Genomic DNA, 55,722 nt, shown 5'->3' with positions numbered 1-55,722 from the left:
CATCGGTTTCGACCAGGGCAATGTCAGTTTCAACGACCAAACCCTGAAAACCAGCATGAAGGTGCAGATCGACCCGCTGGGCAAGCCGATACCGTTCAGTGACATCGTCGGCAAGGCCAGGGCCGAGAAGGTGGGGGCCGCGCAGGATTACGCCTTCGGCCTCAAGGTACAGGGCCGCTACAAAGGCCAGCCGGTGGCCGGCTCCGGCAAGATCGGCGGCCTGCTGGCCCTGCAGGATGCCAGCCAGCCGTTCCCGCTGCAGGCCGATGTGCGTATCGCCGACACCCATGTGGTGCTCGCTGGTACCCTGACCGACCCGCGCAACCTGGGCGCCCTCGACCTGCGCCTGCGCCTGTCCGGGGCCAGCCTGGGCAACCTCTACCCGCTGACCGGTGTGACCCTGCCCGACACCCCGGCTTATTCCACCGACGGCCACCTCAGCGCCAACCTGCACGCGGCGCAAGGGGCGAGCTTCAACTATCAGGGCTTCAACGGCCAGATCGGTGACAGCGACATCCATGGTGACCTGGCCTTCGTTGCCAGCCAGCCACGGCCCAGGCTGTCGGGCAACCTGGTGTCCAACCAGTTGCTGTTCAAGGACCTGGCGCCACTGATCGGCGCCGACTCCAATGCCGAACAGAAAACCCGTGGTGGCGCCAGCAAGCAGCCGCAAGGCAAGGTTCTGCCGGTGGAGGAGTTCCGCACCGAGCGCTGGCGTGCCATGGATGCCGACGTCACCTTTGCCGGCAAGCGCATCGTGCACAGCGCGCAATTGCCTTTCAACGACCTGTCGGCCCACGTGATCCTGGAAGATGGCCTGCTGCGCCTGGAGCCCCTGCGTTTTGGCGTGGCCGGTGGCAACCTGGCCTCGCAGATCCGCCTGGATGGCCGCAATGTGCCGTTGCAGGGGCGTGCCCGGTTGACCGCAAGGGGCTTCAAGCTCAAGCAGCTGTTCCCTGGTTTTGCGCCAATGCAGACCAGCTTTGGCGAGTTGAATGGCGATGCCGACATCACAGGCCGGGGTAACTCGGTCGCTGCGTTGCTGGGTACGGCCAATGGCGACCTGCGCATGCTGGTCAACGATGGCGCTATCAGCCGCAGCCTGATGGAGATTGCCGGGTTGAACGTGGGCAACTACGTGGTCGGCAAGCTGTTCGGCGATGAAGACGTGAAGATCAATTGCGCAGCAGCCGATGTCGGCATCAAGGATGGCTTGGCGACCACGCGCCTGTTCATCTTCGATACCGAGAACGCGATCATCTACATCAACGGCACGGCCAATTTTGCCAGCGAGCAGCTGGACCTGAAGATCACCCCGGAATCGAAAGGGTTGCGGCTGTTCTCGCTGCGCTCGCCGCTGTACGTGCGCGGGCCGTTCGCCAAGCCCAGTGCCGGTGTGCAGGCGGTGCCGCTGGCATTGCGCGGGGCAGGGATGGTGGCGCTGGGGGTGGTGGCCGGGCCGGCGGCGGGCTTGCTGGCGCTGGTTGCGCCCAGCAGCGGGGATGACCCGAACCAATGCACGCCACTGTTGCAGCAGATGAAGGCGGGCAAGGCGCCAGCTGCGGTGAAAGGCAAGCAATGAGGGGGCCGCGTTGCGGCCCATCGCCGGCGAGCCAACTCCCACAGGTACCGCGCCGGCTTCGAATTGACGCGACACCTGTAGGAGCGGCTTCAGCCGCGAGCACCGGCACAGCCGGTGCCATCCACCGCGCCGCCTGCTTCGCGGATAAATCCGCTCCTACAGTTTACGCCGTACCAGTAGGAGCGGCTTCAGCCGCGATCACCGGCACAGCCGGTGCCCCCCCACCGCGCCGCCTGCTTCGCGGATAAATCCGCTCCTACAGTTGACGCGGGCGCTGGGCTGCCGGGCAGCCCCTGGCAATTACAGCCCTTGCAGCAGATCGGACATATCGTCCGCGTGTTCTTCTTCCTGGGCCAGGATGTCCTCGAAGATCCGCCGCGTGGTCGGGTCCTTGTCACCAATGTACTGGATGATCTCGCGGTAGCTGTCGATGGCGATGCGCTCTGCCACCAGGTCCTCCAACACCATCTCCTTCAGCGTGGCACCCGCCACGTACTGGGCGTGCGAGTTCTTGCTGAGGTTGTCCGGGTTGAAGTCTGGTTCGCCGCCCAGCTGCACGATACGCTCGGCGAGCCTGTCGGCATGTTCGGCTTCCTGGTTGGCATGCTCCAGGAATTCTTCGGCCGCTATGCTGGCTTTCACCCCCGAAGCCATGAAGTAGTGGCGCTTGTAGCGCAGCGTGCACACCAGTTCGGTCGCCAGGGCTTCGTTGAGCAGGCGGATGATGCGCTCACGGTCGGCGTGGTAGCCCTCGGTCACGGCGCCGTTCTCGACGTGCTGGCGGGCACGCTGGCGCAGGGTTTGCACATCGGTCAGTTCAATCGCGGTCATGTTCATCTCCGAAAGCATCAAGGTGGTCATGGCGTGTCCTGTGGGTGTCATGCGCCGTGGGCGGCGTCGCTGTCTTCCTGGCGTTGCTTGCAGGTCTTGAAGCCTTTGGCATCGACATGGCCAGTGGCGTCGAAGCGCACGTAGTAGGGCTGCTGGTGGCCGTCGCGGTTGAGGATGTAGTCGTTGCAGGTACCACCGTGCGGCAGGTCGGTCACGTTGGATGGGCTACCGCCGATAGCGATGACCTTCTGCATGGTCATGCCGTTTTCCACTTGCTTGACCAGCGGTTCGTCGCGGTAGGTGACGTAATCCACGGGGTTTTCCGGGCGGCTGCCACAGGCGGCGAGGGTGGCGCTAGCCAGGAGGATTGCCAGGGTCTGCTTGTACATGGTCCCGCTCCTTGCAAAGGGTCTGTTGGCTTTGGAACCGCAGCGGGCGCCCAGAGTTCGATTGCGCTGTTCATCAGCAGCGCTGTAGGGTTGGCCGGTCGTCCATGCAAAGGGGCTGGCCATGCCACAGCAATTGACCACGCGATACCCGTTGGTGCTGGTGCCGGGCATGCTTGGGTTTGTACGGGTGCTGCTCTATCCCTACTGGTTCGGCATTGTGCCGGCACTGCGCAAGGGCGGGGCGCAGGTGTTCCCGGTGCAGGTTTCGCCGCTGCATTGCAGCGAGGTGCGCGGCGAGCAGCTGCTGGCGATCATCGAAGACATCTGCCAGCGCAACAATGTCGAAAAGGTCAACCTCATCGGCCACAGCCAAGGTGCCCTGGACGCACGCTACGCGGCTGCCAGGCGGCCCGAGCGGGTGGCGTCGGTCACCTCGGTGGCCGGGCCCAACCAGGGTTCGGAACTGGCCGACTACCTGGAACGCAAAGCACCTGGCGATTCGCCCCAGGGGCGCATGCTCAAGGCCTTGCTGCACATTGTTGCCGTGCTGCTGGTGTGGCTGGAAACCGGCTGGCGCCGCGACCCGCTGCCGGTGGATGTGCACGCCTCGCACCAGGCACTGACCAGCAGCGGGGTGGCACGCTTTAACCAGGCCTATCCACAGGGGCTGCCAGATAGCTGGGGTGGGGAAGGGGCCTATCAGGTCGATGGCGTGCGCTATTACTCCTGGTCCGGTACCTTGCAGCCCGGCCTGACCGACCGGGGGCGCAACCGTTTCGATGGCAGCAACTACTTCTGCCGGCTGTTCGCGCGCAGTTTCGTCAAGGAAAAGGGCCAGAGCGATGGCATGGTCGGGCGCTTCAGCTCGCACCTCGGTCAGGTGATCGGCGACGATTACCCGCTCGACCACCTGGACATCGTCAACCAGTCCCTGGGCGCCATCGGCAAGGGGGCCGAGCCGGTGCGGCTATTCACCGAGCATGCCGCCCGGCTCAAGGCGGCCGGGCTCTAGCGGCGGATCGGCGTGGTCCAGCGCTCGGCCAGCAGCACGCCGGCCAGGGTCAGCAGACCACCGACCAGGTGATAGCGGGCCAGTTGCTCGCCGAGTGCCACGGCGGCGATCACTGCGGTGACCAGGGGCAGCAGGTTGAAGAACAAGGTGGTGCGGCTTGGCCCCAGGCGGTGCACGGCCTGCATCCACAGCAACGGTGCAATCATCGAGGCCAGCACGCAGGCGTACAGCACCAGGCCGATGTTGTGGCCGTCCAGGCCGGTCTTTTCCGACAGCAGGAACAGCGGCAGCAGTACCACGATCGCCACCAGCACCTGCAGGTACAGCAACTGCATCGGTGGCAGGCGCAGTTGCCACTTCTTCAGCAGGAAGCTGTACAGCGCGTAGGCCAGGGTGGCTACCAGCATCAGCAGGTCGCCGCTGTTCAGGCCCTGCCGCAGCAGGCTGGCGGGGGCACCGGCGCTGACCACTTCAACCACACCAAAGAATGACACCACGGCACCCAGCAAGGCGCCGTAGCTGAGGCGCTGGCCCAGCCAGGCGATCGACAGCGCCAGCGACATCAGCGGCATCAGCGAAAGGATGATGCCCATGTTGGTGGCGCTGGTGATGCCGGCAGCGAAGTACGCCAGGCTCTGGTACAGCGCCATGCCGAGCACGCCCAGCACGGCCACCTTGGCCAGGTGCGGGCGGATGGCCGTGCGGTTGCGCCATACGGCAGGCAGCAGGACCGGGGTGAACAGCAGGGCGGCCAGCAGCCAGCGGTAGAAGCCGATCTCGGCGGGGTGGATGGCGCCGGCGGACATCTTGGTGACCACGGTGTTGCCGGCCCAGATCAGGATGGCGGTGAGCGGAAAGAGGTAGTTCATGGCGCGAGATACTCGTTGCGGGCAGATTGGGCTGTTTTGCCGGCCATCGCCAGACAAGGCCGCTACGATAGGAGATCGCCTATGCCGTGCAGGAGCGGCCTTGTGTCGCGATGGCCTGCGCAGCAGGCCCCGATGCCGCCCATTATCAACTGTCTGTCTACAAGCCTATACTTCCAGCCAGACAACCCGCCCCGCGAAACAGTCAGCATGCCGCGCAAATACCTCGACATCCCCCAATTCACCCAACTGCCGGCGCCGGTGTACTTCCGCCACGACGAATTCGGTGCCGATACCCACAGTGCCTTGCATCGCCACACCTGGGGCCAGCTCAACTACACCGCCCACGGCGTGATGCAGTTGGATGTCGCCGGGCAACGCTTCCTGTCGCCGCCGCAGTATGCGGTGTGGGTGCCGCCCGATACCGAGCATGGCTGCTACAACCCGCACGCCATCGTGTACCGTTCGATCTACCTGGACCGCAGCCTGTGTGCCGCCTTGCCGCAGCAACCGTGCAGCCTGATGATCAGCGATATCCTCAAGGCCATCCTCGCCGACTTCGCCCGGCGCGACCTGCGGGTCGCCGAGGGCGAGCGCGACCAGCGCCTGGTACAGGTGCTGCTCGACCAACTGCTGCTGGCGCCGACCCAGGCCTGCTACCTGCCGTTGGCCCACAGCGAAGGTCTGCGCCAGGTGCTCGATGCCCTTGCCGCCGAGCCCGGCGACAACCGCCCGCTGGCTGACTGGGCTGCGCGGGTGCATGTCAGCGAACGTACCCTGGCCCGTCAGTTCCTGCGTGAACTGGGCATCAGTTTCGGCGAATGGCGCCTGCGCCTGCGTTTTCTGCGCGCCATTGATGCGCTGGAAGCCGGCTTGCCGATCCACGCCATCGCCTTCGACCTTGGCTACAGCAGCGCGTCGGCATTCATCGCCATGTTCCAGCGCCAGGCCGGATGCACACCCGAGCAATACCGTCGCCAGGCGCGGGCAAAGCGTTGAGAATTCTTGGCTACACTCAGCTCGACCCCCGCGCATCGGGCGCGGAGCCAAGGAGACCACTCCATGAAAGTGCTGCAGATCCCTTTACTGGTGTTGGCGGTGTTGTTCAGCGCCCAAGGCTTCGCTGCCACGACTGCGCAGCAGGAAAAGATGAAAACCTGCAACGCCGACGCCACCGCCAAGGCCCTGAAAGGCGATGAGCGCAAAGCCTTCATGAGCACCTGCCTGAAGAAAGAGGTGCCACAAACCCAGCAGGAGAAGATGAAAACCTGCAACGCTGACGCCACCAGCAAAGCCCTCAAGGGGGATGAGCGCAAGGCTTTCATGAGTGACTGTCTGAAGAAGAAATGACCTGCGCCTATGCCTGCAAGCGTAACGCTGGCAGACTGCGGGTCTTTCCCGTTGTCTGCCGTTGAGGCTGTATGACCTTCACCCCCCGCCAGGTCACCCTGGCCAGCTGGATCATCGTATTTGCCGGCCTGTTGCTGGCGTTGCCCCTGAAATTGCTGCCAAGCCTGCTGGCCGGTCTGCTGGTGTTCGAGCTGGTCAACATGCTCACCCCACGGCTGCAGCCGCTGATTGCCGGGCAACGCGCGCGCTGGCTGGCCGTTGCGCTGCTTGGCACACTGGTGGTCATCACCCTGGCCTTGCTCATCGCCGGCGCCTTCAGTTTCCTGCTGCACGAGGCGGAAAACCCCGGTGCCTCGCTGGACAAGTTCATGGCCCTGGTGGAGCGTGCCCGCGGGCAGCTGCCGCCGTTCATCGAAGGCTACCTGCCGGCCAGTGCCGCGGAGTTCAAGGTGGCCATCGGTGACTGGATCAAGAGCCACCTGAGCGACCTGCAACTGGTCGGCAAGGGCATGGCGCACATGTTCGTCACCTTGCTGATCGGCATGATCCTCGGTGCCATCGTCGCCTTGCAGCGCATCCCTGACATTTCCCGGCGCAAACCCCTGGCGGCGGCGCTGTTCGAACGCCTGAGCCTGCTGGTGCAGGCGTTTCGCAATATCGTCTTCGCGCAAATCAAGATCTCGCTGCTCAACACCACCTTCACCGGCATCTTCCTGGCGGTGGTGCTGCCAATGTTCGACGTGCACCTGCCGCTGACCAAGACGCTGATCGTGCTGACCTTCCTGCTCGGCCTGCTGCCGGTGATCGGCAACCTGATGTCGAACACCCTGATCACCATCGTCGGCCTGTCGCTGTCGATCTGGGTGGCGGCGGCGGCGCTGGGTTACCTGATCGTCATCCACAAGGTCGAGTATTTCCTCAACGCGCGGATCGTGGGCGGGCAGATCAGCGCCAAGTCGTGGGAATTGCTGCTGGCGATGCTGGTGTTCGAGGCGGCGTTCGGCTTGCCGGGGGTGGTGGCGGGGCCGGTCTACTATGCCTACCTGAAGAGCGAGCTGAAGCGGGCGGAGCTGGTCTGATTCTTCAATAGCCTGTAGCGGCCCATTCGCGGGCTTGCCCGCTCCCACAGGTATTGCACAGGTCATGGGTACTGTGCGGTCCCTGTGGGAGCGGGCAAGCCCGCGAATGGGCCGGCACAGGCTGAAGAGCCTGGCTCAGGCCACGCCGTAGCGCTTGCGTGCCTCGATGGCCAGCCCGCTGCCAATGCTGCCAAAGATGTTGCCTTCCACATGCCGTGCATTCGGCAGCATCGCCGCCACGCTGTTGCGCAGCGCCGGGATCCCGCTGGAACCGCCGGTGAAGAACACCGTGTCGACCTGGGTCTCGCTGACACCCGCCTTGGCCAGCAATTCGCTCACGCTGCCACGCACGCGCTCCAGCAACCCTTCGATAGCCGCCTCGAACAACGTACGGGACAGGTCCACGCCCAGCTCGCGCTCGATGCGGCCGAGGTCGACGCGCCGGCTCTGCTGCTCGGTCAGCTCGATCTTGCTGGCCTCCACCTCCATCGCCAACCAGTGCCCGGCACGCTCTTCGATCAGCTTGAACAGGCGGTCGATGCCCAGCGTGTCCTCGATGTCGTAGCGCATGCTGCCCAGGGCCAGTTGCGACTTCTGCGAGTATAGGGCGTTGATGGTGTGCCAGGTGGCCAGGTTGAGGTGGTAGCTGGTGGGCATCAGCGCGCCGCTCTTCATGCGGCTGCCGTAGCCGAACAGCGGCATCACGCCCTGCAGGCTCAGTTGCTTGTCGAAGTCGGTACCGCCGATGTGCACGCCGCCGGTGGCGAGGATGTCGCTCTGCCGTTCGGCGACCAGGTGGCGCTCGGGCGACAGGCGGATCAGGGTGAAGTCCGAGGTACCGCCGCCGATATCGACGATCAGTACCAGCTCTTCGCGGCTGATGCCCGACTCGTAGTCGAAGGCCGCGGCAATCGGCTCGTACTGGAACGACACGTCCTTGAAGCCGATCTTGCGCGCCACTTCGGCCAGGGTATCCTCGGCCTCCTGGTCCGCGGCCGGGTCTTCGTCGACGAAGAACACCGGGCGGCCCAGCACTACCTGGTCGAATTCGCGGCCGGCCGTGGCCTCGGCGCGTTTCTTCAACTCGCCGATGAACATGCCCAGCAGGTCCTTGAACGGCAGGGCGCTGCCCAGCACGCTGGTATCGTGCTTGATCAGCTTGGAACCCAGCAGGCTTTTCAGCGAGCGCATCAGGCGCCCTTCGTAGCCTTCCAGGTACTCGTGCAGCGCCAGGCGGCCATACACCGGGCGACGTTCCTCGATGTTGAAGAACACCACCGAGGGCAAGGTGATCTTGCCGTCTTCCAGGGCAATCAGCGACTCGACACCCGGACGGTGCCAGCCAACCGTGGAGTTGGAGGTGCCAAAGTCGATGCCCAGGGCGCGGGCCGGGGATACGTCAGACATGGGGAATGAGCTTCCGGAGGCAAAACGGCCGCGCAGTGTATGCCAGTTGGCTACAGAATCAAGACCGGTCGTCTGCCCTGGAGCAAACCCAAAGCGGTCTTGAAAGGCTATGCTTGAGCCCTATCTTCAGTGGCAACACGCACATTCACATTGGTGATCCATAGATGGACTTCAAAGACTACTACAAGATACTTGGCGTAGAGCCCACGGCGGACGAGAAGGCGATCAAGGCCGCGTACCGCAAGCTGGCGCGCAAGTATCACCCCGATGTCAGCAAGGAGCGCGACGCCGAGGAAAAATTCAAGGAGGCCAACGAGGCCTACGAAGTGCTGGGCGACGCGCAGAAACGTGCCGAGTTCGACGAAATTCGCAAATACGGTGGCCAGCATGGCCGGCCGTTCCAGGCGCCACCCGGCTGGGAAAGCCGTGGCGGTGGCGGCGGCTTCGAGGGCGGTGATTTTTCCGACTTCTTTAGTTCGATATTCGGTGCCCGGGGTGGCAACCCCTTTGGTGGCGCCCGGCAACAGCAACGCAGTGCCGGCAGGCGAGGGCAGGACGTGGAGCTTGAACTGGCGGTATTCCTTGAAGAGACCCTGAACAAGGAGTCCAAGCAGATCAGCTTCCAGGTGCCGCAGACCAATGCGATGGGCCAGCGCACCGGCTTCACCACCAAGACCCTGAACGTGAAGATCCCGGCCGGGGTGACCGATGGCGAGCGTATCCGCCTCAAGGGCCAGGGCGCGCCGGGCAGCGCAGGCGGGGCCAACGGCGACCTGTTCCTGACCATCCGCATGGCACCGCACCCGCTGTTCGATGTCGAAGGTCATGACTTGATCATCACCGTGCCACTGGCACCGTGGGAGGCTGCCCTGGGCACCAAGGTGGCGGTACCGACCCTGACCGGCCAGATCAACCTGACCATCCGCCCCGACAGCCAGACCGGCCAGCGCCTGCGGGTCAAGGGCATGGGCCTGTTGAACAAGAAGGGCGAGCGCGGCGACTTGTATGCACAGCTGAAGGTGGTGATGCCCACCACCTCCGATGCCACTACCCGTGAACTGTGGACCCAGCTTTCCGAGAAGGCGGCGTTCAACCCGAGGACACAATGGAGTAAGTGACCATGAGCAGCACCCTGATCGTTCAACTGGACATGCGTACCTTGTGTCAGGAGGCTGACCTCACGGCTGACTGCGTGATCGAAATCGTCGAGCACGGCATTGTCGAACCCTCCGGGCGAACGCCGGAGGACTGGTTGTTCGACGATCAGGCGCCGCTGCTGGCCAAGCGCGCGGCCAAGCTGCACGAGGAGCTGGAGCTGGAGTGGGAAGGGGTGGCCCTGGCGCTGGAGCTGTTGCAGGAGGTGCGGCAGTTGCGCAGCGAGAACAGCATGTTGAGGCAGCGCTTGGGCAGGTTCATCCAGATGTGAGCTGGTGCAGGGACGGCTGATGATGGTCCCTGTAGGAGCGGCCTTGTGTCGCGATGGGCTGCAACGCAGCCCCGACAATCTTGATCCAGAGCGACGATCAGGGGCTGCTTTGCAGCCCATCGCGACACAAGGCCGCTCCTACAGCGGTCGCACCCGTGGCGTATCAGTTGGGTTCAGCCCCTGGGTTCAGCACCAGTTGCATGAAGGTCAGATCCAGCCAGCGGCCAAACTTCACCCCCACCTGGGGCATTTGCCCGGTCACCACGAAGCCCAGGCGCTGATGCAGGCGCACCGACGCGGCATTACCGCTTTCGATGGCCGCCACCATCACATGCTTGCCGCAATCACGCGCTCGCTCGATCAGTGCCGCCATCAGCTGCGGCCCCAGGCCTTTGCCACGCTGGTCGCCACGGATATACACCGAGTGTTCCACGGTATGGCGAAAGCCCTCGAACGGCCGCCAGTCGCCAAACGAGGCATAGCCGAGCACGCCGCTGTCATCCACCGCCACCAGGATCGGGTAGCCCTGCTGCGCCCGTGATTCGAACCAGGCCTGGCGGTTGCCCAGGTCCACCGGGGTTTCGTTCCAGATCGCCGTGGTGTTGCGCACCGCGTCGTTGTAGATGTCGAGGATGCCCGCCACGTCGGTGGGCAAGGCGTCGCGGATGTGGTGAGTCATGACAATGTCTCGCAGGTTCGTTGGGCGCAGGTTAAATGGTTACCAGCCCGCGCACACCTTCCGCCTGCATGTTTTCGCCACGGCCACGCTGGATGATCTCGCCACGGGCCATCACCAGGTACTGGTCGGCCAGCGCCTCGGCGAAGTCATAGAATTGCTCCACCAGCAGGATGGCCATGTCGCCACGCTCGGCCAGGCGGCGGATGACCGCGCCGATTTCCTTGATCACCGAGGGCTGGATGCCTTCGGTCGGCTCGTCGAGGATCAGCAGGCGCGGGCGGCTGGCCAGGGCGCGGCCAATGGCCAGCTGTTGTTGCTGGCCGCCGGACAGGTCGCCGCCACGGCGTTGCTTCATCTGCTCGAGTACCGGAAACAACTCGTAGATGAACGCCGGCACTTCACGGGCTTCGCGGGCGGGGAAGCGCGACAGGCCCATCAGCAGGTTTTCCTCGACGCTCAGGCGCGGGAAGATTTCGCGGCCCTGGGGTACATAGGCGATGCCGGCATGGACCCGTTGCTGGGGTTTGAGTGCGGTGATCGGCTTGCCTTCCCATTCGATGCTGCCGTCGCGCACGGGTACCAGGCCCATCAGGCAACGCAGCAGGGTGGTCTTGCCCACCCCGTTGCGGCCCAGCAGGCAGGTGACTTCGCCGACCCTGGCTTCGAAGGACAGGCCGCGCAGGATGTGGCTGCCGCCGTAGTACTGGTGCAGGGTGTCGATCTTGAGCATGTGTGTATTCCTGAAATTGTTGCTGTGCCTGTGCCGGCCCTTTCGCGGGCTCGCCCGCTCCCACAGCTGCTGCACAGCTCTGGAAGCTGGTGCAAAACCTGTGGGAGCGGGCAAGCCCGCGAAGAGGCCGGCACAGGTTTCCATGGCTAGCGGCCCAGATACACCTCGACCACCCGCTCATCCGCCTGCACCTGCGCCAGCGACCCTTCCGCCAGCACACTGCCCTGGTGCAGCACGGTCACATGGTCGGCAATGCTGCCGACAAAGCCCATGTCATGCTCCACCACCATCAGCGAGTGCTTGCCGGCCAGGCCCTTGAACAGCTCGGCGGTGAACTCGGTCTCGGCATCGGTCATGCCGGCTACCGGCTCGTCCAGCAACAGCAGTTGCGGCTCCTGCACCAGCAGCATGCCGATCTCCAGGAACTGCTTCTGCCCGTGCGACAGCAGGCCCGCCTGGCGTTGGGCCAGCGGCAGCAGGCGCAAGGTGGTCAGCACCTCGTCGATGCGCTGGCGCTGTTCGCCGTTCAGGCGCGCGGCCAGGCTGGCCCACACCGACTTGTCGGCCTTCAACGCCAGCTCCAGGTTCTCGAACACGCTCAGTGCTTCGAACACCGTGGGCTTCTGGAACTTGCGCCCGATCCCGGCCTGGGCGATCTGGTATTCGCTCATGCGGGTCAGGTCGAGGGTGTCGCCGAAGAAGGCGCTGCCGGTGTCGGGCCGGGTCTTGCCGGTGATCACGTCCATCATCGTGGTCTTGCCGGCGCCGTTGGGGCCGATGATGCAGCGCAGTTCGCCGACACCGATGTACAGGTTCAGCGCGTTGAGGGCCTTGAAGCCGTCGAAGCTGACGCTGATGTCTTCAAGGCTGAGCACCGTGCCATGGCGGGTGTCCAGGCCAGCCTTGCGGCTCTGGCCCAGGCCGATCGCATCGCGGCCGCTGCCGAGGGTGTCGAACACCGGTTCGAGCATGAATTCCGGGTGGACCGGGGGCACGCCTCTCATGGCTGGCTCCTTTTCTTCAGCAGGCCCACCACACCTTTGGGCAGGTACAGGGTGACCAGGATGAACAGCGCGCCGAGGAAGAACAGCCAGAACTCCGGGAAGGCCACGGTGAACCAGCTTTTCATGCCATTGACCAGGCCGGCGCCGAGCAGCGGGCCGAGCAGCGTGCCGCGCCCGCCCAGGGCCACCCACACGGCGGCTTCGATGGAATTGGTCGGCGACATTTCGCCAGGGTTGATGATGCCCACCTGCGGCACGTACAGCGCGCCGGCCAGGCCGCACAACACGGCACTGAGCACCCACACCAGCAGCTTGAAACCGCGCGGGTCGTAGCCGCAGAACATCAGGCGGTTTTCCGCGTCGCGTACGGCGGTGAGCAGGCGGCCGAACTTGCTGCGGGTCAGGCCCCAGCACAGGTACAGGCTGGCCAGCAGCAGGCCGACGGTGCACAGGAACAGCACGGCACGGGTACCCTGGGCGGCGATGTCGAAACCGAGGATGGTGCGAAAGCTGGTGAAGCCGTTGTTGCCGCCAAAGCCGGTCTCGTTGCGGAAGAACAGCAGCATGCCAGCGAAGGTCAGGGCCTGGGTCATGATCGAGAAGTACACGCCCTTGATGCGAGAGCGGAAGGCGAACCAGCCGAATACCAGCGCCAGCAGCCCGGGTGCCAGCACGACCAGGCACAGGGCCCAGGCGAAGTGCTGGGTGCCGGCCCAGTACCAGGGCAGTTCGCTCCACGACAGAAAGGTCATGAACCCCGGCAGGCCGTCACCGGCGGCCTGGCGCATCAGGTACATGCCCATGGCGTAGCCACCGAGGGCGAAGAACAGGCCGTGGCCCAGCGACAGCAACCCGGCATAGCCCCAGACCAGGTCCAGCGCCAGGGCCACGATGGCGTAGCAGAGGATCTTGCCGACCAGGGTCAGGGTGTAGGCCGACACCTGCAGGGCATGCTCCGCCGGCAACAGCGACAGCAGCGGCAGGGTTACCAGCAGCAGGACGACGACGGCGCCGATGGCCAGCGACAGGCGCGGCCCGGCCTTTTGCGTAGCAGTGACAAGCAGTGGCTGGTTCATCAGTCGATTACCCGTCCCTTGAGGGCGAACAGGCCTTGCGGGCGCTTCTGGATGAACAGAATGATCAACGCAAGGATGAGGATCTTGCCCAGTACCGCACCGATCTGCGGTTCCAGCAGCTTGTTGGCTATCCCTAGGCCGAAGGCTGCCCACAGGCTGCCGGCCAGCTGGCCGACACCGCCGAGCACCACCACCAGGAACGAGTCGATGATGTAGCTCTGGCCGAGGTCGGGGCCGACGTTGCCGACCTGGCTCAGGGCCACGCCGCCCAGCCCGGCGATGCCCGAGCCGAGGCCGAAGGCGAGCATGTCGACGCGCCCGGTGGAAACGCCGCAGCAGGCTGCCATGTTGCGGTTCTGGGTAACCGCACGCACGTTCAGGCCCAACCGCGTGCGGTTGAGCAGCAGCCAAGTGAGCAGCACCACGGCGAGGGCGAAGCCGATGATCACCAGGCGGTTGTACGGCAGCACCAGGTTGGGCAGCAGCTGGATGCCACCGGACAGCCACGCCGGGTTGCTGACTTCGACGTTCTGCGCGCCGAACAGCAGGCGGATGGCCTGGATCAGGATCAGGCTGATGCCCCAGGTCGCCAGCAGGGTTTCCAGGGGGCGGCCATAGAGATGGCGGATCACCGTGCGCTCCAGGGCCATGCCGACCCCGGCGCTGACGGCGAAGGCCACCGGCAGGGCGAGCAGCGGGTAGAACTCGATGGCGCCGGGGGCGTAGCGCTGCAGCAGCACCTGGACCATGTAGGTGCTGTAGGCACCGAGCATGAGCATTTCGCCGTGGGCCATGTTGATCACCCCGAGCAGGCCGAAGGTGATCGCCAGGCCCAGGGCCGCCAACAGCAGGATCGAACCCAGCGACAGGCCGCTGAATGCCTGGCCGAGCAGTTCGCCGACCAACAGCTTGCGCTGCACCTGGGCCAGGCTGGTTTCGGCTGCGGTGCGTACGCCCGGGTCGGCTTCCGCGCCCGGTTGCAGCAGGGCTTCGAGGCGGGTGCGCGCCAATGGGTCACCGGTTTCGCCGAGCAGGCGCACGGCAGCCAGGCGTACGGCCGGCTCGCTGGCGCCGAGTTGCAGGTTGGCCAGCGCCAGGCCGAGGGCGGCGTGCACGGCGGCGTCTGGCTCAGTGGCGAAGCGTCGGTCGAGGAATGCCATTTGTGCCGGCTGCGCGCTCTTTTGCAGCTGTTGGGCGGCGGCCAGGCGCGTGGCGCTGTCATCGCTAAGCAACTGATGGCTGGCCAGGGCGTTGTCGATCAGGCCGCGCAGGCGGTTGTTCAGGCGCACCTTACGGGTGTCGTCAGCACCGATGTGGCCCTGGCGCAGGTTGTCCAGCAGCGGCAGGCGTGCGGCATCGGGTTGTGCCGCCCAGCCTTCGAGCAGTTGGGCCTGCTCGGCGGGCTTGGCGCTGAGGAAGAATTCGCCCTCGTTGGCCTGGGTGGCCAGGGGTAGTAGCAGGAGCAGGGTGAGCAGCAGTCTGAGCATGCGGGCAATCCTGGAAATCGGGGTTGGATTCTTCGCGGGCATGCCCGCTCCCACAGGTACGGCAGAGGCCCTGTGGGAGCGGGCGCGCCCGCGAATAGGCTGCAAAGCAGCCCCAATGCACTCAGTTACCTTTCACTGCATAGTCAGGCCGCTTGTCATTCCCCGGAATGAACGGGCTCCAAGGCTGCGCCCGCAGCGGCTGCTCGGTTTCCCATACCACACTGAACTGCCCGTCATCCTGGATCTCGCCGATCATCACCGGCTTGTGCAGGTGGTGGTTGGTCTTGTCCATGGTCAGGGTGAAGCCCGACGGTGCCTTGAAGGTCTGCCCGGCCAGTGCCTCGCGCACCTTGTCGACGTCGGTGGACTTGGCCTTCTCGGCGGCCTGGGCCCACATGTGGATGCCCACATAGGTGGCCTCCATCGGGTCGTTGGTCACCGCCTTGTCGGCACCCGGCAGGCCCTTGGCCTTGGCGTAGGCCTTCCAGTCGGCGACGAACTTCTGGTTGACCGGGTTATCCACCGACTCGAAGTAGTTCCACGCTGCCAGGTGCCCCACCAGCGGCTTGGTGTCGATGCCGCGCAGCTCTTCTTCGCCCACCGAAAACGCCACCACCGGCACGTCGGTAGCCTTCAGGCCCTGGTTGGCCAGTTCCTTGTAGAACGGCACGTTGGAGTCGCCGTTGACGGTGGAGATGACCGCGGTCTTGCCGCCGGCGGAGAACTTCTTGATGTTGGCGACGATGGTCTGGTAATCGGCATGGCCGAACGGGGTGTAGACCTCTTCGATGTCCTTGTCGGCCACGCCCTTGCTGTGCAGGAAGGCGCGCAGGATCTTGTTGGTGGTACGCGGGTAGACGTAGTCGGTGCCCAGCAGGAAGAAGCGCTTGGCGCTGCCGCCGTCTTCGCTCATCAGGTACTCGACGGCCGGGATGGCCTGCTGGTTGGGCGCAGCGCCGGTATAGAACACGTTCGGCGACATTTCTTCGCCCTCGTACTGCACCGGGTAGAACAGCAGGCCGTTGAGCTCTTCGAACACCGGCAGCACGGATTTGCGCGACACCGATGTCCAGCAGCCGAACACCACCGCGACCTTGTCCTGGGTCAGCAGCTGGCGGCTCTTTTCAGCGAACAACGGCCAGTTGGAGGCCGGGTCGACCACCACCGGTTCGAGCAGCTTGCCATTCACGCCGCCCTTGGCGTTGATCTCGTCGATGGTCATCAGCGCCATGTCCTTGAGCGAGGTCTCGGAAATCGCCATGGTCCCGGACAGCGAATGCAGGATGCCGACCTTGATGGTCTCGGCGGCCTGGATACTCCAGCTCAGGCCCATCGCCGCGATCGATGCGCTGAGGGTAAAGGCCTTGATCAGACTGCGACGCTTCATGTGCTCTCTCCGCTGAGTTTTTTTTTAGGGTGTTGGGCAAGCGGAGAGGGGTGTTGCAAGGGGTGTGCCTGGTGGCTCGAGGCCCGTATTAGAGGGGTTGTGCGAGGTGTTGGGGCGTGGGTTGGATCCAGGTTGGTGCCTGGGGGATCTGTGTGCACAGGATTGGGGCCGCTGTGCGGCCCATCGCGACACAAGGCCGCTCCTACGGGAGTACGCGTTTCCCTGAGGTGCGCGTTTCCCTGTAGGAGCGGCCTTGTGTCGCGATGGGCTGCACAGCAGCCCCCGAGGCCATCAGCCGTTACGCACCGCCGTGCGCGGATGGCGCTTGCTACGTACGAACTGGTAGGTCACCGCCAGCAGCACGAACCAGATCGGCGTTACCAGCAACGCCGAGCGCGTGTCTGCCTCCAGGCTCAGCAACACCAGAATGAAGGCGAAGAACGCCAGGCACACGTAGCACATGAAGCGCCCGCCAGGCATCCTGAATTTCGACGCCTGGTGCAGCGCCGCGCGGTGCTTGCGGTACTGCAGGTACGACAGCAGGATCAGCGTCCAGACGAACATGAACAATACCGCCGAAACGGTGGTGATCAGGGTAAAGGCTTCGATCACGTTGGGCACCAGGTAGATCATCACCGCACCCAGCAGCAGGCAGGTGCAGGAGAAGTACAGCCCGTTGGCCGGCACCGAGCGGCTCGACAGTTTCTCGAACGCCCCGGGGGCATCACCCTCCTGCGCCAGGCCATACAGCATGCGGCTGGTGGAGAACACGCCGCCGTTGGCCGACGAAGCCGCCGAGGTCAGCACCACGAAGTTGATGATGCTTGCCGCCGCCGGCAGGCCGGCCAGCACGAACAGCTCGACGAACGGGCTCTTGCCCGGCACCACATCGCGCCAAGGGGTCACGGCCATGATCGCGATCAGGGCCAGCACGTAGAACATGATGATCCGCACTGGGATCGAGTTGATCGCCCGTGGCAGGGTGCGTTCCGGGTTCTTCGCTTCGGCGGCGGTGGTGCCCACCAGCTCGATCCCGACGAAGGCGAACACGGCGATCTGGAACCCGGCAAAGAAGCCCATCAGGCCGTTGGGGAACATGCCGCCATCGTTCCACAGGTTGGCCAGTAGCGCAGTGCGCCCACTGGGCGATGTGAAGCCGCTGATGACCATGTACAGGCCGGTCGCGACCAGGCCGAGAATGGCGACGATCTTGACCAGGGCAAACCAGAACTCCAGCTCACCGAACATCTTCACCGTCACCAGGTTGAGCGAAAGCAGCACGCCCACGCAGGCCAGCGCCGGGATCCACTGAGGCAGCTCGGGGAACCAGAACTGGGTATAGGCGGCAATGGCGACCACGTCGGCGATGCCGGTGACCACCCAGCAGAACCAGTAGGTCCAGCCGGTGAAATAACCGGCCCAGGGGCCCAGCAGGTCGGCGGAGAAGTCGATGAACGACTTGTAGTTGAGGTTCGACAGCAGCAGTTCGCCCATGGCGCGCATGACGAAGAACAGCATGAAGCCGATCAGCATGTAGACGAAGATGATCGACGGCCCGGCCAGGCTGATGGTCTTGCCCGAGCCCATGAACAGGCCGGTGCCGATGGCGCCGCCGATGGCGATCAGCTGGATGTGACGGTTGGTCAGGTTGCGTTGCAGATGTGGCTCATCTGGCGGAGTGGGTGAAGTTTGCGTCATGGGCTGCATTCCATTGGACAATCGGTCGTCTTGGCGGAGGTAGCCGGGTAGGCTAACACGCACGTTCCAGATTGGCGCGCGACAGATCGACTCGACTTTTGGGTAGCAGGGTTTTGCCTGTGCCGGCCTCTTCGCGGGCTTGCCCGCTCCCACAGGTCCTGCGCTAGGCCTGAGGGCAGCGCGGTACCTGTGGGAGCGGGTTTACCCGCGAAGGGGCCGGTGCAGGTCATCACTCAGGCATTGACTAACACCCGGCGGCGCCTGACCACCAGGCTATCCACCAGCCACATCACCACCATCGACACCCCCACCAGCGGAAACACCAGCCCCAGCACCAGCATCACCGCCACTGCCGCCTTCCAGCGCGGCAGGTCATGGCGCAGCGGTGGCACGCCCAACCCGCCTTGCGGCCGGCGCTTCCACCACATCACCAGCCCGCTCACCGAGCCCAGCAGGATCATCAGGCACACCAGCAGGATGATGACTTGGTTCAGCGCCCCGAACATCTTGCCTTCATGCAGCATCACCCCCAGCTCGGTGGCCCGCGCTACCGTGCTGTAGTCCTGCCAGCGCACGTCGGCCAGGACCTTGCCGGTGTACTGGTCGACATGCAGGGTGGCGTCGTTGCGGGGGTCGTCGGCGAACACCGCGATGGTGAACACACCGTCGGCCGTGGTCGGCAGGGTGATGCTGTAGCCCGGTTCGACCTGGCGCGCGCTGGCGATGTCCTCGACCTGTTGCACGCTCACCTGCGGAGCGGCGGGCCGCTCCGACATCAGCTGATGCCCGGCGTGTTCGGCGTGCGCACCGGACTGCGGCATTGGTGTGTTCTCCACTGCCCAAGGCACGGTCTGGCGGTGCGCATTGTTCAATTCGCCCGCCTGCTGGTCCGACTTGGGTACGTCGTTCCACATGGCCGCCGGAAAGCGGTTCCACAGATCGGCGTATTGCTTGCCCCACAGGCCGGTCCAGGTCATGCCGCTGAGCAGCATCAGCAACAGCAAGGCCGAGCCCCAGAAGCCCGTCACCGCATGCAGGTCGCGCCACAACAGGCGGCCGCGCGCCGATAGCCGTGGCCACAGTACGCCAGCGCCGTTGCGCCCGCGTGGCCACCACAAATACAAGCCGGACACCACCAGTACGATGCCCCAGCCCGCAGCCAGCTCCACCAGGCGGTCGCCGAGCGTGCCAACCATCAATTCGCCATGCAGGGCGCGGGCAATGGCCTGCAGGTTCTGCTTGCCGTCCTGCTCGCCAAGGATCCTGCCGCTGTAAGGATCGACGAACACGTTCAGTTCACGCCCACCGTCATGCACCACGAACTGCGCGCTGCGCTCGGCGTTCAGCGGCGGCAGGTACTGGCCGACGTGGCCCTTGGGATAGGCCTGGCGCACTTCGGCCAGCAGCGTGTCTGCGCCCTGCCGGTGATGGCCGGCTTCGACCACCATCAGGTCGCGGTACAGCAGCGGGTCGAGTTGCGGCTTGAACAGGTAGATGATCCCGGTAACCGCCAGCAGGATCATGAACGGGGCCACGAACAGCCCGGCATAGAAATGCCAACGCCAGGCCAGGTTGTAGAAATTGATGCGTGTTCCTCTCATGGGAACCTCCAGTTTTACCAGCTGATGGGCGCAACACCAGGTTGCGCCCGCGGTTGTTGTCAGAAGCTGAAATCGACCTTGGTCCAGAAGGTCCGGCCTGGCTCGTTCACCGGTTGTGGGTCGGTGGCCGGGTAGCCGAACCCGGCGTTGCCGGCCAGGTTCAGGTGCTCGGCGTAGGTCTTGCCGAACAGGTTGTCGACCCCGGCGCTGAGCTTGAGGTGGTTGCTGACCTTGTAGGCGCCATTGAGCGAGAACACGCCGAAGCCGGCGCTGTCGTCGTAGTCCTTGCCGACCACGTTGCCCAGGTTCTCGGCGATGCGGTTCTGCGCCGCCACCAGCCGCCACAGTGCCCCCACGCTCCACACATCGCGGCTGTAGGTCAGGCCCAGGCGGCTCTCGAGGGGCGGCATCTGCGGCAGTGCCGTGCCGTCACTGCTGTTCTTGCCCCAGGCGTAGGCCAGGGTGGCGTCGGCCTTCCAGTGGTCGGTCAGTTGATAGGCCGCCCCCAGTTCGCCACCCATGATGCGGGCGTCGATGTTCCGTGCCTGCGAAGTGCTCATGCCCATCATGCCGCTGCGGTAGTCGAACAGGATGTAGTCGCGGATCTGCCCGACATAGCCCGAAGCCCAGGCCTCAAGGCGCTCGGTGCGGTACTGGATACCGAAGTCGAGCTGGGTGGTCTTCTCTGGCTTGATACCGTCGAAGGCATTGGCCGCACCGGGTGGTGCCAGCTTGGGTGAGAACAGCTCCCAGTAGTCGGGGAAGCGCTGGGCATGGCCAAGGCCGACATAGGTGGTGGCCGGGATGGCTGCCAGGTCGTGCTCGTAGCGGACAAAGCCGCTCGGCAGGGTGTCGGCGCGGGTGTCGCCGTTGGTCGCGCTGTTTGCGCGGAAGTCGCGGGCCGAGGCGCGGTCCAGGCGGGCACCGGTAATCAGGCGGTCTTCACCGCTGACGTACCAGGTCAGTTCGCCAAAGGCGCCGTAGTTGTGGAAGTCGGCGTCCTTGGTCCAGGCCTGGCCCTTGTGCGCGTCCACGCCCATGCCGCCGCGTTTGCGGTGTTCGTTGGTCTGCGCATCGATGCCACCGATCAGCTGCACATCGGCCCAGCGCCAGGTGGCCTTGATGCGTGCGCCCAGGGTGCGGCGGTCGACGTTGCTGACCATGGGCATGCCCATCATGCCGCTGCCCGACGGCGTGCGCAGGCTGTAGTTGTCCATCACATGGTCAGCGTAGTTGTAGTAGACCTGCGTCTCGACCTTGTCGAGCACCTCGCCGAGGTTGGACTTTTCAAAACGCAGCCCCAGGCTTTCGCGCTTGAACTGCGAGCCGTCCATGCCGCGCCCGGCATAGCGGGCCTCACCGTCGCCCTTGCCGGCGGTGAGCTCCAGCAAGGTGTCCTGGTCGGGCGTCCAGCCGAGGGCGACATCGCCGTTCCACTTGTCCCAGCGGGATGGCACGGTGTTGTCGCTGCCGTCGTGGTAGTCATCCGAGCGCGACTGGTTGCCGACAAAGCGGGCGTAGGCCTGGCGGTTGCCGGCGGCGGCGTCCAAGACCTTGTCGAAGCGGCCGTTGGAGCCGGCCAGCAGGCTGGCGTTGACCCGGCTGCCGAGGCTGCCGAACCGCTCCGGATCGCGCTCGAAGAGGATCGTGCCTGCCGAGCCGCCTGGGCCCCAGATCACGCTTTGCGGGCCTTTGATCACGGTCAGGCGGTCGTAGGTTTCCGGTGAAATGTACGAGGTGGGGGCGTCCATGCGGTTCGGGCAGGCGCCGAGCATCAACCCGCCATTGGTGAGGATGTTCAGGCGCGAGCCGAACATGCCGCGCAGTACCGGGTCGCCGTTGGTACCGCCGGCGCGGATGGCGGAAAAGCCCGGGATGGTTTTCAGATAGTCGGCGCCGTCGCTGGCCGGCACGGGCTGGCGCGGGTCTTTCGGGTTGGTGACCACGGTCAGCGGCGAACTTGGGGCTACGGCGGTGATTACCGTCGGGCTCAGCTCAGGTGCGTCGTGGGCATGGCCTTCATGGCCGGGTTCGGCGGCCAGTGCTACGGGCGCGAGCAGCGAGCCGCACACGGCGGCGAGGGTCCCACGCAGGGACCAGGCAAAAACAGGGGTGCAGCCGGACATAATGATTCCAGTCGATCAGTCATGAGTCGGCACGAAGCCGCCTGGCTCCGTACAAAAAAAATGGTGTGGTCAGACGTTGATCGAGGAGGGAGGGGCGCGGCTGCGCGCGCCGGGGAATACAGCCTGCCGGGCATGGCCCTGGCGCGTGGGGGCGAGCAGTTGGGTGGTGGGTAAGACACTGTCGGCGCTGAGCGGGCTGAGCGCCTGCGGCAGGGCCGGGCAGTTGAACAACAGGCTGCAATAACCGCACTTCTCCCACATCACATGCAGCTGGCCATCGCCAGCCTGGCCGTGATGGGTGTCGCCAGCATGCTGATGGCCGGCCGCCATCGGCATGTCCATCGGCATGCTCATGCCGGCAGGGTGGTCCATCGGCATCGACTGGGAAATCAGCGGGCCGATGAAGATCATCCACATGGCGAACAGGCTCAGCCATACGCCACCGGCGCGCCTGCGGTCAGGGCGGGTGGTACGGCTGTGGCTGTGGCGCGGCAAGCTCATGGCGAGTGCCTGGCAGCAGGTGTCAGTGCGCGTGTTGGTGGGCTTGCGGCGGGTCCGCTGGCGCCTGCTTCTGCACCGCCACTTCGACGGTGACGTTGCCGGCCTTCTCGAAGTGCAGGGTCAGCGGGAAGCGCTTGCCATCGCTGAGCAGGCTACGGTCCTTGGGCTGCATCAGCATCACGTGGTAGGCGCTGGGGGCGAAGGTCAGGTCCTTGCCGGCGGGCACCACCACGCTGGGCACCTGCTGCATTTTCATGGCGCCGCTGGCGCTCATGGCATGTTCGTGCAGCTGCGCGTCGTCAGTGATGGGGCTGTCGACACCGAGCAGGCGGTCGTCGACCTGGCCATTGTTGTGCACCACAAAGTACGCCGCGACGTTGGGCGCGTTGGGGGGCAGCTGCAGCGACCAGGGGTGGGCGATATGCAGGTCGCCCACGCTGTATTCGTGGGCATTGGCAAAGGCGCCGGGCAGCAGCAGGGCGGCCATGACGAGGGCGTGCTTGAGCATGGTGAATCTCCGTTTCTGTTCAGGTTCAGGCAGACAGCGTGATGAACTCAGGCCAGCGGAGAGGCACGGGGGTTGAGCGCCGGCCAGAGTTGGCGCGGCGTGGGTCGATTAGCGGCGGCAGGTGGCGGCAGCCCGGCGAAGCGTATCGGCGGGTTGTGCAACTGCGGCGGGTAACTGGGCAGGGCCAGCAGCGGCGCGGCGCCAGAGCAGCACCAGCAATTCATCAGGCTGGCGCTGTCGTCGCTCTGCGGGCCGAGGTCGATCTTGGCCAGGGCCTGGACGTCGACCTTGGCCTTGTTGGCCATGCTGGAACAGAAAGCCCCCCACAGCAGCTGTTCGGCCGGGCCTTTGGGCGCAGCAGAGGACAGCGGCATGGCCAGCAGGTTGAACAGCACTGCGAGGCAGGCTATCCAGGCGATGTGCCGACGTGGGGGCATGGAGAGATCCGGTCAGGAATCGTGGTGGCTATTGTACGGCCGAGTATAGGTAAAAAAGACCGGGTGCGGTGAAGTGACGCAGGCGGATGGTTTCGGCGAGGGGATCGCCGCATGGTCAACATGCACGGTCCTGGTGGGAGCGGCCTGGTGTCGCGAAAGGGGCGCCAAGCGCCCCCGGCATGTTCAAGCCTTGCCGCGCCCCATCAACCCGCGCACGGTCTCTTGCAGGTCCGCCGGCAGCACCACCACCTTGGCATTGCTGCTGCCGGCCAGGTTCTCCATGGCCCCGACATAACGCTCGCCCAGCAGGTACATGGCCGGCACGGTTTCGTTGCCCACCGCGTCCTTGACCAGGGTGATCGCCCGTGCCGAGGCTTCGGCCAGGCTGACCTGCGCCTCGGCATCCAGCCTGGCCGCCTGCAGGCGTGCTTCGGCCTCGAGGATCGCCGCCTGCTTGGCCCCTTCGGCGCGGGTCACATCGGCCTTGCGCTCACGTTCGGCGGCCGCCTGGCGCTCCATGGCCAGTTGCATGTTCTCGGAAGGCTTGATGTCCTGGATTTCCACCGAGCGCACGGTCACGCCCCAATCTTCGGTCTGCTCGGACATGGCTTCACGCAGGCGCGCCTTGATCTGCTCGCGGCTGGACAGCGCTTCGTCCAGGTCCATGGCACCGACGATGGCGCGCAGCGAGGTCATGGTCAGGCTGGTGACGGCGAACGAGAAGTTCTGCACGCCGTAGGAGGCCTTCTGAGGGTCGACCACCTTGGCGAAGCACAGGGCGTTGGCGACGATTACCGCGTTGTCCCGGGTGATGATTTCCTGCTCTTGCACATCGAGGATGATGTCCTTGGTCGGCAGGCGGTAGGCGACCACGTCCATGTAGGGGATGACGATGTTCAGGCCGGGCTTGAGCGTGCTGTGGTAACGGCCAAGGCGCTCGACGATCCATTCCTCGCCCTGGGGCACGATCCGCACCCCCTTGAACACGGTGATCAGGACGAACAGGGCGATGGCGGCGACGACGATGAGGCTGGTCATGACAGGCAATTCCTTTTGGTGCAGGTTCAGGCCCGGATGACCCGGGCGGTATTCCCTTCGATGGCGGTAAGGCGCACCCGCTCGCCGGCGGCGATCTCGCTGTCGGCGATGCAGGTCCATTCTTCGTTGCCGAGAACTGGCTTCTGGAAGCGTACCCGGCCTTTCTGGAATTCCGAGACGGCAGCGGTCAGCAGCCCGACCTCACCAATCACGCTGTCGGCGGTCCAGCGTACATCCGGTTTGCGCCGGAACAGCTTGAACCACAGTGCCGTGGTGACTGACGAAAGCACCACCCACAGCAACACCTGCATGTCCAGATGCAGGCTGGGAGCGGCCAGCGAGATGAGCGAAACCAGCACGGCACCGATGCCGAACCAGAGGATGAAGAACGTCGGCAGGACTAGTTCGAGCAGCATCAGCGCGATGCCGAAGACCAGCCAGATCCACCATTGCATGTCCATATGGGTAGCGCCTTCCAGGGGGAGAAGGCGAGTTTAAGGCAGCAGGGCGGCAGAGAGCCACCTGAAGGCTGAACGAAAAGCCCGAAATGGCTGTAGGACTATCTTCTGAGAAGTGACGCAATCTCGTGTAGGAGCGGCCTTGTGTCGCGATCGGGCTGCGCAGCAGCCCCAGCAATCTTGTGTGCCAGTGCTGAACGCCTGGGGCTGCTGCGCAGCCCGATCGCGACACAAGGCCGCCTACAGGCCGAGTGCTGCAGCCAGGTCAGGCAGCGATTCGAATACCCGGTCCACCGCTGGCAGCACCGGGCGCTTCAGCACCAGCACCGGCACGCCCAGCTCCCGCGCCACCTCCAGCTTCGGTTCGGTCGCCACGCTGCCGCTGTTCTTGCTGATCAGCACATCGATGCCACGACGCTGGAACAAGGCCCGCTCATCGTCGATATGGAACGGCCCACGCGCGCCAATCACTTCACAGCGCTCGTTGCCAGGGCACGCTTCCAGCGCGCGCAAGGTCCAGAACTGCTCGGGCGGAATTTCAGCCAGGTGCTGCAGCGGCTCACGCCCCAGGGTGAACAGCGGCCTGCGGAACGGCTTGAGGGCGTCGATCAACCCGGCCCAGTCGTCGACCTCGCGCCAGTTGTCCCCCGGCTGTGCCTGCCAGGCCGGGCGGCGCAATGCCCAGCAGGCGATACCGGCACTACGCGCCGCGATGGCGGCATTGCGGCTGATCTGCGCGGCGTAGGGGTGGGTGGCATCGATCAGCAAGCTGATGCCCGCCTCGCGCAGGTAGCCGGCCAGGCCCTCGGCACCGCCAAAGCCGCCTACCCGCACCTGGCATTGCAGGTCCTGCGGCACGCGGCCGATGCCGGCCAGGCTGTAGACGTGCTGCGGGCCAAGGCGGCGAGCGATGGCCAGGGCTTCGGTGATGCCGCCCAACAGCAGGATGCGCCCGTTCATGGGACGCCCGCCCGGCCAACGATGCCGCCCTGGCGGTCGATGGCGAACACCTCCACCTGCACCTCGGCCGGCACGATGCTGCGGGCGAAGGCCAGGGCATGGGCGCAAACCGCATCACCCAGCGCAATGCCGGCGGCATGCGCCAAGGCCAGGGCCTGCTGGCTGGTGTTGGCTGCCCGGATCGCCGCCTGCAGCGCTTCGTCAGCGCCGATGTCTGCAGCCCAGCCGGCCAGTTGCGGCAAGTCGATGCTGGAATGACGGCTGTGCAGGTCCATGTGCCCGGCCGCCAGCTTGCTGATCTTGCCGAAGCCGCCACACAGGGTCAGGCGTGGTACTGGCACCTTGCGCAGGTGCTTGAGCACCGCGCCGACGAAGTCACCCATTTCGATCAGGGCGATTTCCGGCAGGCCGTAGACCCGGCGCATGGTGTCTTCGCTGGCGTTGCCGGTGCAGGCGGCAATATGCGTGTAGCCATTGGTGTGGGCGACGTCGATGCCCTGGTGGATCGAGGCGATGTAGGCCGCACAGGAAAACGGCCGGACTATGCCGCTGGTGCCGAGGATCGACAGCCCGCCGAGAATACCCAGGCGCGGGTTCATGGTTTTCAGCGCCAGTTGCTCACCGCCCTGCACATTGACGGTGACCTCGAAACCACCGGCATAACCGCATTCGTCCGCCAGGCTTTGCAGGTGTTCGCTGATCATGCGCCGCGGCACCGGGTTGATGGCCGGCTCACCCACGGCCAGCACCAGCCCCGGGCGGGTCACGGTACCGACGCCGGAGCCGGCGACAAAGCGGATGCCCGCTTCGGCCAGCAGGCGCACCTGGCTGTAGAGCAGGGCGCCGTGGGTCACGTCCGGGTCGTCGCCGGCATCCTTCAGCGTCCCGGCTTCGGCGCTATCGCCGTTCAGGCGGCAGAACTCCAGGCGCATCTGCACCACCTTGCCCTTGGGCAGGGTGATACTCACGGCATCGCTGCTTGTGCCGCTCAGCAGCAGGCGAGCGGCCGCCAGGCTGGTGGCGGTGGCGCAACTGCCGGTGGTCAGGCCGCTGCGCAGGGGGGCGGGCTGTTCACGGGTTTCTTCACGCATCGGCGGGCTTCACGATGTCCAGCAGGGTGATTGGCAGCGCCTGGCGCCAGGTCTCGAAGGCGCCCAGTGGTTGGGCATGCGCGACGTGGATGCGGGTCAGCTCGCCGCCGTGGCGTTCGCGGAACTGCGCCAGGGCCAGTTCGCTCTGCAGGGTCACTGCGTTGGCTACCAGGCGGCCGCCGGGGCGCAGGCTTGCCCAGCACAGGTCGAGCACGCCGTCGCAGGTGACGCCGCCGCCGATGAAGATGGCGTCGGGCTGTTCCAGGCCGTGCAGGGCTGCCGGGGCCTTGCCGCGAACCAGTTGCAGGCCGGGTACCCCCAGCGCATCGCGGTTGTGCTCGATAAAACCCTGGCGCCCCTCGTCGGCCTCGATGGCCAGGGCCCGGCAGGCGGGGTGGGCGCGCATCCATTCGATACCGACCGAGCCGCAGCCCGCGCCGACGTCCCACAATAGTTCGCCTGGCTGTGGTGCCAGGCGGGCGAGGGTAATGGCACGGACATCACGCTTGGTCAGCTGGCCGTCGTGGCGGAAGGCGCTGTCCGGCAGCCCGGCGAGGCGGTGCAGGCGAGGGGCATGTGGCGCGGCCCGGCATTCGATGGCCACCAGGTTGAGCGCAGCGACCTGGGCATGTGGCCAGTCATCGGCGGAGCCGGACAGTTCACGTTCCGCTGCCCCGCCCAGGTGCTCGAACACCCGGAGCCGGCTTGGCCCGAAACCACGCTCGCGCAACAGCGCAGCAATCGCCGCCGGGCTGTCGCCGTCGTTGCTCAGCACCAGCAGGCGCACGCCACTGTGCAGCTGGGCACTCAGTGCCGACAGCGGGCGGGCGACCAGTGACAGCACCTGCACGTCCTGCAGTGGCCAACCCAGGCGGGCGGCGGCCAGGGCGCACGAGGAGGGCATCGGTAGCACGTGCATTTCTGTTTCAGGCACCTGGCGTGCCAGGCTGGCACCGACGCCGTAGAACATCGGATCGCCGCTGGCCAGCACGCATACCGGCTCGCCACGCAGGGCCAGCACCGGGGCGAGGGAGAACGGGCTCGGCCAGCCCAACCGCTCGCCGGCCACGCAGCGCGGCAGCAGGGCCAGCTGGCGCGGGCTGCCGAAGATCCGTGCCGCGCCCAGCAGCGCGCGCCGGGCCTGCTTGCCCAGGCCGCTGAAGCCGTCTTCGCCGATGCCTACTACTGTCAGCCAGGGTGCCATGTATACCTCTTCAGGATCTTGGGGGCCGCTGCGCGCCCCATCGCGACGCAAGGCCGCTCCTACCGAGGTGCGGTGATCCTTGAGGGAGCGGCCTTGCGTCGCGATGGGATGCACAGCGCTCCCAGAATTTCAGCGCAAACTCGAATGGTGCTCGACCACCGGCTTTTCATGCCGCCGGACAAAGCAGGCATAATACCGCGCCTTCTACACTCAAGCGCATTTTCACAGACTGCCGGATACCCCATTGACGCAGGTCCATACCCCCCAAGTAACGCCCCGCCCCTCGGCTTGTCCGGGGTTGTGGCGTATCGTCAGTGCCCGGGATGGCGGTATTTGCCGCATCAAGCTGGCGGGCGGCCTGCTGCTAGCCGACCAGGCCGACGCGGTGGCGATGGCAGCCGAGCGTTTCGCCGGCGGTGTGATCGAGGCCACCAACCGCGGCAACCTGCAGATCCGCGGCATCGGCAGCGACCACCCGGGCCTGGTCGAGACCTTGCTCGCTGCCGGCCTGGGCCCGCGTGATGCCGCTGGCGACGATGTGCGTAACCTGATGCTCAGCCCGCTGGCAGGCCATGACCCGGCCATGCTGCTGGACGCTCGGCCGCTGGCCGGGCAGATCCTCGACCTGCTGGAAGGTACCCCGCGCTTTCATCAGCTATCGGCCAAGTTCGCCGTGCAGCTGGATGCCGGCGAGCGCCTGGCCATGCTCGAACATCCCCATGACCTGTGGCTGTCGGCCCTGCATCTGCAGCAGCAGACCTGGCTGGCGTTCGGCCTGGCGGGTTGCCCGGCTGACGGCCAGGTGCTCGGCGCGGTGCCACTGGAGCAAGGCCTGACACTGGTGCGTGCCGTGCTGGAACGCTTCCTCGACCTGGCCACCCCGGCCCAATCGCGCATGCGCCAGTTGCTCGCAGTGTGTTCGCCAGGTGATTTCATCGACGGCCTTGGCCTGGCCATCCGCCGCGATGCCGCCGTGCTCGGCTGGCGACGTGAAGCGTACGACGCCCCATGGCTGGGTGTGCTGCCCCAGGCGCAGGGGCTGGCCTTGGGTGTTGCCCCGCCACAGGGCCGCCTGACCCCGACCATGCTGCGCGGGGCCGCCCGTGTCGCCCGGGAACTGGGCGATGGCAGCCTGCGCCTGAGCCCTTGGCAAAGCCTGGTGCTGACCAATATCCAGGCGCAAGCCGTCGCCCAGGCCCAGGCCGCCCTGTCCGCCCTGGGCCTGCTATGCCACGCCCATGAGCCGCTGGCCCGAATCAGTGCCTGCACCGGCAGCAGTGGCTGCGCCAAGGCCCTCGGCGAAACCAAGGCCGACGCCGTTACCCTGGCCGCGCTGCTCGGCCCGGGTGCGCCCGGCAGCGTGCATTTGTCCGGTTGCCCCCGATCCTGCGCCGTGGCCCATGTTGCCCCGGCCACCCTGCTGGCCCGCTCGCCGGGCCGTTATGACCTGTACCTGCGTGATGCCAGCCAGCCGGGCTTCGGCGCCCTGCGCGCCACCGACCTTACCTTGAATGAAGCAGGCGCCATGCTCGACCTGCCGACGGAGCACCTTGATGATTGACTACATCCGCGATGGCCAGGAGATCTATCGCAATTCCTTCCGGATCATCCGTGAGGAAGCCCGACTCGAGCGGATTCCCGCAGACCTCGAAAAGCTCGCCGTGCGGGTGATCCACGCCTGCGGCATGGTCGAGGCCATCGATGGCCTGCAGTTCTCCGAAGGCGCCGGCCGCGCCGGGCGCGAAGCGCTGCAGAGGGGGGCGCCGATCCTGTGCGATGCGCACATGGTGGCCGAAGGCATCACCCGCGCGCGCCTGCCAGCCGACAACCAAGTGATCTGCACCCTGCGCGACCCGAGCGTGCCGGGCCTGGCGAAAGACGCCGGCAATACCCGTTCCGCCGTGGCCCTGGAGCTCTGGCGGCCGTACCTGGAAGGCAGCGTGGTGGTGATCGGCAATGCCCCGACTGCATTGTTCTACCTGCTGGAAATGCTCGACGCCGGTGCGCCCAAGCCGGCATTGATCCTCGGCTTCCCGGTCGGCTTCGTCGGCGCCGCCGAATCCAAGGCGATGCTCGCCGCCGACAGCCGTGGCGTGCCGTTCGTGATCATGCAGGGCCGCCTGGGCGGTAGTGCGATGGCCGCCGCTGCGGTCAACGCCCTGGCCACGGAGGTGGAATGATGGCGCCGCGTGGACGTCTGCTCGGCCTCGGCGTAGGCCCTGGCGACCCTGAACTGATCACCCTGAAAGCCCTGCGCCTGCTGCGTGAAGCGCCGGTGGTCGGCTATTTCGTGGCCAAGGGCAAGCGCGGCAATGCCTTTGGCATCATCGAGGCGCACCTGCAGCCCGAGCAGACCCTGCTGCCGCTGGTCTACCCGGTCACCACCGAAGCCCTGCCGGCGCCGTTGTCCTATGAACAGGTGATCAGCGATTTCTATGACGAGGCCAGCGTGCAAGTGGCCGAGCACCTGGATGCCGGCCGCGACGTGGCGGTGATCTGCGAAGGCGACCCGTTCTTCTACGGTTCCTACATGTACCTGCACGACCGCCTGGCGCAGCGCTATGAGGCCGAAGTGGTGCCCGGCGTCTGTTCGATGCTCGGTGGTGCCTCGGTACTGGGCGCGCCGCTGGTGTATCGCAACCAGAGCCTGTCGGTGCTGTCTGGCGTGTTGCCCGCCGAAGAGCTTCGTCGTCGCCTGGCCGACGCCGATGCGGCGGTGATCATGAAGCTTGGCCGCAACTTCCCCAAGGTGCGCGAGGTGCTGGCTGAACTGGGCCTGGACGGCCGCGCGCTGTATGTAGAGCGGGCGACCATGGCCAACCAGAAGATCGTGCCGCTGGATCAGGTCGACCCACAGTCGTCGCCGTACTTCTCGCTGATCATCGTGCCGGGTGAAAAATGGCAGGGCTGAACATGCACAAGGCTCCGGCGATTGTCATTCTGGGCCAGGGCAGCCTGGCCACGGCGCAGCGTATCCGGCAATGTTATCCACAGGCGTCGATCCATGGCCTGCAAGGCCGGGTCGCAGGGGCCGACCTTTCCTACAGTGCGTTCGGCGATACCCTACGGGCGCTGTACCTGCAGGACACGCCGATCATTGCCCTGTGCGCTGCAGGGATCGTGATTCGCAGCCTGGCCAGCCTGCTCAGCGAGAAGGGCGTGGAACCACCGGTGCTGGCGGTGGCTGAAGACGGCAGCGCCGTGGTACCGCTGCTCGGCGGCCTGGCGGGCGTGAACCTGATGGCGCGCGAAATCGGCGAAGCGTTGGGCGTTGCTGCGGCGATTACCACCAGTGGCGAACTGCGTTTCGGCACCTGCCTGCTGAGCCCGCCGCAGGGCTACGCGCTGGCGGATATCGAGCAAGGCAAGCGCTTTGTTTCCGACCTGCTGGCTGGCGAAACGGTGCGCATCGAAGGGCATGCACCGTGGTTGCAGCAGGCGCAGCTGCCTGCCAGTGACGAGGCTCGGCGCACCATCCATGTAGGGCCTCAGGCGCGTCCGGCCAGCCGCAACGAACTGTTGATTCACCCGCGCTCGGTGGTAGTGGGGGTTGCCGGTGGCAATCTGCACGGCATTCGCGCCGCCTTGCAGCAGGCCGGTATCGCCGAAGCTTCGCTGGCGTGTGTGCTGGCGGACGAACAAGCCATGGCCGATAGCGCGCTGCACGCAGCCGCGCAGGCACTGGGCGTTGCCTTGCGTTTTGCCGCCAAGCCACAGAATGTCGCCAGCATGCTGGCCGAAGCATTGCCAGACGCGCAACTGATCGAGGTGGCCGACATGGTCATCGCGGTGGCACCTGCACCGGTCGAGGTGGCGCGGGTTGGCCGCCGTCGCGGGCGCCTGGCGGTGATCGGCCTCGGCCCGGGCGCTGCCGAGCTGATGGTACCGGCGGTCAAGGCCGAGCTGGCGCGGGCCGAAGATGTGCTGGGTTACGAAACCTACGTACGCATGGCCGGCCCGTTCCGTGCCGATCAGGTGCTGCACTGCACCGACAACCGCGAAGAGATGCAGCGTGCCCGGCATGCCTTCGAACTGGCGGCCCAGGGCCGTTCGGTGGTGGTGGTATCTTCGGGCGACCCGGGCGTGTTCGCCATGGCGGCTGCGGTACTTGAAGCGCTGCATGAATCCAGCGACCCTGCCTGGCATCGCGTTGACCTGGAGATCCTGCCGGGGGTGTCGGCTTCGCTGGCGACGGCCGCGCAGGCTGGGGCGCCACTGGGGCATGACTTCTGCGTGATGTCGCTGTCGGACAACCTCAAGCCTTGGTCGATCATTGAAAAACGCCTGGACCTGGCGGCGCAGGCCGACCTGGTGCTGGCGTTCTACAACCCGATTTCCAAAGCCCGGCCGCATCAGCTCGGCGTGGCGCTGGAGGTGGTACGTCGGCACCGTGGTGGGAGTACGCCCGTAGTCCTTGGCCGCGACATCGGTAGGCCGGGGCAGACGCTGAAGGTAGTCACCTTGGCCGAGCTGGTGCCAGAAATGGTCGACATGCGCACCATGGTGCTGGTGGGCTCCTCGACAACCTGCGTGTTTCCTCGCCTGGCTGGCGGGGTATGGGCGTACACGCCACGCTGGTACCCCTCGGCCAGCTGATGGCCGCGGAAACCCCAAGGTGCAGGATCGTGTGGTTCAGGTTTGCCTGCAGCGCATACTGGAGTACGGCTTCTAGGGCGCCAGGTAGCCTTTGATACCGGTGAAGATGATCTGCGCGGCCAGGGCACAGACGAACAGCCCCATCAGCCGGCTGACGATCTGCAGGCCCTGGTCGCCGAGGATGCGTTCGATGCGGTGCGAGAGGTACAGCACCAGGCCGACGGTGAAGCTGGCCAGTGCGATGCTGACAATGGCCAAGGCCTTGTCGTCCCAGTGTGGATGGCCCACCCCCATTACCAGCAGTGCGCCGATGGTACCGGGGCCGACAGTCAGCGGGATGGTCAGCGGTACGATGGTGACATCCTGCTGTACGTTGTCCGCCTGGACCGCCGACTTGCCTTGGGCCATGCCCAGTGCCGAGATGAACAGCACGCTGCCGGCGCCAATGCGGAAGGCGTCGGCGGTGATGCCGAAAATACCGAAGATCGCCCGCCCGAACAGGTACAGCAGGACACTGGCGACGAGCGCGGCAATCGCTACCTTCCAGGCCAGTTGCTTGCGCTCCTTGCTGGAGTGGCCGCGGGTCAGGCTGATGAAGCATGACAGCACGAAGAACGGGCTGTAGAGCACGAGCATTTTCAAATAGACGCTGAACAACTCATGGAGCATGGGGTAGCCCCTGGCAGGAAAGGTGTGGGCAAGTGTATCAGCAGCATCAGGGTTGCCTGTACAGGCAATACCGATCAGGAGCTATGCGCCGGGTCCACCTTGGTTTCCCGCTGACTGGCCCAATACTGGATCAGCTCGCGCAACTGCGACAATTCCACCGGTTTGGCCATGTGCCCGTCCATCCCGGCCAGGCGCGCGCGTTCCTTGTGTTCGGCAAGAATATGCGCGGTCAGCGCTACCACCGGGGTGCGCTGGCGCTGGTTGGCGGCTTCCCAGGCGCGTAGTTGCTGGGTGGCCGAGAAGCCATCCAGTATCGGCATTTCGCAGTCCATCAGCACCAGGTCATAACGCTGCGCCTTCATTGCCTGCAAGGCTTCTTCGCCATTGCTGGCGGTGTCGGGCTCGAGGTTGAGCTTGCCCAGCATGCCACGGATCACCTTGGTCGAGATGCTGTTGTCCTCGGCCACCAGTACGCGGAAGTCGCCAGGCAGCTCCAGCGCCTGCGCGGTGCCGGGCGGGCTGGCAGGGATGGCCTGCTCGCGACCGCGCTGGGCCAGTTCTTCGGCGAGGGTGGTCTTCAGCGTGTAGCCGGCCACCGGCTTGGCGAGAATCCGTTTGACCCCGGCGTTGCGAGCAATGACCTTGCTCGGCGCGTTGCTGATGCCGGTGAGCATCACCACCAGGATGTCGTGGTTCAGGCTCGGGTCTTCCTTGATCTTGGCGGCCAGTTGCATGCCGGTCATGCCCGGCATGTTCTGGTCCAGCAGTACGGCGTCGAAGTAGTCGCGCAGATGGGCCTTGGTGCGCAGCAGGGCCAGGGCTTCCTTGCCCGACGGCACCGCGCTGACGTTCATGCCCCAGGCGCTGCACTGCTGTACCAGCACCTTGCGGCAGGTGTCGTTGTCGTCCACCACCAGCACGCGGGCGTCACGCAGCGGGCCGTCGAGATCGGCCGGTGGCTGCTCCAGGCGCGAAGGGTCGAGTGGTAGCGCCAGCCACAAGGTATTGCCCATGCCGCTGCTGCTCTTGATACCGAACTCGCCTTGCATCAGGCCGATCAACTGCTTGGCAATGACCAGCCCGAGGTGACCGCCCAGCTTGTTGCTGGACAGGAAGTGGTGGCTGTGCAGTTCGGCTTGCAGCAAGGCTTCGCGGTCGGCAGCGGGCATCGGTTCGCCGCTGTCCTGCACGGCAATGCGCAGGCGCGGTACCTCGCCCCGCTGGTCCAGCGCCACTACCAGCAGGATTTCGCCTTGATCGGTGTTCTTCAAGGCGTTTTCCAGCAGGCTCGACAAGGCCTGGCGCAGGCGTGTGGGATCGCCGCTGATCACCCTTGGCACTTGTGGTTGGGTAAAGCTGATCAGTTCGACGTTCTGCTGCTCGGCCTTGGCGCGGAAGATGTTCAGGCAATCCTCGATCAGCGCATTGAGGTCGAACTGCACGTCATCCAGTTCGATCTGCCGGGATTCCAGCTTGGAAATGTCGAGAATCTCGTTGATCAGCGTGAGCAGTTCGTTGCCGGCGCTGTGGATGGTCTGCACATAATCGCGCTGCTTGACCGACAACGGAGTGCCGAGCAGCAACTCGGTCATGCCCAGCACCCCGTTCATCGGCGTACGGATTTCGTGGCTGATCTTGGCCAGGAATTCGGCCTTGGCGTTGATTTCGGCATCGCTGGCGGCCAGGGCGCGGCTGGCACTGAAGCGCTCCTCGCTCATTCGCCGCAGACGTTCGCTGACCGCCAGGTTGAGCAGCAGGCCGCTGGCCACGGTCAAGCCCAGCAGGATGCACAGCAGCCAGGGGGTCGGCGTGCGGGTGAGGCCAAGCAGCGCCGGCAACAGCACCAGGCCGCCGAGGTTGAACACCACCATCGCCAGGCTGAACACCCGCGCCGGGGCATAACCCTTGTACCAGTGATAACTGCTGACCAGCAGCATGCTGACGCTACCCAGGGCCATCAGGGCGTAGGTCATCAGGTTCAGCGGCAGGGTGTCGACGAACAGCAGTACCAGCCCGCTGACACCGACCACCAGCATGTCGCCCTGCAGCAAGCGATTCAGCCGCGGTGAGTTGCACGGTGAGAAGAAGTGCTGGGTGAAATACAGCCCCGCCAGGCCGGCCAGGACCAGCGTGAGGTAGGCGGCGGGCGTCTGCGCGCTGTGCCAGACATGCCACCACGGGCCGCTGAGGTTCAGCAGGATCAGGCCGCTGAGCAGCATCAGGCCATGGTAGAGCGCCAGGATCAGGGCGGTGCTGGAGCGGCTGTAGAAGAAGCGGATCAGGTTGTGCAGGATCAGCATCACCAGGCCGCCGAACAGCATGCCGAACAGCAGTGGCTGACGTTGGTCGGAGGCGGCCACGGCCGCTGGCTCCAGGCTGATGGCCGGGCGCAGCTGGTGCTCGGAGACCAGGCGCAGGTAGATGTCTACCGGTTGCGTGCTGTTGGGCAGGGGTAATACATGGTCGCTGCCACGCAGGGTCGGGCTGGCATTGCCAGCCTGGCGGCCGTGGTGCAGCTGACGCAGAAGCTTGTCGCCTTCGAGGGCGTAGAGGTCCAGGCCGGACAGGTCTGGGGCGAACACCCGCAGCAGTTGTTCCTGCTCGCTGGGGTCCAAACGATAGTGCAGCCACATGGCCTGTTCCGCCGGAGCGGCGTCCAGGTCGGCGAGGGCCAGCGGGCTGAACTGGTTGCGGTAACGCTCGGAGCGCACGTCGCTCAGTTGCAGGTTGGCCTGTTCGTCGAGCAGAACGGCCCAGCCTCCGTCATGTTCGGCAGCAGCCGGGAACAGGCAGAGCAGGGTCAGCAAGCTGACGATCAGAACTGAGGCAATCCGAAGCCGACGCACTACGAAATCCCTTCTTAGCCTAGGTGCCAGGTAGTAACTATGCGCGGCGCGCCAAGTCGAAGGCAAGGCCCGCGCGGGGCCCTGTCGACGAGCCGGGGGCCGTGCGCCTGGGTTTTTCCAACCCTGGGCGTCACGGCGCTCCGGTAGAGCTTACTGCTGGTGCTCACCGCGCTCGCGGGCAATGGCCCGGTAGCCGATGTCGCTACGGTAGAAGCTGCCGTTCCAGCTGACTTCCTTGGCCAGGCGATAGGCCTGCTGCTGGGCGTCGGCAACGCTGGCCCCCATGGCGGTGGCGCAGAGCACGCGGCCACCGTTGGTGACCACCTGGCCGTCTTTCAGCGAAGTACCGGCATGGAATACCTTGCCTTCGATCTTGGCCGCTGCTTCCAGGCCGTTGATCACATCACCCTTGGCATAGTCACCCGGGTAACCGCCGGCGGCCAGCACCACGCCCAGGCTCGGGCGCGGGTCCCACTGGGCTTCGACCTTGTCCAGCGCCTTGGCGAATGCAGCCTCGACCAGCAGCACCAGGCTCGACTCCAGACGCAGCATGACCGGCTGGGTTTCCGGGTCGCCGAAGCGGCAGTTGAACTCGATGACCTTGGGGTTGCCCGCCTTGTCGATCATCAGGCCGGCGTAGAGGAAGCCGGTATAGACGTTGCCTTCTTCGGCCATGCCACGCACGGTCGGCCAGATTACCTGGTCCATCACGCGCTGGTGCACATCGGCGGTGACCACCGGGGCAGGGGAATAAGCACCCATGCCGCCAGTATTCGGGCCGGTGTCCTGGTCGCCGACGCGCTTGTGGTCCTGGCTGGTGGCCATGGGCAGCACGTTCTGGCCATCGACCATGACGATGAAGCTGGCTTCCTCGCCGTCCAGGAACTCTTCGATCACCACGCGCGAACCGGCGTCACCGAAGGCATTGCCAGCCAGCATGTCGCGCACGGCGGCTTCGGCTTCCTCGAGGGTCATGGCGACGATCACGCCTTTGCCGGCGGCCAGGCCATCGGCCTTGATCACGATCGGCGCGCCTTTTTCCTGCAGGTAGGCCAGGGCTGGCTCGATTTCGGTGAAGTTCTGGTAGTCGGCGGTCGGAATCTTGTGCCGGGCCAGGAAGTCCTTGGTGAAGGCCTTGGAGCCTTCGAGCTGGGCCGCGCCCTTGGTCGGGCCGAAGCAGTCCAGGCCACGGCTGCGGAACAGGTCGACGACACCGGCGACCAGCGGCGCTTCCGGGCCGACGATGGTCATCTGTACGTTCTGCTCGGCGAAGTCGGCCAGTTGCTCCAGCGCGTTGACGTCGATAGCGACGTTTTCGCACTTGGCTTCGGTGGCGGTGCCGGCGTTGCCCGGGGCAACGAAGACTTTCTCGACACGTGGGTCCTGGGCGACTTTCCAGGCCAGGGCGTGTTCACGACCGCCGCTGCCGATGATCAAAACTTTCATGTCAAAACCTCTGTTTGGCGGCACGCCTCGTACCCTGTGGGAGCGGGTTCACCCGCGAATGCGGCGGTGAATCCAACATCGCATTCGCGGGTGAACCCGCTCCCACAGGGGCCGAGGATCGGCCGGCCATCTTGATTAGTGGCGGAAGTGGCGCATACCGGTGAAGACCATGGCGATGCCGGCTTCGTCAGCGGCAGCAATCACCTCGGCATCGCGCATCGAGCCACCTGGCTGGATCACGGCGCTGATACCCACTTTAGCTGCGTTGTCGATGCCGTCACGGAACGGGAAGAACGCATCCGAGGCCATGACAGCACCCTGTACCTGCAGGCCGGCATGCTCAGCCTTGATGGCCGCGATGCGGGCGGAGTTGACGCGGCTCATCTGGCCGGCACCGACGCCGATGGTCTGGCGCTGCTTGGCGTAGACGATGGCGTTGGACTTGACGAACTTGGCGACTTTCCAGGCGAATACCAGGTCGTGGATCTCTTGCTCGGTCGGTGCGCGCTTGGTCACGATCTTCAGGTCATCGGCGCTGATCATGCCGATATCGCGGCTCTGTACCAGCAGGCCACCGTTGACGCGCTTGAAGTCCCAACCGGCAGCGCGCTCGGCTGGCCACTCGCCGCATTCCAGCAGGCGGACGTTCTGCTTGGCAGCAACCACGTCGCGGGCGGCCTGGGAGATTTTCGGTGCGATGATCACTTCGACGAACTGGCGGTCGACGATGGCCTTGGCGGTTTCGCCATCCAGCTCGCGGTTGAAGGCGATGATGCCACCGAACGCCGACTCGGTGTCGGTCGCGTAGGCCAGGTCGTAGGCCTTGCGGATACCACCTTCCTCTTCAGGTACCACGGCAACGCCGCACGGGTTGGCGTGCTTGACGATGACGCAGGCTGGCTTGACGAAGCTCTTCACGCATTCCAGCGCGGCATCGGTGTCGGCCACGTTGTTGAACGACAGCTCCTTGCCCTGCAACTGGATGGCCGTGGAAACGCTGGCTTCACCTTTTTTCGCCTCGACGTAGAACGCCGCGCTCTGGTGCGGGTTCTCGCCGTAGCGCATTTCCTGGGCCTTGACGAACTGGCTGTTGAAGGTGCGCGGGAACTCGCTGCGGCCTTCGGTGCTGAGGGTTTCCTTGGCCTGGTCGATGGTGCCCATGTAGTTGGCGATCATGCCATCGTAGGCGGCGGTGTGCTCGAATGCCTTGAGCATCAGGTCGAAACGCTGGGCGTAGGTCAGGCCGCCGGCCTTGAGGCCTTCGACGATGCCGGCATAGTCGCTGGCGTTGACCACGATGGCCACGTCCTTGTGGTTCTTGGCCGCGGAACGGACCATGGTCGGGCCACCGATGTCGATGTTCTCGATGGCGGTCGGCAGGTCACAGCCAGGCTTGGAAATGGTCGCCTCGAACGGGTACAGGTTGACCGCCACCAGGTCGATCGGCTTGATGCCGTGCTCGTTCATGATGGCGTCGTCGATGCCGCGACGGCCGAGGATGCCGCCGTGGATTTTCGGGTGCAGGGTCTTGACCCGGCCATCCATCATTTCGGCGAAGCCGGTGTAGTCGGCCACTTCCACCGCGTTGACGCCGTTGTCCTTGAGCAGCTTGTAGGTGCCGCCGGTGGACAGGATCTCGACACCGAGCTGCTGCAGCTCACGGGCGAATTCGAGGATTCCGGTCTTGTCGGAGACGCTGATCAGGGCGCGGCGGACTGGCAGGCGGGTAGTCTGGTCGGTCATTTCGGGTTCCAATAACGCGGTGGAGTCAGCAAAAAAGGCGCCTCTGTTCAGGGAGCCGCCTTTTCTGGTTGGGATTCTGGCTTACAGCAAGTCGTACTGCTTGAGCTTCTTGCGCAGGGTGCCTCGGTTCAGCCCGAGCATCTCGCTGGCCTTGGTCTGGTTGCCCTTGACGTAGTTCATCACGCTTTCGAGCAGGGGCGCCTCGACTTCGGACAGCACCAGGTTGTACACGTCCGTCACGGTCGCGCCTTCCAGGTGGGCGAAGTAGTTGTGCAGCGCCTTCTCGACGCTGTCGCGAAGGGTCTGGCCTTCTTCGCTCGGCGTGTTCAGGTGCTGTTTCAGGTTGGCGTTGTCGCTCACGGGCGTTGTTCCACTCACAAATGTCTCGGTCATCATCGTCATGCGGCCACCCCTTGTCCGTCCTCTGTCTCAAGGCTCTGTCGACGTTCGCTGAAAAACGCACGAACGTTGGCGCACTGCGCTTGTGTGTCTTCCAAAGCGTTGAACCGGGAGCGAAACTCCTTGCCGCCGGGTCGTGTTGCCAGGTACCAGCCAACGTGCTTGCGGGCGATACGTACGCCCATCACATCGCCATAGAAGGCATGCAGCGCGGCCAGGTGCTCCAGCAGGATGCGTTCCACTTCATCCAGTTGCGGCGCTGGCAGATGTTCGCCAGTGCGCAGGTAATGCTCGATCTCGCGAAAGATCCATGGCCGCCCCTGGGCAGCCCGGCCTATCAGCAGGCCATCGACACCGGTGGCGTCCAGCACCGCCCGGGCCTTTTCTGGCGAGGTGATATCGCCGTTGGCAAAAACCGGGATCGACACCGCCTGCTTGATGGCAGCGATGGTGTCGTATTCGGCTTCGCCGGTATACAGGTCGGCGCGTGTGCGGCCATGTACCGCCAGCGCCTGGATGCCGGCCTGTTCGGCGATCTTCGCCACGTTCAGGCCGTTCTTGTTCGCCCGGTCCCAGCCGGTGCGAATCTTCAGCGTCACCGGGACGTCCACGGCGCCAACCACGGCGTGGAGAATCTCGCTGACCAAGGCTTCATCTCTCAATAAAGCAGAGCCTGCGGCTTTGTTGCAGACTTTTTTTGCCGGGCAGCCCATGTTGATATCGATGATCTGGGCACCCGCTTCGACATTGGCTTGCGCCGCCGCTGCCATCATCTGCGCATCACCACCGGCGATCTGCACCGAGCGTGGCTCGGGATCACCTTCATGGATGCGGCGCAGGCTCGACTTGCGGCTGTTCCACAGGCTCATGTCGCTAGAGACCATTTCCGACACCACCATGCCGGCGCCCAGGCGCTGGCAAAGGGTACGGAAAGGCTGGTCCGTAACGCCGGCCATGGGCGCGAGGATCAGGTTGTTACGTAGTGTGTATTGGCCGATGCGTACCGCCGACATAGGTGATCCCTGTTGTGGGGCCGAATCTTGGAGTCTGAAAAAGGGTTGGCATGATACCCGCTCTCGGTGACCGGATAAAGATGGGTTTGGATAAAATCTGAACAGTTGTCGGCTTATGCCATTTGGTATGGAGAAGGGCCTGGGGCTGCTTTGCAGCCCTTTCGCGACACCAGGCCGCTGCTACAGGCGAGCGCGATCTCCTGTAGCAGCGGCCTTGTGTCGCGAAGGGGCGCAAGGCGCCCCCACCGGCACAATGTTCATTCCGGCGAACGGAAGCTGAGGCTGTAGTTGACTGCCTTTGGTCCGGGGTCAAGGATGTCCAGGGCGATATGGATCGGGGTCTGGCTGGGCATCTCGCCACGCCCGGCCAGTTCCCCCGAGAGGTACTCGCTGGGCTTGAAGCGCCGGCTGGCGATCAGCTGGCCATTGAGGTCGGCGAAGCGCAGCTCCAGCAGCGGGAAGGGCTGGGCGAACGGCGCGCGGTTGTAGATGATCGCATCGACGATCAACGCGCCCTTGAAGTCCGGGTGGCTGCGCACCACCAGGTTGCTGCTTTTGATCCGGGCAATATCGACGCGGGTCGGGACTTCGCACCCGACCAACGGGCAGATTTGCTGGAACAGCGGCCGATACTGGTCCTGACGGGCCATTTCGTCGAAGTGGAACCACACGTACTGGAACGCCAGCAAACCCGCGGCGAGCAAGGTCAGGAAGCCCCACAGCAGGCGTTTGCCCCAGTTCGGTGCAGGCTTCTCCCAGCCCAGCTGCAATGGATCGTCCACCACGTCGACCAGCGGCTCCTTGCGTGCCGGGCGCTCTGGCTTGGCGGCAAAGCCTGGTTCCAGGCGTTCGCCGGGCAGTGGCTCGACAGGGTCGTCATCGTGCGCCGACAGGCTCAGCGCCAGCGGTTCGTCGTCGCGCGCGCTCAGGCCTTTTTCCGGGATTTCGTCATCGCTGGCACGCAGCGGCTCGTCGAAGGCGGGGTGGTCATCGTCGACGGCATGGCGTACAGGCGGCTCATCGTCGAGGTCCAGCTCCAGGCTACCGCCCAGGGTTGGCTCGGTGCGCTCGCCCGGGACAGGTTCGAGATCCAGCTCCAGCGGCTGTAGCACCGGGGCCGGCTCATCTGCCTGTGGTGGTTCGAAAGGTTCATCGGTGGCGGTGCCGAACAGGTCGTCAGCGTGTTCGTCCGGCTGCAAGTCGTCGCGCCGTGCCTGCAACCCGTCATCCTGCTCGGCCGGGCGTGCCGGCACGGGGTGGCCGCGACGCTCCAGGCGTTCCAGCTCCTTGTCGAGATCGAGGGCGTCCAGTGCCTGGGCGGTGAGGGCCCAGTTTTCGTTGGCTGGGCTGTTGTGCTCGCCGACTGTTGGCTCGTGCGCAGCCGTCGTTGGCTCGGCCACCGGCTCGTCAGGCGTCGCTGGCTCTGGCGCCGGCACCACAGGTTGGCTGGCGGTGCTGGCGCGGTTCTGCTCCAGCAACTGCCTGGCAGCATTGAATACCTGCAGGCAGTGGCCGCAGCGCACCACGCCGCGGGCCACGCTCAGTTGGTGGTGAGTGACGCGAAAGCTAGTCTGGCAATGCGGGCACTGGGTGACGAAACTGTCGGTCATGCGGCGATCCGGGAGCTGTGCAGAAAAGTATTCTAGGCTGGCTTAACGGCGCCGACCACTGATACGGACCCAGCCGTCACGCACGACGATCGGGTCCAGTGCGAAGTCGGCGGCGTAGGCTGCGGCCACTTCTTCACCCTGTTCGGCGAGGATGCCCGACAGCGCCAGCAGGCCCCCGGGGCGGACCAGGCCGGACAGCTGCGGCGCCAGCGACACCAGCGGGCCGGCGAGGATGTTGGCGACCAGTACGTCGGCCTGCATCGCCGGCATGTGCTCGGGCAGGTACAGCGCCAGCTTTTCATCGGCGATGCCATTGCGCTGGGCGTTGTCGCGCGAAGCCTCGATGGCCTGCACGTCGATGTCGGTACCGACCGCCTCGCGGGCGCCCAGCAGCAGCGCGGCGATGGCCAGGATGCCCGAGCCGCAGCCGAAGTCCAGCACCTGGGTGCCTTCCAGCTGCTGGCCGTCGAGCCATTCCAGGCACAGGGCGGTGGTCGGGTGGGTGCCAGTGCCGAACGCCAGGCCCGGGTCGAGCAGCAGGTTCACCGCGTCCTGTTCCGGGGCTTCGTGCCAGCTGGGCACGATCCACAGGCGGCGGCCGAAGCGCATTGGCTGGAAATTGTCCATCCAGCTGCGTTCCCAGTCCTGGTCCTCGATCACCTCGGCCTGGTGCTCGGGCAGCTCGGCACCGGTCAGCAGGCGCAGGTGGGAGAACACCTGCTCGGGCTCGGCATCGGCCTCGAACAGGGCCAGCAGGTGGGTGTGCGACCACAGCGGGGTGGTGTTGAGGTCTGGCTCGAAGATCGGTTGATCTTCGGCGTCCATGAACGTGACCGAGACAGCGCCCACTTCGAGCAGGGCGTCTTCGTAGGTTTCGGCTTGTTCCGGGCTGATGGCCAGGCGTACTTGCAGCCAGGGCATGGCGGGCACCTTTGGTAAATCGACAGGGGCAGCCCCAGGCTGCGCGAAGGCTGGCAGTTTACGCGAGTGCGGGGGATTTGTGGATCGGCTTGGGCAGGGGAGCGGGTAACGCCCCCCGAATTTCATCAGACAAAACAGAGGGACAGCGACTCAGCGATGTAGGCAGGCTTGTCTTCGCCATCGATCTCCAGGGTGGCAACCGCCTTGAGCAACCATTGCCCGGGCTTCTTTTCGAGCACTTCGGCCAGCTTGACCTGCAGCCGCACCTGGCTGTCGACCTTGACTGGCTGGATGAAACGCACGCTGTCCAGCCCATAGTTCACCACCATTTTCAGCCCTTGCGGCAGGACCAGGATGTCCTCGATCAGCTTGGGAATCAGTGACAGCGTGAGGAAACCGTGGGCGATGGTGCAGCCGAACGGAGTCTGCGCCGCCTTGGCCGGGTCCACATGGATGAACTGGAAATCACCCGTGGCTTCGGCGAACAGGTTGATGCGCTGCTGGTCGATCTTCAGCCAGGCCGAACGGCCCAGTTCCTTACCAACGTACTGCGAAAGCTCTGTAACCGGTACATAGGGCATCGCGGGCTCTCCAAGTTGTTAGTTGGTACGAATGTGCAAGATCAGCACGGCGAACCGTTTCAGTCAAGTTGCAGGTATTTCGGCGAATATCGGTATATGACGGCCACATGCTTATAATGGCGGCCATGCACGAGGGAGATGCTTATGCTGTTGCGTGGTCTGACCTGGCTGGTGCTGTTCCAGTTGCTGGGTACGGCGATCAACCACTTGTTGGTGCCGTTTCTGCCGGGGCCGATCATCGGCCTGTTGCTGCTGCTGTGTTTTCTCATGGCCCGTGGCGAGGTTGGCAAGCCGCTGAACGAGGCGGCCAGCAGTCTGCTGCGCTACCTGCCGCTGTTGCTGGTGCCGCCGGCAGTGGGGGTGATGGTGTATGCCAGGGACATTGCCGCCGACTTCTGGGCCATCGTCGGGGCGTTGCTGATTTCCTGCCTGGTGACCCTGGCGTTTGTCGGCGTGCTGATGCAAAAACTCATCCAGCGCCAGGGCCGACGCGAGGAGCAGCCATGATACTTGACTGGCAAGGCGCGCTGGACGCGGTGGTGCACCACCCATTGTTCGGTATCGGCATTACCCTTGGTGCCTACCAGGTGGTGCTGGCCGCCTACGAGAAGACCCGCTGGATCTTCCTGCAGCCGGTGCTGGTGTCGATGCTGCTGGTGATCGGTGTGCTGCTGCTGTTCGGCATCGACTACCGCGAATACCGCAAGAGCACCGAGATCATGAACATTCTGCTGGGGCCTGCCACCGTGGCCCTGGCCGTGCCGCTGTACCTGAACCTGCGGCGTATCCGCCAGCTGTTCTGGCCCATCTTTACTACGCTGGTAATCGGGGGCCTGTTTGCCACGCTGTTCTGCCTGGTACTCGGCTGGTGGTTCGGTGCGGAACACATGATCCTGATGACCATGGCGCCAAAATCGGTGACTTCGCCAATTGCCATGCTGGTGGCCGAGCAGATTGGCGGGGTGGCAGCCCTGGCGGCGGTGTTCGTGTTGATCACCGGGGTGATCGGGGCGATTTTCGGCCCGGCGCTGCTGAGCCGCTGCGGCGTGCACAGCCCCGAGGCGCGCGGCATGGCGCTGGGTGTGACCGCGCATGCGGTGGGCACTTCGGTGGCCTTGCAGGAAAGTGACGAATGCGGCGCCTTTGCCGCGCTGGCAATGAGCCTGATGGGCGTGGCCACGGCGGTGTTCCTGCCGCTGGCGGTCAGCCTGGTGGCTTGAGGACTTGTAATGACGTTACCGCTGTTTCCGCTCAATACCGTGCTGTTTCCTGGCTGCTTTCTCGATCTGCAGATTTTCGAGGCGCGCTACCTGGACATGATCGGGCGCTGCATGAAGCAGGGCGAAGGTTTTGGCGTGGTGTGCATCCTCGAAGGCGAACAGGTCGGCAAGGCGCCGCCGGTAGTGGCCTCGATCGGCTGCGAGGCGGTGATCCGCGATTTCGTGCAGCAGGATAACGGGTTGTTGGGCATTCGCGTCGAAGGTGTGCGGCGCTTCAACCTGGAAAGCACCGAGGTGCAGAAGGACCAGTTGTTGGTGGGGCAGGTGCAATGGTTGCCGGAGCAGGCGGACAGCCCCTTGCTCGAGGCCGACGATGACCTGCTGGCGTTGCTGGTGGCGCTGGGCGAGCACCCGATGGTCGAAGCCCTGGACATGCCGCGCCCGGTGGATGGGCGGCAGGCGCTGGCCAACCAGTTGGCGTACCTGTTGCCGTTCATGGAAGAGGACAAGCTGGATCTGCTGGCCCTCGACTCACCGCAGCAGCGCCTGGGTGAGATCCAGAAGCTGCTGGAGCGGATTCAGGGCGAGCTGTTTGCCTGACTCCTGGCCCTGCTGCTGGCCCTGGCCTTGGGTCGCGAAAGGGCTGCGAAGCAGCCCAGAACTTCAGCGCAGCCATAAATTGCCGGGGCTGCTTCGCAGCCCTTTCGCGACACAAGGCCGCTCCTACAGGGCGCAATCAGTACTGATAGCGCAACAACGCCTGCGGCAACGCATGCATGGCAAAGAACGCCAGCAACGCGATGCAGGCCGGCACTATCAGCCACCACACCCGCAGCGGCAAGGCCGGCAAGGTTTGCCGCCGCTGTACCAATGCCAGGCTCAGCGCGCATACACAGCACGCCAACAGGGCCCCGGCAAGGATGTCGGTCGGCCAGTGCGCCCCCAGGTAAACCCGCGACAGGGCTATCGCCAGCGCCGGAATGCAGCCCAGCATGACCCAGGTCAGGCGCATCCGCGGCGGCTGCCCGCGCCCGGCCAGCACGGCCATGACCAGAAAGAACGCGAACGACGCCGAGCTGTGCCCGCTGGGCATGCTGTAGCTGGTCAACGGGTCGCTGAGCACCTCCGGCCGGGCCCGGGCGAACAGCCATTTCAAGGTGCCATTGGCAAGCGCCGTGCCCATCAGCGCGCCCGCGGCGAACAGGGCATGACGCCATTGCCGGGCTAGCAGCAGCAGACCGGTCAGCAGGCCGCCCAGGAACAGCTGGGTGCGGAAATCGCCCAGCCGGGTCACCACGACCATGGCGCCATCGATAGCCTGGCTACGGTGCTCCTGCACCAATGTCATCACACCCTGGTCGAATTCGTGCAGGTAGGGCCAGCCCAGGAATACCCCGGCCAGTGCCGCCAGGCTCATGCCGGCGATCAGCCGGGTGCCGTGGCGTTGATCACGGATGCTGGTGTTCAGGCTCAGCCCGATGATGACTGCCAGGGTACCGGCGATCATGCCGGCATCCAGCCAGAAGCCTTGCGGCAATGGCAGGCGCATGGCGGCACCCGTCGCCCAGCCGGGCAGTAGGTAGGCCACCGACCAGCCCGCGCCGGCCACCAGGCTGACGGCGATGAAGCGTGGCAGCGGCATGTCGAACATGCCGGCGACCATTGGCAGCATGGGCCGCAGCGGCCCGATGAAGCGCCCGACCAGCAGGCTGGCAATGCCGTAGCGTTGGAAATAGGCCTCGGCGCTGCCGATCCATTCCGGGTGGTGGCGCAGCAGCGGCAGGCGGCGGATGTTCTGATGGAAGTACTTGCCTACTGCATAGGACACCGCGTCACCGAGCAGGCCACCGAGAAAGCCCAGCAGCAGCGTTTCGCCCAGGCTGAAGGCTCCACTGCCGGCCAGCACCGCGACCGCGAACAGCAGCACGGTGCCCGGCACGATGATGCCGGCAATGGCCAGGCATTCGATGCAGGCCACCAGGAAAATTGCCAGGCCAAGCCACTGTGGGTTGGCGCTGAGCCAGCCGGTCAGGCTGTCGAGCCATTGGCCCATGTTCAGCTTCCTTGTTCGAGAATGAAGAAGTCGCGGCCTTCGACTTGGCCTCGACGTAACGGGTTCCGCGTGCAGAAACGGGCGTATTCGGCATCGACGAAGCGGTACGGCAGGTGCTCGTCGCGGCCGTGCGGGATGCCCAGGCGGGCCGTCTGGATGATTCGCGGCACGGCGATGCGGCAATCCTCGACGTACAGGCGCTCGGGGTCGAAGCGCTGGGCGTCCCAGTGTGGCACCTTCAGGCCGAGGGCGCGGCACAGCAGGGTCTGCCCGGCGCACAGGCGCTCGGCCGGGCGCAGGTTGCCGCTGGCGTCGGGGTTGTTCAGTTGCATCTGCGCCAGGCTGTTCGGCCCCGAGACGGCGTCCTGCCAAGGGTAGGCGGACTTGATCAGCACCGCGTTGCCCGGCCCGTGGGCGCTGAAGTTCAGCGAGTCGCCGCCACGCGCGTAGTACATGTAGATGTGCCCGCCATCGAGGAACAGCGCCTTGCGCTTTTCGGTGTAGCCGAGCGAGGCGTGGCTGCCTTTGTCGCTGAGGTAGTAGGCCTCGGTCTCGATGATCCGTGCGGCCAGCCACAGGTCGCCGTGGCGGTGACGGATGACCTTGCCCAGCAGGGCCTTGGCCAGGGTCTGGGCGTCGCGGTCGAAGAAGCTGTCGGGCAGTGCTGGCATGCGGGGCAGTTCGCGGTTGGGAAGGCGGGGATGATAGCAATGAATGACTTAATCGAGGCTGAACCTGCGGGCTGATTGATTGGTATCTGTATGTTTCGGTTTTGGTTGAGCCTAAGGGGTTCGCCTTGGGGCGGGCGGCGCGCGATCTCACAGGCGCCACAAGAAGCGGGTCGAGCCCAGCCATTTTCGACCATCCGCCACCCGCCGCTGGGCGTACACCTGCGCGGCAGTTATAATCAGCCGATTTCCCCTTCGCCAAGACACCGAACCCATGACTGAGTCCGTTCTTGACTATATGACCCGCCTGGGTCGCGCTGCCCGTGAGGCTTCCCGGGTGATCGGCCGTGCCAGCACCGCGCAGAAGAACCGCGCCCTGCAAGCTGCCGCCGACGCGCTGGATGCCGCCCGTGCCGAGCTGACCGCCGCCAACGAGCGAGACCTCGCCGCTGGCCGCGCCAACGGCCTAGAGCCGGCCCTGCTCGATCGTCTGGCGCTGACCCCGGCGCGTATCGACGGCATGATCACCGGCCTGCGCCAAGTGGCCAGCCTGCCGGACCCGGTCGGTGCCATCCGCGACATGAGCTACCGCCCATCGGGTATCCAGGTGGGCAAGATGCGCACGCCGCTGGGGGTGATCGGGATCATCTACGAGTCGCGTCCGAACGTGACCATCGATGCTGCCAGCCTGTGCCTGAAGTCAGGTAACGCAACCATCCTGCGTGGCGGCTCCGAAGCCATTCATTCCAACCGCGCGATCGCCACCTGCATCCAGCGTGGCCTGGCCGCAGCCGGCCTGCCGGCGGCCGTGGTGCAGGTGGTGGAAACCACCGACCGCGAGGCCGTGGGTGCGCTGATCAGCATGCCGGAATTCGTCGACGTCATCGTGCCGCGCGGTGGCCGTGGCCTGATCGAGCGCATCAGCCGTGATGCCCGGGTGCCGGTAATCAAGCACCTGGACGGTATCTGCCACATCTATGTCAGCCGGCACGCCGACCTGGACAAGGCCTGGCGTGTGGCATTCAACGCCAAGACCTATCGCTACGGTATCTGTGGCGCCATGGAAACGCTGCTGGTCGACCAGCAGGTGGCCGAGCGCTTCCTGCCAGAAATGGCCCGCCGCTTCCAGGAGAAGGGCGTAGAGCTGCGTGGCTGCGAGCGCACCCGGGCCATCATCGAGGCCAAGCCGGCCACCGAGGCCGACTGGCACACCGAGTACCTGGATGCGATCCTGTCGATCCGTGTGCTCGACGGCCTGGAGCAGGCCATCGAGCACATCAACCACTATGGCTCGCACCACACCGATTCGATCATCACCGAACATCAGGGTGAGGCGCGTCAGTTCATGGCCGAAGTCGACTCGGCGTCGGTCATGCTCAATACCCCGACCTGCTTCGCCGACGGCTTCGAGTACGGCCTGGGTGCCGAGATCGGCATTTCCACCGACAAGCTGCATGCCCGCGGCCCGGTCGGCCTGGAAGGCCTGACCTGCGAGAAGTACGTGGTGATCGGCGATGGCCAGCTGCGCGGCCAGGAGTCCTGCTGAGTTGAGCAAGGCCCAGGCAGTCCGGCGCATCGGCATTCTAGGCGGCACCTTCGACCCCGTGCATATCGGCCACATGCGCAGCGCGCTGGAAGTGGCCGAGTTCATGGGGCTGGACGAGCTGCGCCTGTTGCCCAATGCCCGGCCGCCGCACCGCGACACCCCGCAGGTGGCCGCCAAGGACCGCCTGGCCATGGTGCAGAGCGCCGTGCAGGGCGTGCCCTGCCTGAGCGTGGATGCCCGTGAGCTGGCACGCGACAAGCCGTCGTACACCATCGATACGCTGGAGTCGATCCGCGCCGAACTGGCGGCCAACGACCAGCTGTTCCTGGTGCTGGGCTGGGATGCCTTCTGCGGCCTGCCCGGTTGGCACCGCTGGGAAGAATTGCTGCAACACTGTCACATCCTGGTGCTGCAACGCCCGGATGCCGACGTAGAACCCCCTGACGAGCTGCGCAACCTGCTGGCTGCGCGCTCCGAGAGCGATCCCACCGCCATGTCCGGCCCGGCGGGAAACATTTCGTTCGTCTGGCAGACGCCGCTTGCGGTGTCGGCTACACAGATCCGACAGCTGCTGGCCAGCGGCAAGTCGGTGAGGTTCCTGGTGCCGGACGCCGTACTGGCCTACATCGAGGCGCACGAACTGTATCGTGCGCCTAACTGACGGTGCCTCTGGCACCTCATCCAACGAGTTGAACGAGTTTTATATGACCAAGCAGAAAATCCACGGCGAAGAACTGGTCGCCCTGACCAAGGCAGCGCTGGAAGACGTCAAGGCCCAGGACATCCAGGTCATCGACGTGCGCGACAAGCACAGCCTGACCGACTACATGATCATTGCCACCGGTACCTCCAACCGCCAGATCAACGCGATGCTGGAAAAGGTCCGCGAAGCGGTCAAGGCCAAGGGCGCCCAGCCACTGGGTGAAGAAGGCAAGGGCGACAGCGACTGGGTACTGCTGGACCTGAACGACGTCATCGTGCACATGATGACCGCCGCTGCCCGCCAGTTCTACGACCTGGAGCGCCTGTGGCAGGGTGCCGAGCAGAGCCGTGCCGCCGATGGCAAGCACCACAGCCCGGACCAGGCCCACGAGTATTCCGAAAAGCTCAAGGACCGGGAATAAGGAAAGCGCTGTGCGTCTGCGCCTGATCGCGGTCGGCTCGCGCATGCCGAAGTGGGTCGAGGAAGGCTGGCATGAATATGCCAAGCGCCTGCCCGCCGAGCTGTCGCTGGAGCTGGTGGAAATCCCGCTGAATACCCGTGGCAAGAATGCCGATGTCGCCCGCCTGATTCGTCAGGAGGGCGAGGCCATGCTGAGCAAGGTTCAGCCCGGGGAGCGCATCGTCACCCTCGAGGTCCATGGCAAGCCCTGGAGTACCGAGCAACTGGCGACCGAGCTGGACCGCTGGCGCCTGGATGCGCGCACGGTGAATTTGATGGTGGGCGGCCCGGAAGGCCTGGCGCCGGAGGTCTGTGCGCGTGCCGAACAACGCTGGTCGCTGTCGCCATTGACCCTGCCGCACCCGTTGGTAAGGATACTCATCGGCGAGCAGATCTACCGCGCCTGGACCGTGCTGTCCGGGCACCCTTACCACAAATGAGCCTGTAAGCAGCCCGATGTCGCAGCCGATCCGTCTCAAGGACCATGAGAAAGACGCCCGCCTGGTGCGCAACCGCGTCGTGGTGGGCGCAGTGGCGGTCGTGCTGCTTGTCTGCGTGCTGATCGCGCGGCTGTACTACCTGCAGATCATCCAGTACGACTACCACTCGACGCTGTCGGAGAACAACCGGGTGCATGTGCAGCCGATCCCGCCGACCCGCGGGTTGATCTTCGACCGTAACGGGGTAATCGTTGCCGACAACCGGCCCAGCTTCAGCCTGTCGATGACCCGTGAACGTGCGGGTAACTGGCAGGAAGTGCTGGATACCATCGTCGAAGTGCTGGAGCTGACGCCCGATGATCGCGCCCTGTTCGAGAAGCGCATGCGCCAGGGCCGCCGGCCGTTCGAGCCAGTGCCGATCCTGTTCGAGCTCAACGAAGAGCAGATTGCCCGCGTGGCGGTGAACCAGTTCCGCCTGCCGGGTGTGGAAGTGGTGGCCCAGCTGGTGCGCCATTACCCGCAGGGCGCGCATTTCGCGCATTCGGTGGGGTATGTGGGGCGGATCAACGAGAAGGAGCTGAAAACGCTCGATCCGGTGAACTACAGCGGCACCCACCACATTGGCAAGACCGGCATCGAACGGTTCTACGAAGACGCCCTGCACGGCCAGGTGGGCTACGAGGAAGTCGAGACCAACGCGCGCGGCCGGGTGCTGCGCGTGCTCAAGCGTACCGACCCGAAACCGGGCAAGGACATCGTGCTGAGCCTGGACATCAAGTTGCAGGAAGCCGCCGAGGCCGCCCTGGGTGGTCGGCGCGGCGCCGTGGTGGCACTCGACCCGCGTACCGGCGAGGTGCTGGCAATGGTCAGCCAGCCCAGCTTCGACCCCAACCTGTTCGTCACCGGCATCGGTTTCAAGGCCTATGCCGAACTGCGCGACTCGATCGACCGGCCATTGTTCAACCGCGTGCTGCGCGGCCTGTACCCGCCGGGTTCGACCATCAAGCCGGCCGTGGCCATCGCCGGCCTGGACAGTGGCGTGGTCAATGCCGGCAGCCGAGTGTTCGACCCGGGTTACTACCAACTGCCCAACTACGACCACAAGTACCGCAACTGGAACCGCACCGGCGATGGCTGGGTCGACCTGGACACCGCGATCATGCGTTCCAACGACACCTACTTCTACGACCTGGCGCACAAGATGGGCATCGACCGGCTGTCCAGCTACATGAACAAGTTCGGTATCGGCCAGCGGGTTTCCCTGGACATGTTCGAAGAGTCCGCCGGGCTGATGCCGTCGCGGGAATGGAAGCGCGCTACCCGTCGCCAGGCCTGGTTCCCCGGCGAAACCCTGATCCTCGGTATCGGCCAGGGCTACATGCAGGCGACGCCGCTGCAGCTGGCCCAGGCCACCGCGCTGATCGCCAACAAGGGCGTATGGAACCGCCCGCACCTGGCCAAGACCATCGAAGGCCAGCCGCCGGTGGACGACAACCCCATGGACAACATCGTGCTGCGTGACAAGTCCGACTGGGCCAAGGTCACCCATGGCATGGAGCAGGTGATGCACAACGCCCGTGGTACCGCACGCAAGGCGGCCATCGGCGCGCAGTATCGCATCGCCGGCAAGAGCGGTACCGCCCAGGTGGTGGCGATCAAGCAGGGCGAGAAGTATGACCGCAACAAGCTCCAGGAGCGCCACCGCGACCATGCCCTGTTCGTCGCCTTCGCCCCGGCCGACGACCCGAAGATCGTGGTATCGGTGATGGTCGAGAACGGTGAGTCGGGCTCGGGTGTTGCCGCGCCGGTGGTACGCCAGGTGATGGACGCCTGGCTGCTCGACGAAAACGGCCGGCTCAAGCCCGAGTTCGCGCCCGCCACCGTTACCCAGGAATCAGCCCTGTGATGAACAATTTCGATCGCATGCTCTCCAGCGAGGATGTGATGCGTCGACGCGCCAGTTTTCTGCAGCGCATCCATGTCGACGGCCCTTTGCTGGTCATTCTGCTGACCCTCGCCGCTGGCAGCCTGTTCGTGCTGTACTCGGCCAGTGGCAAGAACTGGGACTTGTTGCTCAAGCAGGCCACCTCGTTCGGCATCGGCCTTGCGTCGATGTTCATCATCGCCCAGCTGGAGCCCCGCTTCATGGCGCGCTGGGTGCCGTTGGCCTACCTGGTCGGGGTGATGCTGCTGGTGGTGGTCGACGTGATGGGCCACAACGCCATGGGCGCCACGCGCTGGATCAACATTCCCGGGGTGATTCGCTTCCAGCCCTCGGAGTTCATGAAGATCATCATGCCGGCGACCATCGCCTGGTACCTGTCCAAGCGCACCTTGCCGCCACATCTCAAGCACGTGGCGATCAGCCTGGTGCTGATTGGCGTGCCGTTCATCCTGATCGTGCGCCAGCCCGACCTGGGTACTGCGCTGCTGATCCTCGCCTCCGGTGCCTTCGTGCTGTTCATGGGCGGCCTGCGCTGGCGCTGGATCCTCAGCGTGCTGGCGGCGGCAGTGCCGGTGGCGGTGGCGATGTGGTTCTTCGTCATGCACGACTACCAGAAACAGCGGGTACTGACCTTCCTCGATCCGGAAAGCGACCCGTTGGGCACCGGCTGGAACATCATCCAGTCCAAGGCGGCGATCGGCTCGGGCGGGGTATTCGGCAAGGGCTGGCTGCTCGGCACGCAGTCGCACCTGGACTTCCTGCCGGAAAGCCACACCGACTTCATCATTGCCGTGCTCGGCGAGGAATTCGGCCTGGTCGGCATCTGCCTGTTGCTGATCGTCTATCTGCTGCTGATCGGCCGTGGCCTGGTGATTACCGCCCAGGCGCAGACCTTGTTCGGCAAGCTGCTGGCCGGCAGCCTGACCATGACCTTCTTTGTCTATGTATTCGTCAATATCGGGATGGTCAGCGGCCTTCTGCCCGTGGTGGGCGTACCGCTGCCCTTCATCAGCTATGGCGGAACTTCGTTGGTGACGCTGCTGTCAGCGTTTGGCGTTCTGATGTCGATCCACACGCACCGCAAATGGATCGCGCAGGTTTGAATAAGGTGAACAATTTCATGCAAGCAGTGCGTAACTGGGCTGCCCGTTGTGCGCCGTGGGTCGGCGCGGTGGGCCTGTTCGGCGCTGTACAGCTGGCCCATGCCGGCGACTACCGGGACTCGCCGCAGGTGGCCCAGTTCGTTGGCGAAATGAGCCGCGACTACGGTTTTGCTCCTGAACAGCTGATGGGCGTGTTCGCCGAGGTGCAACGCAAGCAGTCGATCCTCGACGCCATTTCGCGCCCGGCCGAACGGGTAAAACCGTGGAAGGACTACCGGCCGATGTTCATCACCGACGCGCGCATCGCCCGCGGTGTGGATTTCTGGCGCCAGCACGAGGCAGCGCTGGCCCGGGCCGAGCAGGAATATGGCGTACCGGCACAGTACATCGTCGCCATCATTGGCGTGGAAACCTTCTTTGGCCGCAACACCGGCAACTACCGGGTGATAGACGCCCTGTCGACGCTGAGCTTCGACTATCCGCCGCGGGCCGACTTCTTCCGCAAGGAGCTGCGCGAGTTCCTGCTGCTGTCTCGCGAAGAGCAGCTCGACCCATTGACCCTCAAGGGCTCCTACGCCGGCGCGATGGGCTTGCCGCAGTTCATGCCGAGCAGCTTCCGCAACTTTGCGGTGGATTTCGATGGCGACGGCCACATCAATATCTGGAACAACCCGGACGATGCCATCGGCAGTGTCGCCAGCTACTTCAAGCGCCACGGGTGGGTGGCCGGTGAAGGTGTGATCAGCCGCGCCTGGGTGGATGGCGAGCGGGCCGACGAGGGCCTGACCACCGGCATCGAGCCGGTAAAGACGGTAGGGGAGTTGCGCGCGCTTGGCTGGTCGGTTCATGATTCCCTGCGCGATGATCTGCCGGTTACCGCCTTCCGGCTCGAGGGCGACAATGGCCCCGAATACTGGATGGGCCTGAAGAACTTCTACGCGATCACTCGCTACAACCGCAGCGTGATGTATGCCATGGCGGTGCATCAGCTTTCGGAACAGCTGGTTCAAGCACGGGGCGTCAACTAATGCGCGCAATCATCTCTGCCAATTCTTTCAAGCTGCTGACCTGCCTCGCCGTTGGCGTGCTGCTGGCCAGCTGCTCTTCCAGCCGCCCGACCCAGCAAGGCAGCGGCAACGTGGTGCGCACCCAGCCGGGCCTGGATATCAACCGGGCGCACAAGGACGGCGCGCCGTGGTGGGACGTGGATGTGAGCAAGATCCCCGATGCCACGCCGACCGTGCACACCGGCAACTACAAGGCCAACCCGTACACGGTACTGGGCAAGACCTACTACCCGATGCAGGACGCGCGCAACTACCGCGCCGAGGGGACTGCGTCGTGGTATGGCACCAAGTTCCACGGGCAGAACACCGCCAACGGCGAGCTGTACGACCTGTACGGCATGAGTGCGGCGCACAAGACCTTGCCGCTGCCAGCCTATGTGCGGGTAACCAACCTGGCCAACGGCCGCAGCGTGATCCTGCGGGTCAACGACCGTGGGCCGTTCTACTCCGATCGCATCATCGACCTGTCCTATGCCGCAGCGAAGAAGCTCGGTTACGCCGAAATCGGTACCGCGCATGTGCGCGTCGAGGGCATCGACCCGCAGCAATGGTGGGCCCAGCGTGGCCAGACGCCGCCGATGGTGCTGAAGGAGCCGCAAGTGGCCCAGACCCAGGCGATCCCGGCCAGTACCGGGCGTGTCGAGCAATGGACGCCACCGCCGCAACAGCACGCGGCACCGGTGGTGCCGGTGCAGGTCGGCGGCAACAACGTGCCAGCCAGCAACAGTGGCGGCAGCTTCCTGCAGGTGGGCGCCTTCGCCAACCCG

54 protein-coding genes (2 of these 54 cut by a window edge) are annotated in these 55,722 nt (G+C 65.1%); 22 read left to right on the top strand and 32 right to left on the bottom strand.

Features of this window, described 5'->3' with window-relative positions; translation table 11 throughout:
• Positions 1–1,582 carry the 3' portion of an AsmA family protein gene (locus tag ACJA3S_RS23040; protein WP_406820115.1) on the top strand. It extends 485 nt beyond the left edge of the window, so 1,582 of the gene's 2,067 nt are visible here — the last part of the coding sequence; its start codon lies beyond the left edge, outside the window; its stop codon occupies positions 1,580–1,582.
• A gap of 300 nt (positions 1,583–1,882) precedes the next feature.
• Here ACJA3S_RS23040 and ACJA3S_RS23035 read toward each other — a convergent pair whose 3' ends face one another.
• On the bottom strand, positions 1,883–2,413 hold the full coding sequence (locus ACJA3S_RS23035) for a bacterioferritin (protein WP_406822294.1): 531 nt from the start codon (positions 2,411–2,413) through the stop codon (positions 1,883–1,885).
• Between the two features lie 47 nt (positions 2,414–2,460).
• Positions 2,461–2,802, bottom strand: coding sequence for an osmotically-inducible lipoprotein OsmE (osmE, locus tag ACJA3S_RS23030; protein WP_170032974.1), 342 nt, complete (start codon positions 2,800–2,802; stop codon positions 2,461–2,463).
• 121 nt (positions 2,803–2,923) lie between these two features.
• Here osmE and ACJA3S_RS23025 point away from each other — a divergent pair, with 121 nt between their 5' ends.
• Positions 2,924–3,814 carry an esterase/lipase family protein gene (locus ACJA3S_RS23025; protein WP_406820114.1) on the top strand — a complete coding sequence of 297 codons (891 nt, stop codon included), beginning with the start codon at positions 2,924–2,926 and terminating at the stop codon, positions 3,812–3,814.
• Here ACJA3S_RS23025 and ACJA3S_RS23020 read toward each other — a convergent pair.
• Complete coding sequence (locus tag ACJA3S_RS23020; protein WP_406820113.1) at positions 3,811–4,683, bottom strand: DMT family transporter; 873 nt, start codon at positions 4,681–4,683, stop codon at positions 3,811–3,813. The genes ACJA3S_RS23025 and ACJA3S_RS23020 overlap by 4 nt on opposite strands.
• Positions 4,684–4,890: 207 nt before the next feature.
• On the opposite strand from ACJA3S_RS23020, the gene ACJA3S_RS23015 reads away from it, so the two are divergent.
• The 3 genes from ACJA3S_RS23015 to ACJA3S_RS23005 all read left to right on the top strand — a co-directional run bounded on the left by ACJA3S_RS23015 (position 4,891) and on the right by ACJA3S_RS23005 (position 7,109).
• The gene (locus tag ACJA3S_RS23015; RefSeq protein WP_406820112.1) at positions 4,891–5,679 is read left to right on the top strand and encodes an AraC family transcriptional regulator; all 789 of its coding nucleotides are present in this window, start codon (positions 4,891–4,893) and stop codon (positions 5,677–5,679) included.
• A 63-nt stretch (positions 5,680–5,742) separates the two neighbouring features.
• Positions 5,743–6,030, top strand: coding sequence for a PsiF family protein (locus ACJA3S_RS23010; protein ID WP_170032967.1), 288 nt, complete (start codon positions 5,743–5,745; stop codon positions 6,028–6,030).
• 71 nt (positions 6,031–6,101) lie between these two features.
• Positions 6,102–7,109 (top strand): AI-2E family transporter, encoded by a 1,008-nt coding sequence (locus tag ACJA3S_RS23005; RefSeq protein WP_406820111.1) that lies wholly within the window; start codon positions 6,102–6,104, stop codon positions 7,107–7,109.
• Between the two features lie 135 nt (positions 7,110–7,244).
• Here the strand turns inward: ACJA3S_RS23005 and ACJA3S_RS23000 are convergent, their stop codons facing one another.
• Positions 7,245–8,516 carry an Hsp70 family protein gene (locus ACJA3S_RS23000; protein WP_170032963.1) on the bottom strand — a complete coding sequence of 424 codons (1,272 nt, stop codon included), beginning with the start codon at positions 8,514–8,516 and terminating at the stop codon, positions 7,245–7,247.
• A 164-nt stretch (positions 8,517–8,680) separates the two neighbouring features.
• On the opposite strand from ACJA3S_RS23000, the gene cbpA reads away from it, so the two are divergent.
• Positions 8,681–9,634 (top strand): curved DNA-binding protein, encoded by a 954-nt coding sequence (gene cbpA, locus ACJA3S_RS22995; RefSeq protein ID WP_170032961.1) that lies wholly within the window; start codon positions 8,681–8,683, stop codon positions 9,632–9,634.
• A 2-nt stretch (positions 9,635–9,636) separates the two neighbouring features.
• On the top strand, positions 9,637–9,942 hold the full coding sequence (locus ACJA3S_RS22990) for a chaperone modulator CbpM (RefSeq protein ID WP_170032959.1): 306 nt from the start codon (positions 9,637–9,639) through the stop codon (positions 9,940–9,942).
• Positions 9,943–10,105: 163 nt separating this feature from the next.
• On the opposite strand, the gene ACJA3S_RS22985 is transcribed toward ACJA3S_RS22990, so the two are convergent.
• The 17 genes from ACJA3S_RS22985 to cbiE all read right to left on the bottom strand — a co-directional run bounded on the left by ACJA3S_RS22985 (position 10,106) and on the right by cbiE (position 27,927).
• Positions 10,106–10,621, bottom strand: coding sequence for an N-acetyltransferase family protein (locus ACJA3S_RS22985; protein WP_406820110.1), 516 nt, complete (start codon positions 10,619–10,621; stop codon positions 10,106–10,108).
• Positions 10,622–10,652: 31 nt separating this feature from the next.
• Positions 10,653–11,351, bottom strand: a complete 699-nt coding sequence (gene urtE, locus ACJA3S_RS22980; protein ID WP_406820109.1) for an urea ABC transporter ATP-binding subunit UrtE — start codon at positions 11,349–11,351, stop codon at positions 10,653–10,655.
• Between the two features lie 146 nt (positions 11,352–11,497).
• Positions 11,498–12,355: an urea ABC transporter ATP-binding protein UrtD gene (gene urtD, locus ACJA3S_RS22975; RefSeq protein ID WP_406820108.1), complete on the bottom strand. Its 858-nt coding sequence runs from the start codon at positions 12,353–12,355 to the stop codon at positions 11,498–11,500.
• Positions 12,352–13,431, bottom strand: coding sequence for an urea ABC transporter permease subunit UrtC (gene urtC, locus ACJA3S_RS22970; RefSeq protein WP_170032951.1), 1,080 nt, complete (start codon positions 13,429–13,431; stop codon positions 12,352–12,354). Before urtC ends, urtD begins: the two co-directional genes overlap by 4 nt.
• Positions 13,431–14,918 carry an urea ABC transporter permease subunit UrtB gene (urtB, locus tag ACJA3S_RS22965; RefSeq protein ID WP_406820107.1) on the bottom strand — a complete coding sequence of 496 codons (1,488 nt, stop codon included), beginning with the start codon at positions 14,916–14,918 and terminating at the stop codon, positions 13,431–13,433. The genes urtC and urtB overlap by 1 nt, the downstream gene beginning before the upstream one ends.
• A gap of 121 nt (positions 14,919–15,039) precedes the next feature.
• Positions 15,040–16,305, bottom strand: a complete 1,266-nt coding sequence (urtA, locus tag ACJA3S_RS22960; RefSeq protein WP_079229882.1) for an urea ABC transporter substrate-binding protein — start codon at positions 16,303–16,305, stop codon at positions 15,040–15,042.
• A 291-nt stretch (positions 16,306–16,596) separates the two neighbouring features.
• Positions 16,597–18,003, bottom strand: coding sequence for a D-serine/D-alanine/glycine transporter (gene cycA / locus ACJA3S_RS22955; protein ID WP_406820106.1), 1,407 nt, complete (start codon positions 18,001–18,003; stop codon positions 16,597–16,599).
• 233 nt (positions 18,004–18,236) lie between these two features.
• Complete coding sequence (locus ACJA3S_RS22950; protein ID WP_406820105.1) at positions 18,237–19,604, bottom strand: PepSY-associated TM helix domain-containing protein; 1,368 nt, start codon at positions 19,602–19,604, stop codon at positions 18,237–18,239.
• A gap of 59 nt (positions 19,605–19,663) precedes the next feature.
• Entirely contained in the window at positions 19,664–21,730 is a 2,067-nt protein-coding gene (locus ACJA3S_RS22945; protein ID WP_406820104.1) for a TonB-dependent copper receptor, read from the bottom strand.
• A 69-nt stretch (positions 21,731–21,799) separates the two neighbouring features.
• Positions 21,800–22,231: a DUF2946 domain-containing protein gene (locus ACJA3S_RS22940; protein ID WP_406820103.1), complete on the bottom strand. Its 432-nt coding sequence runs from the start codon at positions 22,229–22,231 to the stop codon at positions 21,800–21,802.
• 22 nt (positions 22,232–22,253) lie between these two features.
• Entirely contained in the window at positions 22,254–22,739 is a 486-nt protein-coding gene (locus tag ACJA3S_RS22935; RefSeq protein WP_406820102.1) for a copper chaperone PCu(A)C, read from the bottom strand.
• A gap of 47 nt (positions 22,740–22,786) precedes the next feature.
• A complete protein-coding gene (locus ACJA3S_RS22930; protein ID WP_406820101.1) occupies positions 22,787–23,176 on the bottom strand; it encodes a DUF2946 domain-containing protein in 390 nt (129 codons plus the stop codon).
• Between the two features lie 183 nt (positions 23,177–23,359).
• Positions 23,360–24,214: an SPFH domain-containing protein gene (locus ACJA3S_RS22925; RefSeq protein ID WP_225779396.1), complete on the bottom strand. Its 855-nt coding sequence runs from the start codon at positions 24,212–24,214 to the stop codon at positions 23,360–23,362.
• Between the two features lie 26 nt (positions 24,215–24,240).
• On the bottom strand, positions 24,241–24,675 hold the full coding sequence (locus ACJA3S_RS22920) for an NfeD family protein (protein WP_406820100.1): 435 nt from the start codon (positions 24,673–24,675) through the stop codon (positions 24,241–24,243).
• A 237-nt stretch (positions 24,676–24,912) separates the two neighbouring features.
• Positions 24,913–25,632, bottom strand: a complete 720-nt coding sequence (locus tag ACJA3S_RS22915; protein ID WP_406820099.1) for a cobalt-precorrin-6A reductase — start codon at positions 25,630–25,632, stop codon at positions 24,913–24,915.
• Positions 25,629–26,723 (bottom strand): cobalt-precorrin-5B (C(1))-methyltransferase, encoded by a 1,095-nt coding sequence (locus ACJA3S_RS22910; protein ID WP_406820098.1) that lies wholly within the window; start codon positions 26,721–26,723, stop codon positions 25,629–25,631. Before ACJA3S_RS22910 ends, ACJA3S_RS22915 begins: the two co-directional genes overlap by 4 nt.
• Positions 26,716–27,927: a precorrin-6y C5,15-methyltransferase (decarboxylating) subunit CbiE gene (gene cbiE, locus ACJA3S_RS22905; protein ID WP_406820097.1), complete on the bottom strand. Its 1,212-nt coding sequence runs from the start codon at positions 27,925–27,927 to the stop codon at positions 26,716–26,718. The genes ACJA3S_RS22910 and cbiE overlap by 8 nt, the downstream gene beginning before the upstream one ends.
• A 229-nt stretch (positions 27,928–28,156) precedes the next feature.
• Between cbiE and cobG the strand changes: the two genes are divergently transcribed.
• From cobG to cobJ, 4 genes are read left to right on the top strand one after another with little or no spacing between them, the layout of a single operon-like run.
• A complete protein-coding gene (cobG, locus tag ACJA3S_RS22900) occupies positions 28,157–29,488 on the top strand; it encodes a precorrin-3B synthase (protein WP_406822293.1) in 1,332 nt (443 codons plus the stop codon).
• Positions 29,481–30,107 carry a precorrin-8X methylmutase gene (locus tag ACJA3S_RS22895; RefSeq protein WP_170032925.1) on the top strand — a complete coding sequence of 209 codons (627 nt, stop codon included), beginning with the start codon at positions 29,481–29,483 and terminating at the stop codon, positions 30,105–30,107. Before cobG ends, ACJA3S_RS22895 begins: the two co-directional genes overlap by 8 nt.
• A complete protein-coding gene (locus ACJA3S_RS22890) occupies positions 30,104–30,838 on the top strand; it encodes a precorrin-2 C(20)-methyltransferase (RefSeq protein ID WP_170032923.1) in 735 nt (244 codons plus the stop codon). The genes ACJA3S_RS22895 and ACJA3S_RS22890 overlap by 4 nt, the downstream gene beginning before the upstream one ends.
• A gap of 2 nt (positions 30,839–30,840) precedes the next feature.
• The gene (gene cobJ / locus ACJA3S_RS22885; protein ID WP_406820096.1) at positions 30,841–32,523 is read left to right on the top strand and encodes a precorrin-3B C(17)-methyltransferase; all 1,683 of its coding nucleotides are present in this window, start codon (positions 30,841–30,843) and stop codon (positions 32,521–32,523) included.
• A gap of 72 nt (positions 32,524–32,595) precedes the next feature.
• On the opposite strand, the gene ACJA3S_RS22880 is transcribed toward cobJ, so the two are convergent.
• The 9 genes from ACJA3S_RS22880 to ACJA3S_RS22840 form a co-directional block, all read right to left on the bottom strand.
• Positions 32,596–33,192, bottom strand: a complete 597-nt coding sequence (locus ACJA3S_RS22880; RefSeq protein ID WP_406820095.1) for a MarC family protein — start codon at positions 33,190–33,192, stop codon at positions 32,596–32,598.
• Between the two features lie 74 nt (positions 33,193–33,266).
• A complete protein-coding gene (locus ACJA3S_RS22875) occupies positions 33,267–36,038 on the bottom strand; it encodes a response regulator (RefSeq protein WP_406820094.1) in 2,772 nt (923 codons plus the stop codon).
• 150 nt (positions 36,039–36,188) lie between these two features.
• Positions 36,189–37,484, bottom strand: coding sequence for a phosphoribosylamine--glycine ligase (gene purD / locus ACJA3S_RS22870; RefSeq protein ID WP_406820093.1), 1,296 nt, complete (start codon positions 37,482–37,484; stop codon positions 36,189–36,191).
• Positions 37,485–37,619: 135 nt separating this feature from the next.
• Positions 37,620–39,227, bottom strand: a complete 1,608-nt coding sequence (gene purH / locus ACJA3S_RS22865; RefSeq protein ID WP_186686550.1) for a bifunctional phosphoribosylaminoimidazolecarboxamide formyltransferase/IMP cyclohydrolase — start codon at positions 39,225–39,227, stop codon at positions 37,620–37,622.
• Positions 39,228–39,308: 81 nt separating this feature from the next.
• Positions 39,309–39,629 (bottom strand): DNA-binding transcriptional regulator Fis, encoded by a 321-nt coding sequence (fis, locus tag ACJA3S_RS22860; RefSeq protein WP_012274390.1) that lies wholly within the window; start codon positions 39,627–39,629, stop codon positions 39,309–39,311.
• Positions 39,626–40,639, bottom strand: a complete 1,014-nt coding sequence (gene dusB, locus ACJA3S_RS22855) for a tRNA dihydrouridine synthase DusB (protein ID WP_170032907.1) — start codon at positions 40,637–40,639, stop codon at positions 39,626–39,628. Before dusB ends, fis begins: the two co-directional genes overlap by 4 nt.
• A gap of 257 nt (positions 40,640–40,896) precedes the next feature.
• Positions 40,897–42,249: a DUF3426 domain-containing protein gene (locus ACJA3S_RS22850; protein WP_406820092.1), complete on the bottom strand. Its 1,353-nt coding sequence runs from the start codon at positions 42,247–42,249 to the stop codon at positions 40,897–40,899.
• Positions 42,250–42,291: 42 nt separating this feature from the next.
• A complete protein-coding gene (gene prmA / locus ACJA3S_RS22845) occupies positions 42,292–43,170 on the bottom strand; it encodes a 50S ribosomal protein L11 methyltransferase (protein WP_406820091.1) in 879 nt (292 codons plus the stop codon).
• A 125-nt stretch (positions 43,171–43,295) separates the two neighbouring features.
• On the bottom strand, positions 43,296–43,751 hold the full coding sequence (locus ACJA3S_RS22840) for a MaoC family dehydratase (RefSeq protein WP_406820090.1): 456 nt from the start codon (positions 43,749–43,751) through the stop codon (positions 43,296–43,298).
• Positions 43,752–43,895: 144 nt separating this feature from the next.
• On the opposite strand from ACJA3S_RS22840, the gene ACJA3S_RS22835 reads away from it, so the two are divergent.
• Genes ACJA3S_RS22835 through ACJA3S_RS22825 form a run of 3 tightly spaced genes read left to right on the top strand, consistent with a single transcriptional unit; the run spans position 43,896 to position 45,571 of the window.
• On the top strand, positions 43,896–44,258 hold the full coding sequence (locus tag ACJA3S_RS22835; protein WP_170032900.1) for a CidA/LrgA family protein: 363 nt from the start codon (positions 43,896–43,898) through the stop codon (positions 44,256–44,258).
• The gene (locus ACJA3S_RS22830; RefSeq protein ID WP_406820089.1) at positions 44,255–44,971 is read left to right on the top strand and encodes an LrgB family protein; all 717 of its coding nucleotides are present in this window, start codon (positions 44,255–44,257) and stop codon (positions 44,969–44,971) included. The genes ACJA3S_RS22835 and ACJA3S_RS22830 overlap by 4 nt, the downstream gene beginning before the upstream one ends.
• Before the next feature lie 9 nt (positions 44,972–44,980).
• Positions 44,981–45,571, top strand: coding sequence for an LON peptidase substrate-binding domain-containing protein (locus tag ACJA3S_RS22825; RefSeq protein ID WP_406820088.1), 591 nt, complete (start codon positions 44,981–44,983; stop codon positions 45,569–45,571).
• Between the two features lie 136 nt (positions 45,572–45,707).
• Here the strand turns inward: ACJA3S_RS22825 and ACJA3S_RS22820 are convergent, their stop codons facing one another.
• Both ACJA3S_RS22820 and ACJA3S_RS22815 read right to left on the bottom strand, forming a co-directional pair.
• On the bottom strand, positions 45,708–47,024 hold the full coding sequence (locus ACJA3S_RS22820; protein ID WP_406820087.1) for a bifunctional DedA family/phosphatase PAP2 family protein: 1,317 nt from the start codon (positions 47,022–47,024) through the stop codon (positions 45,708–45,710).
• Positions 47,025–47,026: 2 nt separating this feature from the next.
• Positions 47,027–47,695: a DNA-3-methyladenine glycosylase gene (locus ACJA3S_RS22815; RefSeq protein WP_406820086.1), complete on the bottom strand. Its 669-nt coding sequence runs from the start codon at positions 47,693–47,695 to the stop codon at positions 47,027–47,029.
• A 271-nt stretch (positions 47,696–47,966) separates the two neighbouring features.
• On the opposite strand from ACJA3S_RS22815, the gene ACJA3S_RS22810 reads away from it, so the two are divergent.
• The 8 genes in view from ACJA3S_RS22810 to ACJA3S_RS22775 are tightly spaced (at most 43 nt apart) and all read left to right on the top strand, a layout consistent with a single transcriptional unit that may run on beyond the window.
• Positions 47,967–49,238, top strand: a complete 1,272-nt coding sequence (locus ACJA3S_RS22810) for a glutamate-5-semialdehyde dehydrogenase (RefSeq protein WP_406820085.1) — start codon at positions 47,967–47,969, stop codon at positions 49,236–49,238.
• On the top strand, positions 49,207–49,899 hold the full coding sequence (gene nadD / locus ACJA3S_RS22805; RefSeq protein WP_406820084.1) for a nicotinate-nucleotide adenylyltransferase: 693 nt from the start codon (positions 49,207–49,209) through the stop codon (positions 49,897–49,899). Before ACJA3S_RS22810 ends, nadD begins: the two co-directional genes overlap by 32 nt.
• A gap of 43 nt (positions 49,900–49,942) precedes the next feature.
• A complete protein-coding gene (gene rsfS / locus ACJA3S_RS22800; RefSeq protein ID WP_170032886.1) occupies positions 49,943–50,362 on the top strand; it encodes a ribosome silencing factor in 420 nt (139 codons plus the stop codon).
• 10 nt (positions 50,363–50,372) lie between these two features.
• Positions 50,373–50,840: a 23S rRNA (pseudouridine(1915)-N(3))-methyltransferase RlmH gene (rlmH, locus tag ACJA3S_RS22795; RefSeq protein ID WP_003249722.1), complete on the top strand. Its 468-nt coding sequence runs from the start codon at positions 50,373–50,375 to the stop codon at positions 50,838–50,840.
• Between the two features lie 16 nt (positions 50,841–50,856).
• The gene (gene mrdA, locus ACJA3S_RS22790; RefSeq protein ID WP_170032884.1) at positions 50,857–52,746 is read left to right on the top strand and encodes a penicillin-binding protein 2; all 1,890 of its coding nucleotides are present in this window, start codon (positions 50,857–50,859) and stop codon (positions 52,744–52,746) included.
• Between the two features lie 38 nt (positions 52,747–52,784).
• Entirely contained in the window at positions 52,785–53,888 is a 1,104-nt protein-coding gene (rodA, locus tag ACJA3S_RS22785) for a rod shape-determining protein RodA (RefSeq protein ID WP_170034301.1), read from the top strand.
• A gap of 17 nt (positions 53,889–53,905) precedes the next feature.
• Complete coding sequence (gene mltB / locus ACJA3S_RS22780) at positions 53,906–54,916, top strand: lytic murein transglycosylase B (protein WP_406820083.1); 1,011 nt, start codon at positions 53,906–53,908, stop codon at positions 54,914–54,916.
• On the top strand, positions 54,916–55,722 hold the 5' portion of the coding sequence (locus ACJA3S_RS22775) for a septal ring lytic transglycosylase RlpA family protein (RefSeq protein WP_406820082.1). Its footprint extends 198 nt past the window's final position; only the first 807 of its 1,005 coding nucleotides appear in the window; it begins with the start codon at positions 54,916–54,918; the stop codon falls past the right edge of the window. The genes mltB and ACJA3S_RS22775 overlap by 1 nt, the downstream gene beginning before the upstream one ends.

The organism is Pseudomonas sp. KnCO4, assembly GCF_045344305.1.
Classification (GTDB): Bacteria; Pseudomonadota; Gammaproteobacteria; order Pseudomonadales; family Pseudomonadaceae; genus Aquipseudomonas; species Aquipseudomonas anuradhapurensis.
The sequence above is the reverse complement of the archived record's forward strand: the minus strand, read 5'-3'. Positions and strand labels throughout refer to the sequence as shown.

Bases quoted from the DNA above. Each gene is read 5' to 3' on its own strand.
- ACJA3S_RS23035 (WP_406822294.1), bottom strand. From the start codon at position 2,413: ATGACCGCGATTGAACTGACCGATGTGCAAACCCTGCGCCAGCGTGCC.
- osmE (WP_170032974.1), bottom strand. From the start codon at position 2,802: ATGTACAAGCAGACCCTGGCAATCCTCCTGGCTAGCGCCACCCTCGCC.
- ACJA3S_RS23025 (WP_406820114.1), top strand. From the start codon at position 2,924: ATGCCACAGCAATTGACCACGCGATACCCGTTGGTGCTGGTGCCGGGC.
- ACJA3S_RS23020 (WP_406820113.1), bottom strand. From the start codon at position 4,683: ATGAACTACCTCTTTCCGCTCACCGCCATCCTGATCTGGGCCGGCAAC.
- ACJA3S_RS23015 (WP_406820112.1), top strand. From the start codon at position 4,891: ATGCCGCGCAAATACCTCGACATCCCCCAATTCACCCAACTGCCGGCG.
- ACJA3S_RS23010 (WP_170032967.1), top strand. From the start codon at position 5,743: ATGAAAGTGCTGCAGATCCCTTTACTGGTGTTGGCGGTGTTGTTCAGC.
- ACJA3S_RS23005 (WP_406820111.1), top strand. From the start codon at position 6,102: ATGACCTTCACCCCCCGCCAGGTCACCCTGGCCAGCTGGATCATCGTA.
- ACJA3S_RS23000 (WP_170032963.1), bottom strand. From the start codon at position 8,516: ATGTCTGACGTATCCCCGGCCCGCGCCCTGGGCATCGACTTTGGCACC.
- cbpA (WP_170032961.1), top strand. From the start codon at position 8,681: ATGGACTTCAAAGACTACTACAAGATACTTGGCGTAGAGCCCACGGCG.
- ACJA3S_RS22990 (WP_170032959.1), top strand. From the start codon at position 9,637: ATGAGCAGCACCCTGATCGTTCAACTGGACATGCGTACCTTGTGTCAG.
- ACJA3S_RS22985 (WP_406820110.1), bottom strand. From the start codon at position 10,621: ATGACTCACCACATCCGCGACGCCTTGCCCACCGACGTGGCGGGCATC.
- urtE (WP_406820109.1), bottom strand. From the start codon at position 11,351: ATGCTCAAGATCGACACCCTGCACCAGTACTACGGCGGCAGCCACATC.
- urtD (WP_406820108.1), bottom strand. From the start codon at position 12,355: ATGAGAGGCGTGCCCCCGGTCCACCCGGAATTCATGCTCGAACCGGTG.
- urtC (WP_170032951.1), bottom strand. From the start codon at position 13,431: ATGAACCAGCCACTGCTTGTCACTGCTACGCAAAAGGCCGGGCCGCGC.
- urtB (WP_406820107.1), bottom strand. From the start codon at position 14,918: ATGCTCAGACTGCTGCTCACCCTGCTCCTGCTACTACCCCTGGCCACC.
- urtA (WP_079229882.1), bottom strand. From the start codon at position 16,305: ATGAAGCGTCGCAGTCTGATCAAGGCCTTTACCCTCAGCGCATCGATC.
- cycA (WP_406820106.1), bottom strand. From the start codon at position 18,003: ATGACGCAAACTTCACCCACTCCGCCAGATGAGCCACATCTGCAACGC.
- ACJA3S_RS22950 (WP_406820105.1), bottom strand. From the start codon at position 19,604: ATGAGAGGAACACGCATCAATTTCTACAACCTGGCCTGGCGTTGGCAT.
- ACJA3S_RS22945 (WP_406820104.1), bottom strand. From the start codon at position 21,730: ATGTCCGGCTGCACCCCTGTTTTTGCCTGGTCCCTGCGTGGGACCCTC.
- ACJA3S_RS22940 (WP_406820103.1), bottom strand. From the start codon at position 22,231: ATGAGCTTGCCGCGCCACAGCCACAGCCGTACCACCCGCCCTGACCGC.
- ACJA3S_RS22935 (WP_406820102.1), bottom strand. From the start codon at position 22,739: ATGCTCAAGCACGCCCTCGTCATGGCCGCCCTGCTGCTGCCCGGCGCC.
- ACJA3S_RS22930 (WP_406820101.1), bottom strand. From the start codon at position 23,176: ATGCCCCCACGTCGGCACATCGCCTGGATAGCCTGCCTCGCAGTGCTG.
- ACJA3S_RS22925 (WP_225779396.1), bottom strand. From the start codon at position 24,214: ATGACCAGCCTCATCGTCGTCGCCGCCATCGCCCTGTTCGTCCTGATC.
- ACJA3S_RS22920 (WP_406820100.1), bottom strand. From the start codon at position 24,675: ATGGACATGCAATGGTGGATCTGGCTGGTCTTCGGCATCGCGCTGATG.
- ACJA3S_RS22915 (WP_406820099.1), bottom strand. From the start codon at position 25,632: ATGAACGGGCGCATCCTGCTGTTGGGCGGCATCACCGAAGCCCTGGCC.
- ACJA3S_RS22910 (WP_406820098.1), bottom strand. From the start codon at position 26,723: ATGCGTGAAGAAACCCGTGAACAGCCCGCCCCCCTGCGCAGCGGCCTG.
- cbiE (WP_406820097.1), bottom strand. From the start codon at position 27,927: ATGGCACCCTGGCTGACAGTAGTAGGCATCGGCGAAGACGGCTTCAGC.
- ACJA3S_RS22895 (WP_170032925.1), top strand. From the start codon at position 29,481: ATGATTGACTACATCCGCGATGGCCAGGAGATCTATCGCAATTCCTTC.
- ACJA3S_RS22890 (WP_170032923.1), top strand. From the start codon at position 30,104: ATGATGGCGCCGCGTGGACGTCTGCTCGGCCTCGGCGTAGGCCCTGGC.
- cobJ (WP_406820096.1), top strand. From the start codon at position 30,841: ATGCACAAGGCTCCGGCGATTGTCATTCTGGGCCAGGGCAGCCTGGCC.
- ACJA3S_RS22880 (WP_406820095.1), bottom strand. From the start codon at position 33,192: ATGCTCCATGAGTTGTTCAGCGTCTATTTGAAAATGCTCGTGCTCTAC.
- purD (WP_406820093.1), bottom strand. From the start codon at position 37,484: ATGAAAGTTTTGATCATCGGCAGCGGCGGTCGTGAACACGCCCTGGCC.
- purH (WP_186686550.1), bottom strand. From the start codon at position 39,227: ATGACCGACCAGACTACCCGCCTGCCAGTCCGCCGCGCCCTGATCAGC.
- fis (WP_012274390.1), bottom strand. From the start codon at position 39,629: ATGACGATGATGACCGAGACATTTGTGAGTGGAACAACGCCCGTGAGC.
- dusB (WP_170032907.1), bottom strand. From the start codon at position 40,639: ATGTCGGCGGTACGCATCGGCCAATACACACTACGTAACAACCTGATC.
- ACJA3S_RS22850 (WP_406820092.1), bottom strand. From the start codon at position 42,249: ATGACCGACAGTTTCGTCACCCAGTGCCCGCATTGCCAGACTAGCTTT.
- prmA (WP_406820091.1), bottom strand. From the start codon at position 43,170: ATGCCCTGGCTGCAAGTACGCCTGGCCATCAGCCCGGAACAAGCCGAA.
- ACJA3S_RS22840 (WP_406820090.1), bottom strand. From the start codon at position 43,751: ATGCCCTATGTACCGGTTACAGAGCTTTCGCAGTACGTTGGTAAGGAA.
- ACJA3S_RS22835 (WP_170032900.1), top strand. From the start codon at position 43,896: ATGCTGTTGCGTGGTCTGACCTGGCTGGTGCTGTTCCAGTTGCTGGGT.
- ACJA3S_RS22830 (WP_406820089.1), top strand. From the start codon at position 44,255: ATGATACTTGACTGGCAAGGCGCGCTGGACGCGGTGGTGCACCACCCA.
- ACJA3S_RS22825 (WP_406820088.1), top strand. From the start codon at position 44,981: ATGACGTTACCGCTGTTTCCGCTCAATACCGTGCTGTTTCCTGGCTGC.
- ACJA3S_RS22820 (WP_406820087.1), bottom strand. From the start codon at position 47,024: ATGGGCCAATGGCTCGACAGCCTGACCGGCTGGCTCAGCGCCAACCCA.
- ACJA3S_RS22815 (WP_406820086.1), bottom strand. From the start codon at position 47,695: ATGCCAGCACTGCCCGACAGCTTCTTCGACCGCGACGCCCAGACCCTG.
- ACJA3S_RS22810 (WP_406820085.1), top strand. From the start codon at position 47,967: ATGACTGAGTCCGTTCTTGACTATATGACCCGCCTGGGTCGCGCTGCC.
- nadD (WP_406820084.1), top strand. From the start codon at position 49,207: ATGGCCAGCTGCGCGGCCAGGAGTCCTGCTGAGTTGAGCAAGGCCCAG.
- rsfS (WP_170032886.1), top strand. From the start codon at position 49,943: ATGACCAAGCAGAAAATCCACGGCGAAGAACTGGTCGCCCTGACCAAG.
- mrdA (WP_170032884.1), top strand. From the start codon at position 50,857: ATGTCGCAGCCGATCCGTCTCAAGGACCATGAGAAAGACGCCCGCCTG.
- rodA (WP_170034301.1), top strand. From the start codon at position 52,785: ATGCGTCGACGCGCCAGTTTTCTGCAGCGCATCCATGTCGACGGCCCT.
- mltB (WP_406820083.1), top strand. From the start codon at position 53,906: ATGCAAGCAGTGCGTAACTGGGCTGCCCGTTGTGCGCCGTGGGTCGGC.